This window comes from Pseudomonas sp. SIMBA_067 (assembly GCF_046534675.1).
In the GTDB taxonomy this organism is placed as follows: domain Bacteria; phylum Pseudomonadota; class Gammaproteobacteria; order Pseudomonadales; family Pseudomonadaceae; genus Aquipseudomonas; species Aquipseudomonas putida.
Genome location: NZ_JAWRYH010000005.1, coordinates 167,202 through 224,872 on the forward strand (window position 1 = coordinate 167,202; position 57,671 = coordinate 224,872).

The 57,671-nt window shown below is 63.3% G+C and carries 48 protein-coding genes (1 of these 48 only partly in view); 17 read left to right on the plus strand and 31 right to left on the minus strand.

Translation table 11 applies throughout. From position 1 onward, the window contains the following. Nucleotides 1-40: 40 nt before the first annotated feature. The 8 genes from SB765_RS13425 to SB765_RS13460 are packed head-to-tail and all read right to left on the minus strand — an operon-like array spanning nt 41 to nt 7,784. Nucleotides 41-409 carry a type II secretion system protein GspI gene (locus SB765_RS13425; protein WP_341797712.1) on the minus strand — a complete coding sequence of 123 codons (369 nt, stop codon included), beginning with the start codon at nt 407-409 and terminating at the stop codon, nt 41-43. Beyond that, nucleotides 406-843, minus strand: a complete 438-nt coding sequence (gspH, locus tag SB765_RS13430) for a type II secretion system minor pseudopilin GspH (RefSeq protein ID WP_016501248.1) — start codon at nt 841-843, stop codon at nt 406-408. The genes SB765_RS13425 and gspH overlap by 4 nt, the downstream gene beginning before the upstream one ends. Nucleotides 844-845: 2 nt before the next feature. Next, nucleotides 846-1,280, minus strand: coding sequence for a type II secretion system major pseudopilin GspG (gspG, locus tag SB765_RS13435; protein WP_341797710.1), 435 nt, complete (start codon nt 1,278-1,280; stop codon nt 846-848). 17 nt (nt 1,281-1,297) lie between these two features. Continuing rightward, nucleotides 1,298-2,500, minus strand: a complete 1,203-nt coding sequence (gene gspF / locus SB765_RS13440; protein ID WP_410931462.1) for a type II secretion system inner membrane protein GspF — start codon at nt 2,498-2,500, stop codon at nt 1,298-1,300. A 3-nt stretch (nt 2,501-2,503) separates the two neighbouring features. Next, a complete protein-coding gene (locus SB765_RS13445) occupies nt 2,504-3,952 on the minus strand; it encodes a GspE/PulE family protein (protein ID WP_410931463.1) in 1,449 nt (482 codons plus the stop codon). Then, nucleotides 3,952-5,718, minus strand: a complete 1,767-nt coding sequence (gene gspD, locus SB765_RS13450) for a type II secretion system secretin GspD (protein WP_410910830.1) — start codon at nt 5,716-5,718, stop codon at nt 3,952-3,954. The genes SB765_RS13445 and gspD overlap by 1 nt, the downstream gene beginning before the upstream one ends. A 3-nt stretch (nt 5,719-5,721) precedes the next feature. Beyond that, entirely contained in the window at nt 5,722-6,147 is a 426-nt protein-coding gene (locus SB765_RS13455; protein ID WP_341797706.1) for a pilus assembly protein PilZ, read from the minus strand. After that, nucleotides 6,144-7,784, minus strand: a complete 1,641-nt coding sequence (locus SB765_RS13460; protein ID WP_341797705.1) for a lipoprotein UxpA — start codon at nt 7,782-7,784, stop codon at nt 6,144-6,146. The genes SB765_RS13455 and SB765_RS13460 overlap by 4 nt, the downstream gene beginning before the upstream one ends. A gap of 224 nt (nt 7,785-8,008) precedes the next feature. Between SB765_RS13460 and SB765_RS13465 the strand changes: the two genes are divergently transcribed. Next, a complete protein-coding gene (locus SB765_RS13465; protein ID WP_410931464.1) occupies nt 8,009-10,084 on the plus strand; it encodes a PhoX family protein in 2,076 nt (691 codons plus the stop codon). 122 nt (nt 10,085-10,206) lie between these two features. On the opposite strand, the gene gspK is transcribed toward SB765_RS13465, so the two are convergent. Beyond that, entirely contained in the window at nt 10,207-11,172 is a 966-nt protein-coding gene (gene gspK, locus SB765_RS13470; protein ID WP_410931465.1) for a type II secretion system minor pseudopilin GspK, read from the minus strand. A gap of 145 nt (nt 11,173-11,317) precedes the next feature. Between gspK and tatA the strand changes: the two genes are divergently transcribed. Genes tatA through tatC form a run of 3 tightly spaced genes read left to right on the plus strand, consistent with a single transcriptional unit; the run spans nt 11,318 to nt 12,596 of the window. Then, nucleotides 11,318-11,551 (plus strand): twin-arginine translocase TatA/TatE family subunit, encoded by a 234-nt coding sequence (gene tatA / locus SB765_RS13475; RefSeq protein ID WP_016501257.1) that lies wholly within the window; start codon nt 11,318-11,320, stop codon nt 11,549-11,551. After that, nucleotides 11,551-11,841, plus strand: coding sequence for a Sec-independent protein translocase protein TatB (tatB, locus tag SB765_RS13480; RefSeq protein WP_410931466.1), 291 nt, complete (start codon nt 11,551-11,553; stop codon nt 11,839-11,841). Before tatA ends, tatB begins: the two co-directional genes overlap by 1 nt. Further along, nucleotides 11,838-12,596, plus strand: coding sequence for a twin-arginine translocase subunit TatC (tatC, locus tag SB765_RS13485; protein ID WP_410931467.1), 759 nt, complete (start codon nt 11,838-11,840; stop codon nt 12,594-12,596). The genes tatB and tatC overlap by 4 nt, the downstream gene beginning before the upstream one ends. A gap of 105 nt (nt 12,597-12,701) precedes the next feature. Here tatC and SB765_RS13490 read toward each other — a convergent pair whose 3' ends face one another. Together SB765_RS13490 and purL are read right to left on the minus strand one after the other, a co-directional pair. Further along, nucleotides 12,702-13,013: an NGG1p interacting factor NIF3 gene (locus SB765_RS13490; RefSeq protein WP_410910826.1), complete on the minus strand. Its 312-nt coding sequence runs from the start codon at nt 13,011-13,013 to the stop codon at nt 12,702-12,704. Between the two features lie 3 nt (nt 13,014-13,016). Beyond that, nucleotides 13,017-16,916, minus strand: a complete 3,900-nt coding sequence (gene purL, locus SB765_RS13495) for a phosphoribosylformylglycinamidine synthase (RefSeq protein WP_341797700.1) — start codon at nt 16,914-16,916, stop codon at nt 13,017-13,019. Between the two features lie 283 nt (nt 16,917-17,199). On the opposite strand from purL, the gene mltF reads away from it, so the two are divergent. After that, the gene (mltF, locus tag SB765_RS13500) at nt 17,200-18,657 is read left to right on the plus strand and encodes a membrane-bound lytic murein transglycosylase MltF (protein WP_341797699.1); all 1,458 of its coding nucleotides are present in this window, start codon (nt 17,200-17,202) and stop codon (nt 18,655-18,657) included. A gap of 145 nt (nt 18,658-18,802) precedes the next feature. Here mltF and tadA read toward each other — a convergent pair whose 3' ends face one another. Together tadA and SB765_RS13510 are read right to left on the minus strand one after the other, a co-directional pair. Then, entirely contained in the window at nt 18,803-19,282 is a 480-nt protein-coding gene (gene tadA, locus SB765_RS13505; RefSeq protein ID WP_341797698.1) for a tRNA adenosine(34) deaminase TadA, read from the minus strand. After that, nucleotides 19,282-20,664, minus strand: a complete 1,383-nt coding sequence (locus SB765_RS13510) for a multicopper oxidase family protein (RefSeq protein WP_410910824.1) — start codon at nt 20,662-20,664, stop codon at nt 19,282-19,284. Before SB765_RS13510 ends, tadA begins: the two co-directional genes overlap by 1 nt. Before the next feature lie 199 nt (nt 20,665-20,863). Here SB765_RS13510 and SB765_RS13515 point away from each other — a divergent pair, with 199 nt between their 5' ends. Beyond that, nucleotides 20,864-23,821, plus strand: coding sequence for a dermonecrotic toxin domain-containing protein (locus tag SB765_RS13515; RefSeq protein ID WP_410931468.1), 2,958 nt, complete (start codon nt 20,864-20,866; stop codon nt 23,819-23,821). A 55-nt stretch (nt 23,822-23,876) separates the two neighbouring features. Here SB765_RS13515 and guaA read toward each other — a convergent pair whose 3' ends face one another. The 4 genes from guaA to SB765_RS13535 all read right to left on the minus strand — a co-directional run bounded on the left by guaA (nt 23,877) and on the right by SB765_RS13535 (nt 28,449). After that, the gene (guaA, locus tag SB765_RS13520; RefSeq protein WP_341797695.1) at nt 23,877-25,454 is read right to left on the minus strand and encodes a glutamine-hydrolyzing GMP synthase; all 1,578 of its coding nucleotides are present in this window, start codon (nt 25,452-25,454) and stop codon (nt 23,877-23,879) included. A gap of 78 nt (nt 25,455-25,532) precedes the next feature. Then, nucleotides 25,533-27,002, minus strand: coding sequence for an IMP dehydrogenase (guaB, locus tag SB765_RS13525; protein ID WP_016501267.1), 1,470 nt, complete (start codon nt 27,000-27,002; stop codon nt 25,533-25,535). A gap of 86 nt (nt 27,003-27,088) precedes the next feature. Then, nucleotides 27,089-27,646, minus strand: a complete 558-nt coding sequence (locus SB765_RS13530; RefSeq protein WP_341797693.1) for a sugar ABC transporter ATPase — start codon at nt 27,644-27,646, stop codon at nt 27,089-27,091. Nucleotides 27,647-27,693: 47 nt separating this feature from the next. After that, on the minus strand, nt 27,694-28,449 hold the full coding sequence (locus SB765_RS13535) for a sulfite exporter TauE/SafE family protein (protein WP_019470318.1): 756 nt from the start codon (nt 28,447-28,449) through the stop codon (nt 27,694-27,696). Nucleotides 28,450-28,546: 97 nt separating this feature from the next. Here SB765_RS13535 and SB765_RS13540 point away from each other — a divergent pair, with 97 nt between their 5' ends. The 5 genes from SB765_RS13540 (at nt 28,547) to leuA (ending at nt 34,536) form a co-directional block, all read left to right on the plus strand. Further along, complete coding sequence (locus tag SB765_RS13540) at nt 28,547-29,425, plus strand: LysR family transcriptional regulator (RefSeq protein WP_410910820.1); 879 nt, start codon at nt 28,547-28,549, stop codon at nt 29,423-29,425. Between the two features lie 93 nt (nt 29,426-29,518). After that, nucleotides 29,519-30,214 (plus strand): RHS repeat-associated core domain-containing protein, encoded by a 696-nt coding sequence (locus SB765_RS13545; protein WP_410931469.1) that lies wholly within the window; start codon nt 29,519-29,521, stop codon nt 30,212-30,214. 104 nt (nt 30,215-30,318) lie between these two features. Next, nucleotides 30,319-31,698: an exodeoxyribonuclease VII large subunit gene (gene xseA / locus SB765_RS13550; RefSeq protein WP_063426450.1), complete on the plus strand. Its 1,380-nt coding sequence runs from the start codon at nt 30,319-30,321 to the stop codon at nt 31,696-31,698. Nucleotides 31,699-31,701: 3 nt separating this feature from the next. Continuing rightward, on the plus strand, nt 31,702-32,529 hold the full coding sequence (locus SB765_RS13555; RefSeq protein ID WP_410910818.1) for a peptidoglycan DD-metalloendopeptidase family protein: 828 nt from the start codon (nt 31,702-31,704) through the stop codon (nt 32,527-32,529). A 333-nt stretch (nt 32,530-32,862) separates the two neighbouring features. Continuing rightward, the gene (gene leuA, locus SB765_RS13560; protein WP_341797689.1) at nt 32,863-34,536 is read left to right on the plus strand and encodes a 2-isopropylmalate synthase; all 1,674 of its coding nucleotides are present in this window, start codon (nt 32,863-32,865) and stop codon (nt 34,534-34,536) included. Nucleotides 34,537-34,590: 54 nt separating this feature from the next. On the opposite strand, the gene SB765_RS13565 is transcribed toward leuA, so the two are convergent. From SB765_RS13565 to zwf, 4 genes are all read right to left on the minus strand, one after another. Then, the gene (locus tag SB765_RS13565) at nt 34,591-35,334 is read right to left on the minus strand and encodes a monalysin family beta-barrel pore-forming toxin (protein ID WP_410910817.1); all 744 of its coding nucleotides are present in this window, start codon (nt 35,332-35,334) and stop codon (nt 34,591-34,593) included. 168 nt (nt 35,335-35,502) lie between these two features. Continuing rightward, nucleotides 35,503-36,183, minus strand: a complete 681-nt coding sequence (locus tag SB765_RS13570; RefSeq protein WP_341797687.1) for a bifunctional 4-hydroxy-2-oxoglutarate aldolase/2-dehydro-3-deoxy-phosphogluconate aldolase — start codon at nt 36,181-36,183, stop codon at nt 35,503-35,505. A 17-nt stretch (nt 36,184-36,200) separates the two neighbouring features. Next, nucleotides 36,201-36,914, minus strand: a complete 714-nt coding sequence (gene pgl, locus SB765_RS13575; protein ID WP_341797686.1) for a 6-phosphogluconolactonase — start codon at nt 36,912-36,914, stop codon at nt 36,201-36,203. Further along, nucleotides 36,901-38,370, minus strand: coding sequence for a glucose-6-phosphate dehydrogenase (zwf, locus tag SB765_RS13580; RefSeq protein WP_016501277.1), 1,470 nt, complete (start codon nt 38,368-38,370; stop codon nt 36,901-36,903). Before zwf ends, pgl begins: the two co-directional genes overlap by 14 nt. A 211-nt stretch (nt 38,371-38,581) precedes the next feature. Here zwf and hexR point away from each other — a divergent pair, with 211 nt between their 5' ends. After that, nucleotides 38,582-39,445, plus strand: coding sequence for a DNA-binding transcriptional regulator HexR (hexR, locus tag SB765_RS13585; RefSeq protein ID WP_169725179.1), 864 nt, complete (start codon nt 38,582-38,584; stop codon nt 39,443-39,445). On the opposite strand, the gene SB765_RS13590 is transcribed toward hexR, so the two are convergent. The 10 genes from SB765_RS13590 to edd form a co-directional block, all read right to left on the minus strand. Continuing rightward, complete coding sequence (locus SB765_RS13590) at nt 39,438-40,292, minus strand: D-hexose-6-phosphate mutarotase (RefSeq protein WP_410910815.1); 855 nt, start codon at nt 40,290-40,292, stop codon at nt 39,438-39,440. The genes hexR and SB765_RS13590 overlap by 8 nt on opposite strands. A gap of 117 nt (nt 40,293-40,409) precedes the next feature. Next, complete coding sequence (locus SB765_RS13595; RefSeq protein WP_059394649.1) at nt 40,410-41,753, minus strand: carbohydrate porin; 1,344 nt, start codon at nt 41,751-41,753, stop codon at nt 40,410-40,412. Between the two features lie 41 nt (nt 41,754-41,794). Next, on the minus strand, nt 41,795-42,949 hold the full coding sequence (locus SB765_RS13600) for an ABC transporter ATP-binding protein (RefSeq protein ID WP_410931470.1): 1,155 nt from the start codon (nt 42,947-42,949) through the stop codon (nt 41,795-41,797). A 3-nt stretch (nt 42,950-42,952) separates the two neighbouring features. Continuing rightward, nucleotides 42,953-43,798, minus strand: coding sequence for a carbohydrate ABC transporter permease (locus SB765_RS13605; RefSeq protein WP_341797684.1), 846 nt, complete (start codon nt 43,796-43,798; stop codon nt 42,953-42,955). Beyond that, the gene (locus tag SB765_RS13610; protein WP_003255050.1) at nt 43,791-44,699 is read right to left on the minus strand and encodes a carbohydrate ABC transporter permease; all 909 of its coding nucleotides are present in this window, start codon (nt 44,697-44,699) and stop codon (nt 43,791-43,793) included. The genes SB765_RS13605 and SB765_RS13610 overlap by 8 nt, the downstream gene beginning before the upstream one ends. Before the next feature lie 145 nt (nt 44,700-44,844). Beyond that, entirely contained in the window at nt 44,845-46,131 is a 1,287-nt protein-coding gene (locus tag SB765_RS13615; protein ID WP_410931471.1) for an ABC transporter substrate-binding protein, read from the minus strand. A 145-nt stretch (nt 46,132-46,276) separates the two neighbouring features. After that, nucleotides 46,277-47,731 carry an ATP-binding protein gene (locus SB765_RS13620; protein WP_341797682.1) on the minus strand — a complete coding sequence of 485 codons (1,455 nt, stop codon included), beginning with the start codon at nt 47,729-47,731 and terminating at the stop codon, nt 46,277-46,279. After that, entirely contained in the window at nt 47,712-48,437 is a 726-nt protein-coding gene (gltR, locus tag SB765_RS13625; RefSeq protein WP_132843898.1) for a two-component system response regulator GltR, read from the minus strand. Before gltR ends, SB765_RS13620 begins: the two co-directional genes overlap by 20 nt. A 129-nt stretch (nt 48,438-48,566) precedes the next feature. Next, on the minus strand, nt 48,567-49,529 hold the full coding sequence (locus SB765_RS13630; protein WP_410910812.1) for a glucokinase: 963 nt from the start codon (nt 49,527-49,529) through the stop codon (nt 48,567-48,569). After that, nucleotides 49,526-51,352, minus strand: a complete 1,827-nt coding sequence (edd, locus tag SB765_RS13635) for a phosphogluconate dehydratase (protein WP_016501286.1) — start codon at nt 51,350-51,352, stop codon at nt 49,526-49,528. The genes SB765_RS13630 and edd overlap by 4 nt, the downstream gene beginning before the upstream one ends. A 264-nt stretch (nt 51,353-51,616) precedes the next feature. Between edd and gap the strand changes: the two genes are divergently transcribed. From gap to SB765_RS13660, 5 genes are all read left to right on the plus strand, one after another. Next, nucleotides 51,617-52,618: a type I glyceraldehyde-3-phosphate dehydrogenase gene (gap, locus tag SB765_RS13640; RefSeq protein ID WP_049277581.1), complete on the plus strand. Its 1,002-nt coding sequence runs from the start codon at nt 51,617-51,619 to the stop codon at nt 52,616-52,618. 230 nt (nt 52,619-52,848) lie between these two features. Further along, nucleotides 52,849-53,361 carry an RNA polymerase sigma factor gene (locus SB765_RS13645; RefSeq protein ID WP_003255059.1) on the plus strand — a complete coding sequence of 171 codons (513 nt, stop codon included), beginning with the start codon at nt 52,849-52,851 and terminating at the stop codon, nt 53,359-53,361. A gap of 88 nt (nt 53,362-53,449) precedes the next feature. Next, nucleotides 53,450-54,412: a FecR family protein gene (locus SB765_RS13650; RefSeq protein ID WP_341797679.1), complete on the plus strand. Its 963-nt coding sequence runs from the start codon at nt 53,450-53,452 to the stop codon at nt 54,410-54,412. 126 nt (nt 54,413-54,538) lie between these two features. Further along, on the plus strand, nt 54,539-57,127 hold the full coding sequence (locus SB765_RS13655) for a TonB-dependent receptor (RefSeq protein WP_410931472.1): 2,589 nt from the start codon (nt 54,539-54,541) through the stop codon (nt 57,125-57,127). A 160-nt stretch (nt 57,128-57,287) separates the two neighbouring features. Next, on the plus strand, nt 57,288-57,671 hold the 5' portion of the coding sequence (locus SB765_RS13660; protein WP_341797677.1) for a biliverdin-producing heme oxygenase. It continues 210 nt past the right edge of the window; the window shows 384 of its 594 coding nt (coding positions 1-384); it begins with the start codon at nt 57,288-57,290; its stop codon lies beyond the right edge, outside the window.

The window sequence follows — 57,671 nt, forward strand, 5'->3', positions numbered from 1 at the left end:
AGGCTGCTCCTACCGGGTCCGCGGAGTGGTGGGGAGCTTTTCATGGGCGTTCCAGAAACACGGTGTACTGGCCCAGCGGCAGGCGCTGGTCGCGGTCGGCGTACAGTTGCAGTTCGCCACGGCGCAGGTCACGCACGCCGGTGCGGCGCAGTTGCAGTTGCCAATGACACGGCAGGCCACCCTGGCTCAGTTCACCCTTCACTTGATTGGCAGAAGGCCAGAATTGCTCAACGGCGAAACGTGTTTGCAGTTCACGGGCACACAACAGGCCAAGGCGGTGTTGTTGCAGGTTATCTTGTACGGCCAGGCGCTGACGCAGGACCTGGCTGGTGATCACCGCCAGCACGGCGGCAATCGCCAAGGCCACAGTGACCTCCAGCAAGGTGAAGCCACGCTGACGTTGCTTCATGGCGCAACCGCCACCTGCAAGCGGCCATCGCGGCCCCACGCCCATTGCTGGCTGCCATCGGCCCAGCGCCAGCGCACGCTGCCCGGCTGTGCCCAGCCGTGCGGGGTGAACAGCAAGTGGGGCTGCGGGCTGGCGGGCCAGTCCGGGTGCAGGCCCTTGGGCCAGTCGCCAAGCCCGGCCGCCTCGACCACCCAGGCATTGCCCTCACGCCGCACGAACTCCGGGCGCTGCCCATTCCAGCGCAGCCCACGCAGTTGCCCCGCATGCCTTGCCAGCGCCGCCTGGGCCCGGGTTTCGCTGGCAAGGCGTTGCAGGGCCTGATCGACAGGCGCTTGACCGCTGCCGAGGCCGGCCACCGCCAGCCCCGTCATCAGGCCGGCGATGGCCAGCACCACCAGCAGCTCGATCAGGCTGAAGCCCCGCTGACGGCTCACCCTTACAGCGCCCAGTTACCCAGGTCGGCATCCTGGCCTTCACCGCCCGGCTGGCCATCGGCACCCAGCGAATACACATCCACCCGGCCATGCTCACCGGGCATGCGGTACTGGTACGGGGTGCCCCATGGGTCTTCCGGCAGGCGGCGCACATAGCCGTCACTGCGCCAGGCCCGCGGCTGCGGTTCCTGGCTCGGCTTTTTCACCAGCGCGGCCAGGCCCTGTTCAGTGCTGGGAAAGCGCAGGTTGTCCAGGCGGTACATGTCCAGCGCCTGCTCCAGGGTGGCCAGGTCGGCCATCACCTTCTGCTTCATGGCCTTGTCCTGGTTGCCCAGCACGCTGGGCGCGACCACGGCGATCAGCAGGCCGATGATGAAGATCACCACCATGATTTCCATGAGGGTGAAACCGCGCTGGCGGTTACGTCGATGCTGCATGGCAGTACTCCTTGTATTCACAGTTGCAGGCCCTGGTTGAGTTGCATGATCGGCAGCAGCACCGCCAGCACGATGAACAGCACCACGGCGCCCATCACCAGGATCATCAGGGGTTCGAACAGCGCCATGGCGGTATCCACCTGGCGGGCAAAGCCGCGCTCTTGGTCGTCGGCCACGCGCTCGAGCATGTCGGCCAGGGTGCCGCTGGCCTCGCCGCTGCCGACCATGTTCACCAGCAGCGGCGGGAATTGCTGGCTGGCATCCAGCGCACGGTGCAGGCTGGTGCCACCCTGCACTTGCTGGCGCACCTGCTCCATGGCCAGGCGGATGCGCCGGTTGCCGACCGTTTCGGTAGCTACTTGCAAAGCTTCGAGCAGGGCTACGCCACTGCCGCTGAGAATCGCCAGGCTGCGTGCCAGGCGTGCGCTTTCCAGCACCTGCAACAGGCTGCCGATACGAGGCAGGCGCAGCAGCATCTGGTCGCGGCGCAGGCACCAGTGCGGCTTGCGCAACAGCAAGGTGCCGAGCACGCCCATCAATAGCGCCAGGCCCAGCAACCAGGGCCCGGCCTGCACCAGCCCCTGGCTCAGGCCGATCAGCAACGCGGTGATCAGCGGCAGGCTTTGCCCGGCGTGGGCAAACTGTTCGGTGAGCTTGGGCACGACAAAGGTCATCAGGCCGATGACCACGGCAAGCGATACGCCCATCAACACGGTGGGGTAGATCAGCGCAGTACGCGCCTTGTGTTGTTGCCGTTGCACCTGCTCCAGGTGATCGGCCAGCCGGGTCAACACCTGTGCCAGGCGCCCGGAACGTTCGCCGGCCTCGACCAGCGCGCAGTACAAGCCAGTGAATGGCGCCCCCTGGCGCGCCAGGCTGCGGGCCAGGCCCAGGCCTTCGGCAAGGGAGCCGCGCAGGGCCACCAGCACACTGTGCAGGGCAGGTTGACGCAACTGACGCTCAAGGGTGCCCAAGGCATCGACCAAGGGGATGCCGGCACCGGTCAATGTGGCCAGCTGACGGGTCAGTTCACACAGCTGGGCACGGCTCAAACGCTGGCGTCGGGGTTGCCGATTACCGATGTCCTGGCGCTGCAACTGGCGGGCAAACAGCCCCTGATCGCGCAGCAACTGGCGCGCATGGCGTTCACTGTCAGCCTGCACGCTGGCCTTGCGGGTCTTGCCGGCGAGGTCGACGGCCACGTAGCGATAGGTCGGCATGGTTTAGCCCTGCACCACACGCAGTACTTCGGCCAGGCTGGTTTCGCCACGGGCGAGACAGTCGCTGGCCATCGCCACCAGGCTCTGCCGGCGTTCGGCCAGGTAGTCCTGCATGGCCAGTTCACTGGCGCCGTCATACAGCAAGCCGATCAGGCCGGCGTCCAGTTCGATGAATTCGTAAAGGCCCAGGCGCCCGACATAGCCGCTGCCCTGGCACTGCTCGCAGCCGACCGCGTGGTAAGTGCTGCCCAGCGCCGTCAATTCTGGCCAAAGGTCACGCTCGGCACTTTGCAGCGGCTGCGCCACGGCGCAACTGCACAAGCGTCGCACCAGGCGCTGGGCCAGCACACCGCGCAGGCACGAGGCGATCAGGAACGGCTCGATGCCCATGTCGCGCAGGCGGGTCACCGCACCCACGGCACTGTTGGTGTGCAGGGTGGACAGCACCAGGTGCCCGGTCAGGCTGGCCTGCACGGCGATCTGCGCGGTTTCCTGGTCACGGATTTCGCCGAGCATGATCACGTCCGGGTCCTGCCGCAGGATGGCGCGCAGGCCACTGGCGAAGGTCAGCCCTGCACGCGGGTTGATGGCGGTCTGGCCAATGCCGGCGATGGCGTACTCCACCGGGTCCTCGACGGTGAGGATGTTGCGGCTGCCATCGTTGAGGCTGTTGAGGCTGGCGTACAGGGTGGTGGTTTTGCCCGAACCGGTCGGGCCGGTGGACAGCACGATACCGTTGGGCCGCGCCAGGCAACTGCGCAGGCCCTGCAACACCGCGGGCGGCATGCCCAGGTTGCCCAGTGCGAGCAAGCTGGCCTGCTTGTCGAGCACACGCATGACCACGCGCTCGCCATGAATGCCGGGCAGGGTCGAAACCCGCACATCCACCTCGCGCCCTGCCGCGCGCAGGGTAATACGGCCGTCCTGGGGCTGGCGCTTCTCGGCAATATCCAGCCGTGCCATGACCTTGATCCGCGACACCAGCATGGCCGACAGCGCACGCGGCGGGCGCAGCACTTCGCGCAGGTGGCCATCGACGCGCAGGCGCACCACCAGGCTTTGCTCGAAGGTTTCGATATGGATGTCCGAGGCGCGCAGGCGCAGCGCCTGGCCGAACAGGCCGTTTATCAGGCGAATTACCGGGGCTTCGTCATCGCTTTCCAGCAGGTCTTCGACCTGCGGCATCTCGCTCATCAGGCTGTCCAGGTCGACCTGGTCGCCGATGCCTTCGATCAGCGCTTGATTGGCGCCATCGCCGGCCTGGTACAGCTGGCCGAGGCGCTCGTCGAACACGGCAGGCTCCAGGTATTCGAGCATGCAGGGCTGGCCATGTACCCGCAGCAGTTCCTGCAACTGGGCACTGTCGGCGTCGGGCCGCAGCCACAGCTGCCAGCCCTGTTCCGTCGTGGTCATGGCCACCCCGCTCTGGCGTGCCTGGCGATACGGCAACATCACCAGGCACCGCCTTCGAGGCGTGCGCGGCTGGAGGGGAACACCTGCAACAGCGGCGTGCCCTCTGCAAGGTCCGGCAATTGCAGCGGTGTGGTCTGCTGCAGGGTGCGGTATTTGTCTTCGCTGAGCCCGGCCAGGCTCGGCCCGTCCCGCAGGATGCGCGGGCGGATGAACACCATCAGGTTCTGCTTGGTGTTCCTGGTGGCATCGGAGCGGAACAGCCGGCCCAGGTAAGGGATATCACCGAGCAGCGGCACGCGCTGGTTGCTGGTGCTCAACTCGTCGCTGATCAGGCCGCCGAGAATGACCAAGCCATTGTCTTCGACCATGACCTTGGTCTTGATCTCGCGCTTGTTGGTGATCACGTCGCTGGCCGCGCTGGACTCGGCAATCGACGACACCTCCTGGACAATGTCCAGGCGCACGCTGTTGTCGATGTTGATCTGCGGCTTGATACGCAGCTTCACCCCGACCTCTTTGCGCTCGATGGTCTGGTACGGGTTGGCGTTGTTTTGCGTGACCGAGCCGGTAACGAAGGGCACTTCCTGGCCGACCAGGATCGACGCTTCGGCGTTGTCCAGGGTCAACAGGGTGGGCGTGGACAGCAGGTTGAAGCCGCTCTTGCCCTTCAGTGCATTGACCAGCATGGCAAAGTTGAACCCGCCGCCGAAATGGCCGATGCCCGCCGTGGCGCCGGTGGTCGCGGACAACAGGTCGCCAAGCGCCTCGTTGTCACCACTGGCAGCAGCCCCGGCGATATTGGCGATGTTCACCCCGTTGCTGCCGAAGTTGACGATGCCGGCGCCGAATTTTTCGTCGGCAAATAGCCATTGCACACCCAGCTCCTGGGCGCTGCTGTCGGACACCTCGGCGATGATGGCCTCCACCACCACCTGGGCACGACGGATATCCAGCTGTTCGACGATGGTGCGGTAGGCGGCCAGCTCGCTGTCGGGGCCGACCATGACCACAGCGTTGGTGCCTTCTTCGTACTCCAGGCGAATGCCCGGGCCACCGGCGGCGGCCATTACCGGCCTGTCCTTGCCCTCGCCTTCGCCCGTGCCTTCAGCCGGCGCCATGCCTTCCTGGCTCAGCCCGCGCAGCACCTTGACCACTTCACCTGCATTGGCGTGCCGCAGGTAGATGACCTGGGTACTGCCGTTGCCAGGTGCTTCCTGGGGGCGGTCGAGCTGGCGCAGCAGGCTGGCGATTCGGTCCAGGTTGCTGCGCCAGTCGGTCACCACCAACTGGTGCGCCGCCGGGTACGGTGTGATCACACCGACCCGTGGGTCGATCAGCGGTTTGAGGATGCCCAGCACCTGCTCGCTGGCGGCGTTGCGCACGTTGAATACCCGCGTCGCCACGCTGTCACTGCCTTCGCCCTGCTGCCCACCCGCCTCCACCGGCACCGGCTCCAGGCGCGCGGCCTGGTCGGGGACGATCTTCACGCTGCCGTTGGGCAGGTCGACAGTGGCGTAGCCCTGGGCGCGCAACTGCGCCAGGAAGATGTCGTAGATGGCATCGGCGTCGTGCAGGTCGACGGTGCGCACGGTGACCTTGCCCTTGACCCGGGGGTCGACGATGAAGGTGGTGCCGGTGATGCGCGACACGCTGTCGATGAACTCGCCCAGTTCGGTGTCGACGAAGTTCACCTCGTACATCGGCGTACCATTTTCATCGAACACCGGCTCTTCGGCGCGGGCCTCAGGCAGGCCTGTGGCCAGGGCCAGGCTCAGCACGGCGGCCACGCAGTATCTAACAGGCATCGTTCATCCTTGCCGCTTGAAGCCGGTCACGGCGGGGCGTGGCGGCCAGGGCAGGCGTTCACGCCGCCCCTGGTTGTTGAAAATCAGGCCATCGGTGTCGATGTCCTGCAGCACGATCCCCGGCGCCAGGCGCTGACCGCGGGCCAGGGTGCGCACCTGCTCGCCGTAGCGCAGCACCACCACACTGGAAGACAGCGGCTGCGCCCTGAGGCCGCCGAGGTAGTGCAATGGCAGGCGAGTGATGGCGATGGCGCCGTCGTCGATGGGCGCTTGCCAGTGACCGACCATCAGCCCTGGCAGCGGGCTTACGGCTGCCGTCGGCGCCATGGCCGGCTGCGGCTGGCGGCTCAGTTGCAGCACGCACTGGGCGGCCAGCCAGCCGGCCAGCGTCAGGCCAGCGCCGGTGAAAAAGCGCGAGGCGAGTGTCACGAGGCCAACTGCCGTGGGTGCCAGCCCGGGTGCCCCTGCACGTAACGCACTTCGGGCAGTTGCAGCGGCGCCAGTTGCCAGTCGCCAGGTTGGCGGGCGAGCCAGGCTTCGACCCGTTGCCACAGGGGTTCGCCAGCCTGGCTTTCAAACTGCAGGCCGAAGGTGCGGCACAGGCCCTGCACCGGCTCCAGCCCAGTGATGCGCTTGCCTTGCGGGCTGTAGCTGACACCCCAGGCCTGGCCCTGCCAGCGCGGCAGGTCCTGGCTGTTGTCGAGCAGCAGCGGGTCGCCGAACAGCTGCTCTGCAGCGTTCTCCAGCACTTGTTCCACCTGCCGGGCCGGCGCTTCGACCACCGGTGCCGGGTAGCCACCGGTGAGGCTGATCAGGTGTTCCCGTGTGATCGACGCACCTTTGGGCAGCGGGTAGTCGTAACGCAGGCCCGGCAACAGCACGGGCATGCCGCTGTCATCGGCCAAGGCCTGATGCAGCAGGCGGTCCCAGCTGCCGCCACGGGTATCACGGCGCCACAAGGCCTGTGGCGCGCGGGCCAGCGGTTGATCGAGCCACGCCGCATGGCCGGCACGTTGCTGGCGCAGTTCTGCCTGCAATGCCCCCACACGCAGCTGCGCGGCAGGCGCCAGTTGCTGTTCAAAGGCCGGGAAGAACCGCCCGTCGAACTGCCACAGCCCGGCCACGCGCTGGCAGCGCAGGCGGAAGGCACCGCTGCCCCGGCAACCGGCAAACAGCACCGGCACACGCCGACCACTGGCCTGGGTTACCTCGACGGGCGCCGGCCACAGGTCCTGGCCACGGGCGCACAACAGCACATCGATTTGCGGCACCCGCTCGGCCAGCCACAGGCCGGGGCCGGTGCCGACATCGGCCATGGCCACCACCAGGTCGGCCTCGCGCCGGGCCTGCTCGAACACCGGCTGCAGCGACTGGTACCACAGTTTGAGGGAGGCTTTCTGATCCTGGGCATAGGGGTCGGTCACGCCGACCACGGCAATCCGTGCACCGCCGCGCTCGAAGACGTGCAAGGCTTCAAGGCCCAGGGCTTTGCGTTGCGCGTCCGCCAGGCCTGCGCCGAGGGTAACGCCGCCAGCTTGGCGATACAGCCCGGTACTGCGTTGTGGCCACAGCACACGCTCGTCACTGCTGACCCGCGCTTCGGTGCCCAGCAGTTGACTGCCCTGCACCCCGCTTTCGCCTTGGGTCAGGTAGGCCAGGCCACTGCCGTTCCAGCCTTGGCCATTCTCCAGGGTCAGGCTGTTGCCTGCGCCGGCCTCGCCGCGCAGTTGCTCCAGCAGCGCCGCCAGCACCGCATAGCCGCCCAGCTGCGCGGCGGCTGCCTGGCTGGCATCGAGCAGAGGTGCCAGGTGCGGGTAGGCAAGGCGGGCGCTGCTGCCGGTCATCCAGGGCGCGCGGCCCAAGTGGCTGACCGGCCCCAGGCGGGTCGCTGGCACCACGGCCTGGCCGGGTTGGCGGGCATCGAGCGTATCGGCCACGTACAGCAGATCGAGCCCGGCGTTGCTGCCCTGCTGCCCAGGGAAGGCGGAACAAGCGCCGAGCAGCGGTGCCAATGCCCCGACACCCATCCAGCCGATCACTTCGCGCCTGTGCACACTGCTCGCCATCGCACCTGCCATCCTTTTCCACATTCATTCCGGGCCCCGGATGTTGCGGCGTTGGCATTACAGTTTGATGGCAGAAATCCGACAGACATTCCAAATTGATCTGTCAGAAGACCTTCTAAGAGCGAGCCGTTTTAAAAACCCCTTAACATTTCTGCCAATCAATCATCATATTTCCTCACTAAAGTCGCGGGTTCCTCTAACTCAGCCACTACAAGGACACCCTGATGAGTCGAGATACCGGCGACAACCTGGACCGGAACCACAGCGCCAACATGCCGATGGCCAACGTCATGGACGCCTACCTCAGCCGCCGCAGCGTGATGCGCGGCAGCCTGGGCGCCGCCATCGCCATGATTGCCGGTACCGGCCTGACAGGCTGCTTCGACGGTGGTGGTTCCGATCACGATGATCCGGTCACCGAGCCACCGGTGACCGAGCCGCCTGTCACCGAGCCGGAAGTACCGAAACTGGCACTGGGCTTCCAGTCTATCCCGGGCTCGCGCACCGACGCCTGTGTGGTTGCCGCCGGCTACAGCGCCTACGTGCTGGCGCCGTGGGGCACGCCGCTGAACAGCAACGCCAACCCATGGAAGTCCGACGGCAGCAACACCTCGACCGACCAAGCCAACGCCATGGGCATGCACCATGACGGCATGCACTTCTTCCCCATCAACGGCAGCTCGGAAGACGGCCTGCTGGCGATCAACTTCGAGTACATCGACGCCGCCGCCCTGCACCCGGCCGGCCCGACCACCGATGTCAACGGCAAGCGCCCGGTCGAGGAAGTGCGCAAGGAAATCAACGCCCATGGGGCTGGCGTGGTGCGCCTGAAGAAAGTCAGCGGCCGCTGGCAGGTGGTCGACAACGACCCGTTGAACCGCCGCTTCACCACAGCGTCGCGCATGGAAATCACCGGACCGCTGCGCGGCACCGACCACGTCAAGACCAAATACTCCACCGCCGGTACCCACTGCCGTGGCACCAACAACAACTGCGGCAACGGTTACACCCCGTGGGGCACCTACCTGACCTGTGAAGAGAACTGGCCGGGCATCTTCGTCAACAAGGGCACCCGCCCCGAAGACCAGCGCCGTATTGGCGTGGGCACCTCCAGAGGCCAGTACAAGTGGGAAAGCGCTGCCGGTGACAGCACCGAAGTGGCCGACGAGTTCGCCCGTTTCGACGTCACCGTCAAGGGCGCCAGCGCCACCGACGACTACCGCAACGAAGCCAGCACCTACGGTTACATCGTCGAGATCGACCCGTACAACAGCAGCACCCTGGCCACCAAACGCACCGCGCTGGGCCGCTTCCGCCACGAGGGCTGCGCCCCAGGCCTGCCAGTCGCCGGCAAGCCGCTGGTGTGGTACATGGGTGACGACTCGAACAACGAGTACCTGTACAAGTGGGTGTCCACCGCTGTGTGGGATGCCGCCGATGCCAACCCGGCCGACCGCCTCGCCACCGGCGCCAAGTACCTGGACCAGGGCAAGCTCTATGTGGCGCGCTTCAATGCCGATGGCACCGGCGTATGGCTGCTGCTGGACGTGGCCACCGCCACCACGGGTGGCAGCACCCTGGGTGCGCTGTATGGTGACCTGCCAGGCATCATCCTCAACACCCGTGGGGCTGGCGATGCCGTGGGCGCAACGCCGATGGACCGCCCGGAATGGACGACGGTCAACCCGCTGAACGGCGACGTGTACCTGACCCTGACCAACAACAGCGCGCGCACTCCGGAAAAGGTCGATGCGGCCAACCCGCGAGGCCCGAACCGCCACGGCCACATCATTCGCTGGCACGACAGCGACGACCAGTTGAGCTTCAACTGGGACATCTTCGTGTTCGGCGCAAACGCCGCCGGTACTGCCGACATCAACCGTTCCGGCCTGACCGAACTGAACCAGTTCGCCAGCCCTGACGGCATGAGCTTCGATAGCCGTGGCGTGCTGTGGTTCGAGACCGACAACGGCGAAAGTACCCTCACTGATTACACCAACGACCAGTTGCTGGCAGTGATCCCTACCGACCTTGTGGACGCTACCGGCAAGCAAGTGCCGGTGAACGCACAGAACCAGGTGGACCTGCGCCGCTTCTTTGTTGGGCCGAATGAGTGCGAAGTGACCGGGATTGCCTTTACCCCGGACAACAAGACGTTGTTCGTCAACATTCAGCACCCGGGGAACTGGCCGTATACCGACAAGGCTACCGATGCTACGCCGGCTGGTGCCACCGTTCGCCCGCGGGCTTCGACGGTAGTGATTCAGCGCAATGATGGCGGGGAGATCGGGACTGCCTGATCGTCCAGCGTACAGGGGCCGCTTTGCGGCCCATTCGCGGCACAAGGCCGCTCCTACAGGGGGTAAGCGATCCCTTGTAGGAGCGGCCTTGCGTCGCGATGGGCTGCAAAGCAGCCCCAGCCTTACCAGGCTATCGGCTCCCGGCTACGCACCCGCACTTGCTGCGCCGGCACCCGGGCATGCCATTGCACCACCCCCAGCGCTTCCACCTGGAATTCGCTGCGTATCGCCCGCCCCTCTTCCTCGAACGACAACTGCAACAGGAAATACCCGCTGTTCAGCAGCAACCCTTCGCTCAGCCGTTCGAACGTTTCGTCATCCACCACCCCCAGCGCCTGGCGCAACGCGGCTGCATCCACGTACCCCGACGCCGGCCGCCCACTGATGATGCGGCTGAGCAACGACCGCGAATAGCGCCCTTCGTACAGCGCCTCCAGTAACGGAAGGTGCTCCAGCCCAAGCGCATTGGCGTTCAGGCGCCAGCCGGTGACCTGGGGCAAGGCACACAGCATCGGGTAACGAGCCTGGCGAGCGGCGTCCGGCTCCAGCAGCAGGTTCAGCTCGCTGGTGTCGAGCATCGGCTGGTTGGCCGCCAGGCGCGGCGGTTGTTGGCGCAGGTACTGGGCGCTTTCGGCGCCCTGCAGGCGGGTGTCGCTGTCGGCGTCGAGCCAGTCGGCCAGCGCATCGACCAGGCGCTCGGCAGCCATGTCGTCGCCCAGCAGGTAGCGCAACTGGCGTTCGGCACGCTCGCCATCGGCGCCCAGCAGCGCATTGACGTTGAAGCAGGTGTGCTGGTCGCGCACCCGCAGTTGCGCCTGACCGGCGCCAAAATCGTAGTTCAGCGGCTGCCCACGCAAGGCCTGCCAAAACAGCGGGCTAAGCCGCCAGGCGGGGTCGCGCAGGGCCTGCCCGGCATAGGCCAGGCCAGCCTGCTCCATGGCCCGCGCCTGCACCCGCTGGTGCAGCAGGCGCACTTCATCCACCTGGCGCCGGCCATCTTCCACCAGCCAGGCCATGCCCGCCGCCAGCATTGCCAGCACCACCATCACCATCAGCAGGGCCGCACCCTGCTGTTGCCTGCCACCCATCCGTGCGTGCCTCGCTCGTGGAATAAAGACGCCAGTCAACACGCGGCGTGTTGCAGGTAGATGGCAATGCCCGTTCGTCATGTGCACGTCATCTACACGAGGCAGGATTGCCGTTCCTTTTCATGACCTTACAGGAGTGGTCGCAATGGGTGGCATTGGAATCTGGCAACTGGTGATCGTACTGCTGATCGTATTTCTGCTGTTTGGTACCAAGCGCCTCAAGGGCCTTGGTAGCGATGTGGGCGAGGCGATCCAGGGTTTTCGCAAGTCCATGGGCGGCGACGCTGACGCCAACGCACCTGGCCAGGCGCAGGTTCAGCAACAGGCCCCGCTGACCGGCCAGGCCACGCAGCAGCCTCAAGCGGACCGTCAGGCCTGATGTTCGAGGTAGGCTTCAGCGAGCTGCTGCTGGTTGGCGTCGTCGCGCTGCTGGTGTTGGGCCCGGAGCGCCTGCCGGTGGCAGCGCGCACCCTTGGCCGCGGCCTGGGCCAGGCGCGCCGGGCCCTGCATGCCTTGCGCACGCAGGTAGAGCGCGAGATCGAGTTGCCCGACCTCGACAGCGCCCCCTTGCAGCGCCTGGAACAGGAGATCCGCCAAGGCATCAGCCTGCACACGGAGCCGGCCAATGACGCGGCCACCGTCACGCTGCCCAAGGAAAACGCCTCATGAGTATTGCCATGGACCCGGCGGCCGGCATGCCGCTGACCGAACACCTGCGCGACCTGCGCAAACGCCTGGTGCGTTGCCTGGCGCTGGTAGCAGTGGTGTTCGCCGGCCTGTTCCCTTTCGCCCAGACGCTGTACACGCTCATATCCGAGCCGCTGCGGCGCTTTTTGCCGGAAGGCGCGAGCATGATCGCCACAAGCGTCACCTCGCCATTCTTGACACCCTTCAAGCTGACCGCAATGTGCGCGCTGTTCGTGGCCATGCCGCTGCTGCTGCACCAGGCCTGGGGTTTTCTGGCGCCGGGGCTGTACCGCCGAGAGCGGCGCATTGCCTTGCCGCTGCTGGTGTCGAGCATCGTGTTGTTCTATGCCGGCATGGCGTTCGCGTTCTTTCTGGTGTTCCCGATGATGTTCGGCTTTTTTGCCAGCGTAACGCCGGACGGCGTGGCGATGATGACCGATATCAGCCAGTACCTGGACTTCATCCTCGCGCTGTTCCTGGCGTTCGGGTTGGCGTTCGAGATCCCGGTGGCGACGTTCATCGTGGTCTGGGTGGGGTTGGCAGATGTAGCCACACTGAGGCGCAGCAGGCCCTACGTGATCGTCGGGTGCTTTGTGGTGGGGATGATCCTGACGCCGCCGGATGTGTTTTCGCAGACGATGTTGGCGGTGCCGATGTGGGTACTGTTCGAGGTGGGGTTGCTGGCTTGTGGAATGTTGAAGCAGCCTGGGCAAGGCAAGGAGATTGTGGCTGACTGACAGGGCCCTATCGCCGGCAAGCTAGCTCCCACAGGGATATCACAGGATCTGAAATGGGTGATATCCCTGTGGGAGCTGGCTTGCCGGCGATGGCCTTGATGCGGTCTAGAACTCGGCGAGCCGCCAGACCTCATAGGCTGGCGTCTCGTACGGGTGGCTTTGCCTGAGCGCTGCGACGACCTGGGCAATCAGGTCGTCAGCCACCACCAGCTCCACCTTCCACTCTTCTACCACCTCGACCTGGCCGGTTTGCCCGAGGTACGGCTGGCTGCCGTCCAACGGGCGGAACTGGCCTTGGCCCAGGGTTTGCCAGGCACAGTGGTCATAGTCACCGATGCGCCCGCCACCCGCAGCGAACACAGCGGCCTTGACCACTTCGACGTGGCTGGCGGGGACGAAGAAGGCGAGCTTGTACACGCCTTAGTTCACCCACACCCGCGCGTTGCGGAACATACGCATCAGCGCGGCATCTTCCTGCCACTCATCCGGGCGCCAGGAGTTCTGCACGGCGCGGAACACACGCTCCGGGTGCGGCATCATGATGGTCACGCGGCCGTCCCGGCTGGTCAGGCCGGTGATACCACGCGGCGAGCCGTTCGGGTTGGCCGGGTAGGCTTCGGTGACCTTGCCGTGGTTGTCGACGTAGCGCAGGGCCACGCAACCGGACAGGTCGGCTTCCAGCAGTGCCGCTTCGTTGGCGAACTCGGCATGGCCTTCACCGTGGGCGATGGCGATTGGCATGCGCGAACCGGCCATGCCCTGCAGGAAGATCGAGTTCGACTTCTGCACCTCGACCATGGCCACGCGTGCCTCGAACTGCTCCGAGCGGTTACGCACGAAGTGCGGCCAGTACTCGGTGCCCGGGATCAGCTCGTGCAGGTTGGACATCATCTGGCAACCGTTGCACACACCCAGGGCGAAGCTGTCGGTACGCTCGAAGAAGGCCTGGAAGGCGTCACGGGCACGGGCGTTGAACAGCGCCGACTTGGCCCAGCCTTCACCGGCACCCAGCACGTCACCGTAGGAGAAGCCACCGCAGGCGACCAGGCCCTTGAAGGCCTCGAAGTCGACACGGCCCGCGAGGATGTCGCTCATGTGCACGTCGATGGCGGCGAAACCGGCGCGGTCGAAGGCGGCTGCCATCTCGACCTGGCCGTTGACGCCCTGCTCACGCAGGATGGCCACTTGCGGGCGCACGCCCTTCTTGATGTACGGTGCGGCGATGTCGTCGTTGACGTCGAAGCCCAGCTTGACCGACAGGCCCGGGTTGTCTTCCTCGAGCAGCAGGTCGAATTCCTGGTCGGCACAGTCAGCGTTGTCGCGCAGGCGCTGGATCTGGTAGCTGGTCTCGGCCCACTGGCGCTGCAGCATGCGACGGTCGTCGTCGAACAGCACTTCGCCGTTCAGGCTGATGGACACTTCGGCGTTGTTGACCGGCTTGCCGATCACCGCGACGCACTCTTCACCCAGGCCAGCGGCGCTGAACTGTGCCAGTACGTCCGGGGTGGCATCCTGGCGAACCTGGATGACCGCACCCAGCTCTTCGTTGAAGAGGATGGCCGGGACGTCCTTGCGGTTGTCGGTCAGCGGGTCGAGTTGCAGGTCGAGGCCGCAGTGGCCGGCGAAGGCCATTTCCAGCACGGTGGTGACCAGGCCGCCGTCGGAGCGGTCGTGGTAGGCCAGCAGGTGGCCGTCGGCGTTCAGGCCCTGGATTACGGCGAAGAAGGCCTTGAGGTCTTCGGCGTCGTCGACGTCCGGTGCCTGGGCAGCGATCTTGCCGTAGGTCTGGGCCAGGATCGAGGCGCCCATGCGGTTTTTGCCACGGCCCAGGTCGATCAGGATCAGGTCGGTTTCGCCCTTGTCCATGCGCAGCTCAGGAGTCAGGGTCTTGCGGATGTCGGTGACCGGGGCAAAGCCGGTGATGATCAGCGACATTGGCGAGGTGACGCTCTTCTCGCCGCCCTCATCGCTCCACTTGGTCTTCATCGACATCGAGTCTTTGCCGACCGGAATGGTGATGCCCAGCTCCGGGCACAGTTCCATGCCGACAGCCTTGACGGTGTCGTACAGGCGGGCGTCTTCACCCGGGTGGCCGGCAGCGGACATCCAGTTGGCCGACAGTTTGATGTCGGACAGCTTATCGATGCGCGAGGCCGCCAGGTTAGTCAGGGTTTCGCCGATGGCCATGCGGCCGGACGCCGGGGCATCCAGCAGCGCCAGCGGGGTGCGCTCGCCCATGGCCATGGCTTCACCGGTGTAGACGTCGAAGCTGGTGGCGGTGACGGCGCAGTCGGCGACCGGTACCTGCCAAGGGCCGACCATCTGGTCGCGGGCAACCAGGCCGGTGATGGTGCGGTCGCCGATGGTGATCAGGAAGCTCTTGCTGGCCACGGCCGGGTGGTTCAACACGCGCTGGACGGCGTTGTCCAGGTCCAGCTCGCTCGGGTCGAAGTCATCGCCCAGCTCGGCTTCGCGGGTAACCGAACGGTGCATGCGCGGCGGTTTGCCCAGCAGCACGTCCAGCGGCATGTCCACAGGCGTGTTGCCGAAGTGGCTGTCGCTTACGGTCAGGTGTGGCTCTTCGGTTGCTTCCCCGACCACGGCAAACGGGCAACGCTCACGCTCGCAGATGGCCTGGAAGCGCTCGAAGTCGACGGCGCTGACGGCCAGCACGTAACGCTCTTGCGATTCGTTGCTCCAGATTTCGTGCGGGGCCATGCCCGGCTCGTCATTGGGCACGTTACGCAGCTCGAAGCGGCCACCACGGCCACCGTCGTTGACCAGCTCGGGGAAGGCGTTGGAGATACCGCCGGCGCCCACGTCGTGGATGAAGGCGATCGGGTTGTTGTCGCCCAGCTGCCAGCAGCGGTCGATGACCTCCTGGCAACGGCGCTCCATTTCCGGGTTTTCGCGCTGTACCGAAGCAAAGTCCAGGTCAGCCGAACTGGCACCGGTCGCCACCGACGAAGCGGCGCCGCCGCCCAGGCCGATCAGCATGGCCGGGCCACCGAGCACGATCAGCTTGGCGCCGACGGTGATCTCGCCCTTTTGCACGTGGTCTTCACGGATGTTGCCCATACCACCGGCCAGCATGATCGGCTTGTGGTAGCCGCGCACTTCTTCGCCGTGCGGAGTGTTGATCGACTGCTCGAAGGTACGGAAGTAACCGGTCAGGGCGGGGCGACCGAATTCGTTGTTGAACGCTGCGCCACCCAGAGGGCCTTCGATCATGATGTCGAGGGCGTCGACGATACGCTCAGGCTTGCCGTAGGCCTGCTCCCAAGGCTGTTCGAAGCCCGGAATGCGCAGGTTGGACACGGTGAAGCCGGTCAGGCCCGCCTTGGGCTTGGCGCCACGGCCAGTAGCACCTTCGTCGCGAATTTCGCCACCAGAGCCGGTGGAGGCGCCGGAGAACGGGGCGATGGCGGTCGGGTGGTTGTGGGTTTCCACCTTCATCAGGATGTGCACCGGCTCCTGCACCGCGCCGTACTGGCGGGTCTCAGGGTTCGGGAAGAAGCGGCCGGCCACGTTACCGACGATGACCGAGGCGTTGTCCTTGTACGCAGACAGCACGCCTTCGCTGTGCATCTGGTAGGTGTTCTTGATCATGCCGAACAGGCTTTTTTCCTGAGCCTGGCCGTCGATGTCCCAACTGGCGTTGAAGATCTTGTGGCGGCAGTGCTCGGAGTTGGCCTGGGCGAACATCATCAGTTCGATGTCGTTCGGGTTGCGCTTGAGCCCCTGGAAGGCGGCGACCAGGTAGTCGATCTCGTCTTCGGCCAAGGCCAGGCCCAGGTCGATGTTGGCCTGGGCCAGGGCCTCACGGCCACCGCCCAGGATATCCACCGAGGTCATCGGCTTGGGCTGGGCGTGGCTGAACAGGTCGGATGCCTGCTCCAGCTGGGCCAGCACGCGCTGGGTCATGCGGTCGTGCAATTCGGCGGCAATCAGTGCGGCATCAGCGTCGCTCAGGGTGCCGGCAACGTAGTAGGCGATACCGCGCTCCAGGCGCTGAATCGACTGCAGGCCGCAGTTGTGGGCGATGTCGCTGGCCTTGCTGGCCCACGGCGAAATGGTGCCCAACCGCGGCACGACCAGGAACAGGCGGCCGGTCGGCTCCTGTACCGGCACGCTCGGGCCGTACTTGAGCAGACGGCCCAGCACCTGCTGCTGGTCGGCGGTCAGCTCGCCATCGACATCGGCGAAGTGGGCGAATTCGGCATACAAACCAGTAACAGCGGGGACTTTCTGGCTCAGTTGCTCGAGTAATTTACCGTGGCGAAAGGCAGAAAGGGCAGGAGCGCCGCGCAGGATCAACATCGTCGGGACAGCCTCAGGAAGGGGTGTGCTTAGAGGCCGTGCATTCTAGCCTAATTCGATGGCTTTCGGCACCCGCTCTACGCCACGGCTGCCGGGCGGCGTAACCGGACTTTCGGGTCAGATTTCCGAGGGGTTCGCCTTGGGTTCTTCAGCGCTTGGGGAATCGAGCGCCGCCCGCGCGGCGCATCGCCAGGCAAGCCCCTCAAACCACAAAACCCGCTACCAGACAAGCTAACCGTTGTCGAGATATGGTTGAACCGGTCCTTTGCGTATACTGCAACCTATGTTCGCCCACACTGCTTTGCGCCAGCGTTGCGCCAAATGGCTTCTCGCAACCGGACTCTTTCTGCTGCTCGGTGCCTGCGTTGAAAAACCCAGCACCCTCGAGCGCGTGAAGGAGGATGGCGTGCTGCGCGTGATCACCCGCAACAGCCCGGCCACCTACTTTCAGGATCGCAACGGCGAAACCGGTTTCGAGTACGAGCTGGTCAAGCATTTCGCCGACGATCTCGGGGTGAAGCTGGAGATCGAGACTGCCGACAACCTCGATGAGCTGTTCGACGACCTCGGCAAACCCTCCGGCCCGGTGCTGGCAGCCGCCGGCCTGGTCAGCAGCGAGCGGCGCACGGCCCAGGCGAAATTCTCGCACCCGTACCTGGAAGTGACCCCGCAGGTCATCTACCGCAACGGCCGCCCGCGCCCGACCAATGCCAAGGGCCTGGTCGGCAAGAAAATCATGGTGCTCAAAGGCAGCAGCCATGCCGACCTGCTGGCCGAGCTGAAAAAACAGAACCCCGGCCTGGAATATGAAGAGTCGGATGCCGTGGAGGTGGTCGACCTGCTGCGCATGGTCGACGAAGGGCAGATCGAGCTGACCCTGGTCGACTCCAACGAGCTGGCGATGAACCAGGTGTACTTCCCCAACGTGCGCGTGGCCTTCGACGTGGGCGACACCCGCGACCAACGCTGGGCAGTGGCAGCCGGCGAAGACAACAGCCTGCTTAACGAAATCAACGAATTTCTCGACAAGGCGCAGAAGAACGGCACCCTGCAACGCCTGAAAGACCGTTATTACGGCCATGTCGACGTATTGGGTTATGTGGGTGCCTACACCTTCGCCCAGCATCTGCAACAGCGCCTGCCCAAGTACGAAAAGCACTTCAAGAGCTACGCCAAGGTCGAGCAGGTGGACTGGCGTCTGCTGGCCGCCATCGGCTATCAGGAATCGATGTGGCAGCCGGAGGTCACCTCCAAGACCGGTGTTCGCGGCCTGATGATGCTGACCCAGCGCACCGCCCAGGCCATGGGTGTGTCCAACCGGCTGGACCCGAAACAGAGCATCCAGGGTGGTGCCAAGTATTTCATGAAGATCAAGGCCGAGCTGGACGACAGTATCCAGGAGCCGGACCGCACCTGGTTCGCCCTGGCTGCCTATAACGTCGGCAGTGGCCACCTGGAAGACGCCCGTACCCTGGCCAAGCGCGAGAAGCTCAACCCGAACAAGTGGCTGGACGTGAAGAAGATGCTGCCGCGCCTGTCGCAGAAGCAGTGGTATCGCCAGACCAAATACGGTTATGCCCGTGGCGGCGAGCCGGTGCACTTCGTGGCCAACATTCGCCGCTACTACGACATCCTTACCTGGGTGACCCAGCCGCAGCTCGAAGGCCAGGTGGCCGAAGGCAACCTGCATGTGCCCGGGGTCAACAAGACCAAGCCGGCGGACCAGTCGCCGCCGATGTAGGCACCATTGCCCTCAGGCCAATAGATTTCCTGTAGGAGCAGCCTTGCGCTGCGAAGAGGCCGGTATAGCCACAAAGAATCTAATGCCATGCGGGCCTCTTCGCAGCACAAGGCTGCTCCTACAGGAACCGCGCCTCTCTGGAGCGCTAGGTCTTGGCCCGGCGGGCCTTGAAGAAGTCGCTGAGGATCTGGCCGCACTCCTGCGCCAACACCCCGCCCTCCACCATCACCCTGTGGTTGAGGAACCCCTGGCCGAAGAACTGCCCCTGGCTCTGCACAATACCTGCCTTGGGCTCCAGCGCGCCAAATACCACGCGCATCACCCGCGAATGCACGATCAGCCCCGCGCACATGCTGCACGGTTCCAGGGTCACGTACAGGGTGCTGCCGGGCAGGCGGTAATTGCTGGCCGATTTCGCCGCTGCACGGATGGCCACCATCTCGGCATGCGCACTGGGGTCGCTGTCGATGATCGGCCGGTTGAAGCCCTGGCCGATCACCTGCCCATGCTGCACCAGCACCGCCCCCACGGGCACCTCGCCCAGCGCCGCACCTTCGGCGGCCAGGGCCAGGGCCAGGCGCATGAATTCCTGATCGCGGCTGCGATCGACGATTTGCGGGCGCATCAGACCACCGCAATCGCGGCCATCAGGCCGGTTTCCATATGGTCGATGACGTGGCAATGGAACATCCAGGTGCCCGGGTTATCCGCCACCAGTGCCACCTGTGCGCGCTCGTTCTTGCCCAGCAGGTAGGTGTCGGTGAACCACGGCTCCTTGATGTCGTGACGGTTGGAGCCGATCACCTTGAAGCTCATGCCATGCAGGTGGATCGGGTGCTGGTACTGGGTCATGTTCTTCAGCTCGAAGATGTAGCTCTTGCCCTTTTTCAACGTGGCGATGGGGCGGTCGGCGCAGGTCTTGTCGGTGATATCCCAGGCCTGTCCGTTGATCTGCCACATGCTCGACGGCTTGCCCGGGTCTGGGGTGACCGAGACGCCGGCCGCCCACTCGAAATTGAAGTTGAGCTTTTCGGCATTCTCCAGGTCCGGCTCGGCGATCGGGTTGGCCGGCAGCGCTGGCGGCCAGTCACTCGGCGCGTCATTGCTGGCCACCGAACGCAGGGTACCCAGGCGCACGAAACCATCGCGCAGGGAGATCTCCTCGCCGGCCTGGGGAATACGGATGGCGAGGCAGATGCGCATGCCGGGGCCGAGCCAGTACTCGTCCTCCAGTAGTCGCGGGGTCACCGGATTGCCGTCGAGGGCATAGATTTTCGCCTCGCAGTTGCCCTTGAGGTTCAGGCGGTACGTCCAGGTGTTGTCGAGGTTCAGCAGGCGCACCCGCACCACTTGGCCAGCCGGCAGCTCGGTGACCGAGCCGGCCTGACCATTGATGGTGATCAAGCGCCCTGCGGTGCCATTGCGCGCCGCCTCGCGAGGGATGCTGAAAGGCAGCCAGGCGCCCTGCTCGTCCACATGCCAGTTTTTCAGGCTCAACGTGCGCTCATGCTGGAACCCGGTGGGCTCACGCTCCTCGACGATCAGCGGGCCGACCAGGCCGCGGCCGAGCTCTTCGGAGCTACTGACATGCGGGTGATACCAGTAGCTGCCAGCATCCGGCACGCGGAACTTGTAGTCGAAGTACTCGCCCGGCTTGACCGGCAATTGCGACACATAAGGCACGCCGTCCATTTCCAGCGGCAGCCGAATGCCGTGCCAGTGAATAGTGGTCTCCACCGGAAGGTGGTTGATGAAGCGCACCCGCAACCAGGTGCCTTGGCGCACGCGCAGCTCGGTGCCCGGTGCCGACGGCCCGAACGCCCAGGCCTCGGTCTTGAAGCCTGGCACCAGCTCGACATCCAGCGGCGCGGCGATCAGCTCGTAATCATGCCCGGCATTGTCATCTTCGACTTTGCCGAGCCAGTAACGCGCCGCGCCACCGGCGCCCAGGCCAACCACAACCAGGCCGGTCAGGCCCTTGAGCATTTGTCGACGGGTGAAGGACATCGGTGCGGGTACCTCGTGTTCTGCGCAATCAAGCTGCCAGCCGTGGCTGGCGATAAAGGGCGAATACGATACACCTGCAAATGGGAAATATTAAGTGAAAACCCGGCATCCCGAAGCGACCTGACAAGCAATAAGCACCACCGCCCTGGCTCACGGCCGTTCGAAGCTGGCACCCTTTCACTTCAACTGGACCACCGTGATGCTTACCGACACCCTCCCTGGCGACCAGCAAATGCTGATGACCCTCGCCGCACACCTCACTGAGGACTGCCCTGACATACGCGAGCTGGCGCGTGAAGTCGCGCAACAACTCCTCGCGCGCCATGATCTGAAAGCGCTGGAGCCCGACAATGTCTACCTGCACCGTTTTCACACCGCCGTCAGCAGCCCTCGAACCTTCAACGGTTGGCAACACCTGGATCAGCCGTATGAATCCCTGACCCTGCCACAACTGGTGATGCACCGCTTCGATGCCCAGGCCCAGGACAACGCAGACGTGCTCAGTTATCTCGCTGGCTTCTACAGCGATGGGCCAGGCAAAGACGCGTATGACGAGCGCAATGAAGTTCGACTCCAAGCCAAGGATGTTCTGGATTATTTCTGGAGCATTGATTTTGCCACGGCATTCAAAACGCGGATGACGTCTTTCTGGGCCGAGCATTCAGAGAACTTCCGCACGTTGGCCAAAGCCAACTTCATGAGCAAATTACTGGAGGCATGCGCGGAAGATCCCTCATCCGAGCTAGCCCGCCACGGCCAGGATATCGCTCATGCCCTGGTGGGCGAGACGACCTGGCCGCCGTCGCTGGAAGCACTGCAACAAAGGGTCTTGCCGGGTGGAGCAACGCGCGTATGCGCGCTGGACATTGGCGGGTATGTGGCGACGGACATCCTTCGCCTGCAGTTGGCCAATGGCAGCCAGCTGATTTACATGCCGGGCGATGTCGACGGTCTACATTACTTTCCAAATGACCTGGCACTGTTCTGTTGGGTGCTCACGAACTGCACTTATGTCGAAAACCGAACCCGTTTTCTGGCACATTTCTCCCTCGACGATCGCGAAGAGGCTGACGGTAAAGTCGGGCTGAATCACCTGATTGATCTGCTCTTTCATGGTTTGAGCAAACAGGATTACACCGGTCTCAACACCCTCGACCTGGCAATTGAAGAGGATGCCTTCGACTGGCTGCGCAACAAAGCTCGCCAGCGGATGATCGATGATGCGCATTTCTCTTTGCGCTCCAACGCCGACCTGCGCAGACAATTGTGGATCGGTTATCTGAAAGCGGGCGTGCAGGTGTTCGGCCCCATGGCGGCAGTGAGTTGGCCGGTAGCTTTGGCGCTGGTGGGGGCTGGCATTGCTGAAATGGGTTTGAACATCTACCAGGCGATTCACGGGCACACCACGCGTGAACGCAAGGCGGGTATTACCGGCGCGATTTTCGCCGCCATCGAGACACTGTTCAACGCGACCTTTCTGCTCAGCGCACCCGGCAAACCCCTTGACGAGGTCGCAGAGGTGGCTGAAGCAGGCACTGCGACTGAGGAAGGGGAAGCCCCGATACCGGCGGAAGAATCAGCGCATGAACACAGCGGGGAACCCACTGATGAAAGTGCTTCAGAGGTGGCGGACGCGATTGAAACCTGGGTACCTCAGCCCTTCCAGCCAAGCGAAAGGTGGGCTGCACTACGCCCTTTCGAGACGAATGTAGTACTTGGCGGCAAACCTGGTACAGGATTTCTTGAAGGTATCCATCTGCAAGATGGGCAGTTTTACGCACTGATCGATGAGATGCCTTACCAAGTGCGTTTTGTACCCGAACTGAGATCCTGGACCATCGTCGATCCTGAAAACCCTTTCTCATTTTACAAAAGCTTACCCATCCGCCTGGATGGCGCAGGCCAGTGGCAGCCAGTGGAACGCCTCGGCCTCAACGGGGGTATGCTTTCGAGCCTGAAAATCTGGGGCCGACCGTCGGCAAGCGCAAGCGTGCCGCCCTTGCCCGGCACCCCTTACGAAATACCAGCTGACTTGCGCGCCTCACTGAAGGATGTTTCCGATGATGAGATTACAGGTGCGCGAGCGTTCCTCGACGCCCCGGATCGACAGGCCGCCATAGCCCGCTTCCGCCAGGTACGTGATCAACTGGCGGCCGATGCCGATGCGTTCATGGCCACAGTGCAAACACCGCCACGTCCACAGATACCCGAAATCCCCGCCAACGCTTCATCCAAAACCGTTTTCAAAACCCTGTACCAGAACACTAACGGCTTGGTGATTGGCGAAGCGCACAGTGGCCTTGGCAGCAAGCGATTGCTGATCGACAACATGCGCCTGCTACGCAAGCTGAAGGTAAACACACTGTACATGGAGCACTTCACCACCGACTTTCAGCAAGCAGACATCGATACCTTCAACCGCACAGGCGTGATGCCGCAGGAGCTGGATCGCTATGTAGAAGGCCAGGATGTCGGCCACCGCACCGACGCCGAAGGCCGCTACACCTTTCGGCAGGTACTGGTCAGCGCACAGAAAAACGGCGTACGCATACAGTCCATCGACTGCATGGCCAGTTACCGCCAGGCGTGGGCGACACCCGTTTCCGATGTGGCACGCCAGCGCATGATGAACTTCCATGCACACTTGATTATCGAGGCAGACCAGGCAGCGCGCGGCTCGGGAAAATGGATTGCGCTGGTCGGCAGTACCCACGCCAACACCTTCCATGGCGTCACCGGCCTGGCTGAAACAGAAGGCGCGCTAGGCCTTCGTGTCGAAGACCGCCCGATCGGCGAACCTGACGCTTACAGCACAGACCCTGGTGTGGATGCCCTGGACGACGATGGCGCGTTAAGGCATGTGCAAAGCGACCTGCGGCTACGCGCCGGAGTGTTGACCACCCGCCCGCCATCACCGGATTTTGAAAGCCTGCTGGTAAGGCCTGGCGATTACGCGATCGAACGTACCAATGGCCAGGAATACCTGATCAACCGCAGCCGGGATTCGACCTTGCGACGCACACTGATCAAGCGCGATGGGCGATTTTACTACGTGGAGCGCCCCGACTGGCCGGCCATTCATGAACGTCGCTTTCAAAACCTTGCCGAGCTTCATGCCCGGCTGAGATTACGCGGCATGCAACACATTGCTCCTTGAGCCAGGCAAGGCGCAGATACGACAAGGGCGCCTTGCGGCGCCCTTGTGGCTCAACTTATTCCCACTCGATGGTGGCCGGCGGCTTGCTCGACACGTCGTAGGTAACGCGCGAGATACCGTCGATTTCGTTGATGATACGGCCGCTGACGGTTTCCAGCAGCTCGTATGGCAGGTGTGCCCAACGCGCAGTCATGAAGTCCACGGTTTCGACGGCACGCAGGGCCACGACCCAGGCGTAGCGACGACCGTCGCCAACAACACCCACCGACTTGACCGGCTGGAACACCACGAATGCCTGGCTGGTCTTGTGGTACCAGTCGGCCTTGCGCAGTTCTTCGATGAAGATGTGGTCGGCGCGACGCAGGATGTCGGCGTATTCCTTCTTCACTTCACCCAGGATACGCACGCCCAGGCCCGGGCCCGGGAACGGGTGGCGGTAGACCATGTCGTACGGCAGGCCCAGTTCCAGGCCGATCTTGCGCACTTCGTCCTTGAACAGTTCACGCAGCGGCTCAACCAGCTTGAGGTTCATTTCCTCCGGCAGGCCACCCACGTTGTGGTGCGACTTGATCACGTGGGCCTTGCCGCTCTTGGCGCCAGCCGACTCGATCACGTCCGGGTAGATGGTGCCCTGGGCGAGGAACTGGATGTTATCCAGCTTGCTGGCTTCGGCATCGAAGATGTCGATGAAGGTGCGGCCGATGATCTTGCGCTTCTTCTCCGGGTCGGCTTCGCCTTCCAGGTTGTCGAGGAACTGCTTTTCAGCGTCGGCGCGGATCACCTTGACGCCCATGTTCTCTTTGAACATGGCCATCACCTGGTCGCCTTCATGCAGGCGCAGCAGGCCGTTGTCGACGAAGACGCAGGTCAGCTGGTCGCCGATGGCGCGGTGCAGCAGTGCGGCAACCACCGAGCTGTCTACGCCGCCAGACAGGCCCAGCAGGACGTTGGCCGAACCGACTTGCGCACGCACCTGGGCGATGGCGTCTTCAACGATGTTGGAGGCGGTCCACAGGGCCTCACAGCCGCAGATGTCCTGCACGAAGCGGGACAGGATGCGACCGCCCTGCTTGGTGTGGGTCACTTCAGGGTGGAACTGCACGCCATAGTAGCCGCGAGTATCGTCGAACATGCCGGCGATCGGGCAGCTCGGGGTGCTGGCCAGTACATGGAAGTTGCCCGGCATCTGGGTGACCTTGTCACCGTGGCTCATCCACACATCCAGGCCCAGCACGCCGTCGGCGTCAACGTGGTCTTCGATGCCGTCGAGCAGGCGGCTCTTGCCGACCACGTCTACGCGGGCATAACCGAACTCACGCAGCTCGGAACCTTCGACCTTGCCGCCCATCTGTTCGGCCATGGTCTGCATGCCGTAGCAGATGCCCAGCACCGGTACGTTCAGGTCGAACACAGCCTGCGGGGCACGCGGGCTGTTGGCTTCGTGGACCGACTCGGGGCCGCCAGCGAGGATGATGCCGCGCGGGTTGAATTCGCGGATCGCTTCATCGTCCATGTCGAACGGGTGCAGTTCGCAGTACACGCCGATTTCGCGCACGCGGCGGGCAATCAGCTGGGTGTACTGGGAACCGAAATCGAGGATCAGGATGCGGTGAGCGTGAATGTCGAGGGCCATGACTCAATCTCGTCAGTGGAAATCGGAAACGACGCGGGGCTGTCGTGACAGCCCCGCATCCTTATATTGCTGGAAGCCTCAGCCTACGCGGTAGTTAGGGGCTTCTTTGGTGATTTGCACATCATGCACGTGGGACTCGGCCATGCCGGCACCCGTGATGCGTACAAATTCCGGCTTGGTGCGCATCTCTTCGATGGTTGCGCTGCCGGTGTAGCCCATGGACGAACGCAGGCCGCCCATCAGCTGGTGGATGATCGCGGCCAGGGCGCCCTTGTAAGGCACGCGGCCTTCGATCCCCTCAGGAACAAGCTTCTCGGCGCCGGCCGAGGAGTCCTGGAAGTAACGGTCGGACGAGCCTTGCGCCTGTGCCATGGCACCCAGCGAGCCCATGCCGCGGTAGGCCTTGTAGGAACGGCCCTGGAACAGTTCGACTTCACCCGGGGCCTCTTCGGTACCGGCGAACATCGAACCCATCATCACGCAGGACGCACCGGCAACGATGGCCTTGGACAGGTCACCGGAGAAGCGGATACCGCCGTCGGCGATCAGTGGCACGCCAGTGCCTTCCAGTGCAGCAGCGACGTTGGCGATGGCGCTGATTTGCGGCACGCCGACACCGGCAACGATACGGGTGGTGCAGATCGAGCCTGGGCCGATACCGACCTTGACGGCGTCAGCGCCAGCTTCGGCCAAAGCCTTGGCTGCGGCGCCGGTGGCGATGTTGCCGCCGATCACCTGCACTTGCGGGTAGGTTTCTTTAACCCAGCGAACGCGGTCGATCACGCCTTTGGAGTGACCGTGGGCAGTGTCGACAACCACCACGTCAACGCCAGCGGCAACCAGGGCGGCAACGCGCTCGCCGGTGTCCTTGCCGGTGCCGACCGCAGCGCCGACGCGCAGACGCCCCTGGTCGTCCTTGCTGGCCAGTGGGTAGGCCTTGGCTTTTTCGATGTCCTTGACGGTCATCATGCCCTTGAGGCTGAACTTGTCGTCGACGATCAGGACTTTTTCCAGACGGTGCTTGTGCAGCAGCTCGCGGACTTCGTTCTTGTCGGCGCCTTCGCGGACGGTGACCAGACGCTCTTTGGGGGTCATCACGTCGCGGACCTTGGCGTCCAGGCGGGTTTCAAAGCGCACGTCACGGGAGGTGACGATACCGACCAGGTCGCCGTTCGCCAGCACCGGAACACCGGAGATGTTGTTCAGGCGGGTCAGGTCGAACAGGTCACGCACGGTGGCGTCGGCTTCGATGGTGATCGGGTCCTTGACCACGCCAGCCTCGAACTTCTTGACCTTGCGTACTTCGCCGGCCTGCTGTTCGATGGTCATGTTCTTGTGGATGATGCCGATGCCGCCTTCCTGGGCCATGGCAATGGCCAGACGCGCTTCGGTCACGGTATCCATGGCGGCGGAAACCAGCGGAATGTTCAGCTCGATGCCACGGGTCAAACGGGTCTTGAGACTGACTTCATTAGGCAGTACCTCAGAGTAGCCAGGTACAAGGAGGATATCGTCGAAGGTCAGGGCTTCTTGGCTGATACGCAGCATCGCGGGGGCTCCCGGGCGGGAAAAATGGAAGCGCGCCATTATACTCATGCAGGGCGCGCCGCTCAATGCAAAATAAGGGCCTTCGGTCAGCCTTGTGGCACTTTTACCTGCACCACGGCCACCGGCTGGTCGAGCCAGTCGGCAAAGCTGTCGAGAAAGGCCTGGGTAAACCCGGCCTCGCCCCAGTTGTTGAAGATGAACCCCAGGTTGGAAAAGGCACATGGCTGCAGGTAAATGAAGCCATTGATGTCATCTTCAAAGCCGCACAGCGGGCAGGTGAAGTTGTCGGTTACCGCCGGCGACCACTCTTCCAGGCTTTCGAACAGCGGCTCGCCCACCTCGCGCCGGCACTCCGGGCAACCGGCTTCTTCGAGAAAGCCTTCGGTGGGGGTGTAGATGCAGCGCTTGAGCACCACCTCCATGCCGTTGACCTGCTGGTCGAAGGGCAGCTTTTCCGGGTGGAGGGCCACCTTGCGCGCCCCTGCGGCCAGGGCATGGCCCATACGGTTGCCGGTGCGGCCACAGGTAGTCAGCTGTTCTTCGACGACCTTCTCGCGCACCAGCCAGCGCAGGATGGCGCGGGCGCGGGCTTCATGCACCGGGACGGTGGACAGCTTGGGAACGATGATGCTCTGGGTGTTCATGTACGGGACAAGCCTGAAAAACGCCGGTAATGACGCAATTCTACCGCTCAGGCGCTCAGGTAGCGACCAATCAACGCCAGCCCACTGGCCAGCACCAGCCAGGTGACCAGCCGAACAAAGGCTTCACGGGACAGCCGGTTGGTCAGCCGGCGCCCCACCCAGAGGCCGACGAACATGACTGGCAGCAAGCAGGCGGCGAGCAGCAACAGGCTTTGGTCGGCATACACACCGGCGATCAGGAACAGCGTCAGGCGTACGACCGTGCTGCAACTGATCAGCGCGCTCTGGGTGGCGCGTACCTGTTCCTTCACTTCCAGCCGTGCGCTCAGGTAAAGGGCATAAAGAAACCCGCCGCTGCCGAACAGCGCCCCGAACAACCCGCCTGCCGTACCCATCGGCACCGCCCACAACCCCGACAGGCTGGCCGGCCGCACTTTCACTGCCAGCCCGTACAACGCATAGGCGGTCACGAACACCCCCATCAACAGCAGCAAAAGGTCGGACTTCAGTTGCAGCAGGAACACCACGCCCAACGTGCAGCCCAGGGCCATGAACGGCAACAGCCGTAACAACTCGCTGCGCACCACATCCCGGCGCGACGGCAGCAGGTTGCCGAACGCGGCAACAAAGTCCAGCAGCACCAGCAGCGGGATGATGCGTGACAACGGCATGAAATGGATCAGTACCGGCCCGGCCACCAGCGCGGTACCGAAACCGGCAATACCAAAGACGATGTAGGCAACACCAACACCCAGCAGGATGGGTAACCAGTCAAGGCCGGAAAAAGACAGTTGGGCTAGCATGGCAGCAATTCCTGGGAAGACAGGCCAAGGTTAGCCAGCGATGAGCCATGCCGACTAATATGCCTTTATCGCCAAAGCCATCTCGAAAAGGCATGACATGACGTCGATCCGCCAGTTGCGTTACTTCGTGGAAATTGCCGAGTGTGGCAGCTTCAGCGGCGCCGCCGAACGGCTGTACATCGCCCAGTCGGCGCTGAGCCGGCAGATCAAGGAGCTGGAGCAGCAATTGGGCACGCCCCTGTTCGAACGCACGGCACGCCTGCCGCGCCTGACGCTGGCCGGCCAGGCCTTTCTGGAACGGGCACGCCGCTTGCTGGCCGACCTGGCGCAAGCTGAGCGCGTAACGCGCGACATTGGGGAGGGGTTGCAGGGCAGCCTGCGCCTGAATCATTCCAGTACTGTGCCGCTGATCGGCCCGTTGCTGGCTCGCCTGGGGGACTATTTGCGGGAAAACCCGGGAGTTTCGCTGGAGATCGCGCAGCAGTCGTCGGAGGCCCAACTGGAAGATATTGCGGCCGGCCGGCTGGACATTGGCCTGCTGCGCTTGCCAGTGCTGCGCCAGCACGAAGGCGTGATGCTGCATGAACTGTTCAGCGAACCGCTGTTGCTGGCGGTCGCCGCTGGGCACCCGTTGGCCAACGCGCAGCACGTTCAACTGGAGCAATTGAGGGAAGAACGCTTTATTTCCATCCCGCACCGGGACCGTGGCGGGCTGAGTTACCTGTCGGCTTCGTTGTGCATGGAGGCCGGCTTCTTTCCGCGCGCGGCGCAGGTGCTGTCGCGCAAAACTACACAATTGCAGCTGATTCAGGCGGGGTTCGGGGTGGCGTTACTGCCAGCGTGCATGCGTGAAATTGCATCGGCTTCGGTCAGTTTCGTGGCGCTGGAAGGGGGCTGCGAGAGCACCGTAGCGCTGGCTTGCCGACGTGATGCGGGGCAGATGGTGCGGCAGTTCGTGGCAGCGATGCAGCGTTGACCCAAGCCACCACCCTACCAGTCAAATCTGCCAGTTGAGTTTGCCCCGCTAGAGGGTTTGAATAACATCTGGAAACGAAGCAGGGCTCACGCCATGGAAGCGTTCAAACCACTGCAAAGCATCAAGTGCTGCGCACTTCAACGCGCAACGCCGTACTGCCCTTACGGGCACCGCAAATCGGAAGGCCACCCTACAACTTGGCTGGGATTCAACGGAGAACCCCAAGACCAACAATCTGAGTACTACATGCTGGGCAGAGGATATCGCGCCTACAACCCACGCCTATTGCGTTTCCTTTCGCCAGATAGCCTGAGCCCCTTCGGCAAAGGGGGAATCAATAGCTATGCCTACTGTGCGGGTGACCCGGTGAACTTTGCTGACCCATCTGGGCATTTAGCGCCTCCGAAACGTATTGCCCAAACACGCCGGGCAACCTCTTCCAGGCGACCCAGCCTGACTTCGGCATTCGAGAGGCTTGCGCAGCAGCAAGAAACGACTGAAGCCGCAGATCTAATTGCACAAACTGAGCGAGCTCTCACCCTGCAACGGGAACTGACGCAGCGTGCACAACCCCGCCCGCAGGAGGTTATCGGTAGCGCTGAAGCGACCCCTTACGCGTCAATGGAGAGCCTGCAAAGCAGTGAAAACTCTTCGCTCACCGACCTCCCGTCGGCGATACAACAATCGGTGCAAACTACAACTCCGAACACAACGGAGGTAACAGATATCAGAATGCAGGCACATGAGTTACGAGCCAATTCACCCAGTCGTCGCCGTGCCTCAATTTGAGCCTATGTACAATATGTCAGGTCTGAGTTGAGGTGGCGCCAATCTGGCAAATGGAGGTTCATATTGCTTGAAGCTCTCTGCCTGCAACTGCGATGATGCCCGCCATGATCAAAGACCCCTTCGAACGACTCGGCCTGGACCGTGAGGTCCTTACCGTCAGCCAACTCAACGGCCGCGCCCGCGTGCTGCTGGAAGACGTGTTCCGCAGCGTCTGGGTGGAAGGCGAAATCTCCAATCTTGCCCGCCCGGCATCCGGCCACATGTACTTCACCCTCAAGGACAGCGGCGCCCAGGTGCGTTGCGCGCTGTTCCGGCAAAACGCCACGCGGGTGCGCCAGGCCCTGCGCGACGGCCTGGCGGTGCGGGTACGCGGCAAGGTTTCGCTGTTCGAAGGGCGTGGCGACTACCAGCTGATTCTCGACACCGTCGAGCCAGCCGGTGACGGCGCATTGCGCCTTGCCTTCGAGGCGCTGAAGGAAAAGCTCAGTGCCGAGGGGCTGTTCAGCACCGAACGCAAAAAACCGCTACCGGCCCATCCTCAACGGATCGGCATCATCAGCTCGCCTACCGGCGCTGTGATCCGCGACATCATCAGCGTGTTTGGCCGCCGAGCCCCACAGGTGGAACTGAACCTGATCCCTACGGCGGTTCAGGGGCGCGAAGCCATCGCGCAGATCGTGCGCGCCATTCGCCTGGCCGACAGCCTTGGTTTCGATGCGCTGATCCTGGCCCGGGGTGGTGGTTCGCTGGAAGACCTGTGGTGCTTCAACGAAGAAGCCGTGGCGCGTGCCGTGGCCGCATGCGTCACCCCTATTGTCAGCGCCGTGGGCCATGAAACCGACGTGTCGATCAGCGACTTCGTCGCCGACGTACGCGCTCCCACGCCGTCTGCCGCGGCCGAGTTGCTGGCCCCCGACAACAGTGGCTTGCAGCAACGGCTGGACGGCCTGCAACGGCGCCTGTTGCTGCGCATGCAGAACCGTCTGACCCATGACCGCCTGCGCCTGGAGTCACTGACCCGGCGCCTGCGTCACCCGGGCGAGCGCCTGCGTCAGCAAGCCCAGCGCCTGGACGACCTGGACATGCGCCTGCGCCGCGCCTTCATGCTCAGCCTCAACCAGCGCCGCGAGCGCCTGGCACGCATGGACACCCGCCTGGCCGCGCAGCACCCGGGGCGCAATCTGAAACTGCTGAGCCAGCGCCTCGACAGCCTGGCCGAGCGCCTGCCCCGGGCCATGCGCGATGTGTTGAAAGACCGTCGCCAACGCTTCCAGGCCCAGCTGCAAACCCTGCAAGTGGTCAGCCCGCTGGCCACCCTCGCCCGCGGCTACAGCATCCTGCTGGACGACCAGGGCCAGGCCATTCGCAGTGCCGAACAGACCCGCAACGGCCAGCGCCTCACCGCCCGCCTGAACGAAGGCGAACTGCAGGTGCGGGTCGAAGACAACCACCTGACCCCGGTCACTCTTTCACTACTGGACTGACACATGCCCCGCCTGCTCGCGCCCCTACTCGCCCTCTCCCTCCTGCTGCTGGCTAGCGGCGCCCAGGCCAGCTATATCACCCGCACACTGAACAAGCCGGTGCCGGGTGGCGTGGCGGTGGTTGACCTGGGCCCCGCCACCAGCGCGCCCAGCGCCCGTTTCGACGGCAAGCCGGTGCTGGTGGTGAAGGAGCAGGACAACTGGCTGGCCATCGTCGGCATCCCGCTGACCCAGAAGCCCGGTACAGCCGTGCTGAGCCAGGACGGCCGCACCCTGCCCTTCAGCGTCGGGAGCAAGAAGTACCCTGAACAGCGCATCACCCTGAAGAACACTCGCCAGGTGAACCCGAACCCGGCCGACCTCAAGCGCATCGACCGCGAACTGGCCGAGCAGATCAAGGCCTACCGTAGCTTCAGCCCTACCCTGCCGAGCAACCTGATCCTCGACAAGCCGGTCAACGGCCCGCTGTCGAGCAAATTCGGCGTGCGCCGCTTCTTCAACGGTGAGGAGCGCAACCCCCATGCCGGGCTGGACTTCGCGGTGCCGGCGGGCACACCCATCAAGACCCCGGCCAATGGCAAGGTGATCCTGGTGGGGGATTACTTCTTCAATGGCCGCACGGTGTTCGTCGACCATGGGCAGGGCTTTATCAGCATGTTCTGCCATATGTCGAAGATCGATGTGCAGGTGGGGCAGCAACTGCGCCGTGGCGAGGTGGTCGGGCGCGTGGGCTCGACCGGGCGGGCAACCGGGCCGCACATGCACTGGAACGTCAGCCTGAATGATGCGCGGGTGGACCCGGCGATTTTCATTGGCGCATTCCAACCCTGAGGCCAGCACTGTCATCACCCATACCACTGGGTTGCGCCATCGAAATATACCGCGCAAAAATAAAGAAACACTCAGCTAATTACAGCCATAAAATCTCGCTCAATGGCTTTTTTTAAGCATTTCTCTCAATTTTTCCCGAGCACTTGCCATCCCTGACCTCTCTGGTTAGGGTTGAAGGCATGAAAACCTTCAGCACCCTCATCCTGCTCCGACAACATCGCAGCCTCTGCCTGGTCAGCGCCCGACTACCAGGCTGAATCGCGTCGCCTCGCCTCTTCATCTCGTTATCGCTCGGCAGGCCCGATCTCGGCCGCACACAAAAGGATTGCTTCCATGTCCATGCTTAAAGACCCTTCGAAGAAGTACCGCGCCTTCCCGACCATCGACCTGCCCGACCGTACCTGGCCGTCGAAGACCATCACCGCCGCGCCGATCTGGTGCAGCTCCGACCTGCGTGATGGCAACCAGTCGCTGATCGAGCCGATGGATTCGGAGAAGAAACTGCGCTTCTGGAAGACCCTGGTGCAGGTGGGCGTGAAGGAAATCGAAGCGTCGTTCCCGTCTGCCTCGCAGACCGATTTCGACTTCGTGCGCACCCTGATCGAGGACGGCCACATCCCGGACGACACCACCATCCAGGTGTTGACCCAGGCCCGTGAAGACCTGATCGCACGCACCTTCGAATCGCTGCGCGGCGCAAAGAAGGCCATCGTCCACCTGTACAACGCCACCAGCCCGTCGTTCCGCCGCATTGTCTTCAACCAGGACAAGCAAGGCGTGAAGGACATCGCGGTGAACGCGGCCAAGCTGTTCGTCAAGTACGCTGCCCAGCAGCCGGAAACCCAGTGGACCTTCCAGTACTCGCCCGAAACCTTCAGTGCCACCGAGATGGACTTCGCCAAGGAAGTCTGCGACGCGGTCATCGAGGTATGGAACCCGACGCCCGAGCACAAGATCATCCTCAACCTGCCGGCCACCGTGGAAGTGTCCACGCCGAACATCTACGCCGACCAGATCGAATGGTTCTGCCGCAATGTCAGCCGCCGCGACAGCGTGATCATCAGCCTGCACTGCCACAACGACCGTGGCACCGGCATCGCCGCCACCGAGCTGGGCCTGATGGCCGGCGCCGACCGTGCCGAAGGTTGCCTGTTCGGCAACGGCGAGCGTACCGGTAACGTCGACCTGGTGACCCTGGCACTGAACCTCTACACCCAAGGCATCGACCCGTTGCTGGACTTCTCCGACATCGACGGCGTGCGCAAAGTGGTCGAAGAGTGCAACCAGCTGCCGGTGCACCCACGTCACCCGTACGTGGGCGACCTGGTCCACACCGCTTTCTCCGGCTCGCACCAGGACGCCATCCGCAAGGGCTTCGCCAAGCAGCAGGATGGCGAACTGTGGGAAGTGCCATACCTGCCGATCGACCCGGCCGACATCGGCCGCAGCTACGAAGCGGTAATCCGCGTCAACAGCCAGTCGGGCAAAGGCGGTATCACCTACCTGCTCGAGCAGGAATATGGCATCAGCCTGCCGCGTCGCATGCAGATCGAATTCAGCCAGGTGGTACAGGGTGAAACCGACCGCCTGGGCCTGGAAATGACCGCCCAGCAGATCTACAGCCTGCTGCACAAGGAATACCTCCAGGCCAACGCGCCCTACGCGCTGGTCAGCCACCGCCTGCAGGAAGAAAACGGCCACAGCGCCGTGGAAGTGGAAGTTGCTGGCGAAGGCGAAACCACACTGCACTGGCGCGGCAAGGGCAACGGCGCCCTGGAAGCACTGGTGGCCGGCCTGCCGATTGCCGTGGAGATCATGGACTACAACGAGCATGCGATTGGCGCTGGCACCAACGCCAAGGCAGCTGCCTACATCGAACTGCGCGTGGCCGGTGGCCGCCCGGTACATGGCGTGGGTATCGATGAGAACATCACCACGGCCAGCTTCAAGGCCCTGTTCAGCGCGCTGAACCGCTCGCTGAGTCAGCAGGAAGCCAAAGCAGCCTGATGGTTCCAGCTACAAAAAAACCGCATCCATGATGCGGTTTTTTTCTGTCAGAATTTAATAGCGATTACCGGGTGTGAAGTAAGCACCATAATTGAATACCCATCGGCCACTATTTTCCGGGAACTGATGGCCCTTCACCAACGCTGCCTCTTGAATTTCATCCCACCCTAGCGGCTTGACCGAATTTTCAGCAGCTACCGTGATGATTGAACTGGTTGCAATAGACGTAAGTATGCACAGATCCTCCCTGTCCTTCCTACCCGCTTTGGCGTAGGTTTTAGCCTTTGCGTATTTAAAGAAATCCGCGAAATTTCCGGCACCTGTAACACAATGCGCATAGACCATGTGCATCTGATAAAAGTTGAAAATACCCGGCCCTTCCAATTCAATTTTCCGGGACCGCGTAGTCGAGTGGCTAATACCCTGAGTGGTCGTGGATGTCAGCTTCCCACCCACAACGCTCCCCAGAAATCCCGTCCCGAGGTTGACCTCTGTTTCTACAGAGGAAGAGAACGAGCGGCTATACCCCTCCACCGTAGACACTTCTTCAGTATGCGTTACGCTACTGGGGACCCGTGCCATTCCCGCATACTCCAGATACGCCATTATCGGGGTAGAGTAGGTACCCCAGTTCTGATTGACGACATACATGTCACCGTAAACGGTGTCGCCAAGTATCCAGCAGCCAGGATTGACCTTACCGTCTACGCCATACAAATAAGTTTCTATTTCATAAGCTCCCCGCTTATGGGGAAAGTTGCCAATCGTTCTAATCATTTCTTTATCGATGAAGCTCATACAAACTCTCCGCTTTGCATTCAGGATTGCAGCGCCATCGTAATCGTCGTATTCGGTATCGATAATCGGGAAAGGCTTCTTGCACCGGCGACCCGGTCACACAAAAAACGCCCATAAAAAAAGGGGCGCTGACCAAGCGCCCCTCAAGCTGTAAAGCACACAACAAATTCAGCTGGCGTCCAACAGTGCCATCGCCTCCGCGCTGCACGCTTCGATCCGCGCCCAGTCGCCGTTCTTGATCCAGCTGCTGTCGAGCATCCAGGTCCCGCCCACGCACATCACGTTGGGCAAGGCCATGTAGTTACGTACATTGGCCGGGTTAACGCCGCCGGTTGGGCAAAAGCGAATATCGCCGAACGGGCCGCCAAAGGCCTTGATCGCCGCAACGCCGCCGCTGATTTCCGCCGGGAACAACTTGAACCGGCGGTAGCCCAGGGCATAGCCCATCATGATTTCGGAGGGCGTACTGATGCCTGGCAGCAGCGGGATTTCGCTGTCCACGCCCGCTTCGAGAATGTCCTGGGTAATGCCTGGGGTGACGACGAACTGTGCACCGGCTGCTTCGACAGCGGCGAACATGCTGCGATCAAGCACGGTACCGGCCCCTACACACAACTCTGGGCGCTGCTCACGCAGCACCTGGATGGCCTTGAGCCCATGCTGGGAACGCAGGGTCACTTCCAGGGTACGGATACCGCCGGCGGCCAGGGCATCGGCCAGCGGCAGGATGTCTTCCTCACGGGCGATGGTGATCACCGGCAGGATGCGCGCCTTTTCGCAGATGGCATCGATCCGGGCGGCCTTGTCGGCCATGGAGAGCTTTGGCTGTGGGCGTTCGAGGGTGGTCATGACAGTGGATCCTTGGCTCATGGGCACCAGTAGATGTCCAGGGGGTCGTGAAGAAAAGCGCGAATCGGCATTTCAGTAAGGTCGTTGCCAGCCAGCGCGGCGCGCAGGGTAGCGAGTTTGCCCGGCCCTTGCACGGACAGCGCGATGAAGGCGGCACTGGCCAGCAGCGAGCGGGTCATCGACAGGCGCTGGTGCGGCACGCTCGGCGCCAGCAACGGCAGGCAGCGACGCGGGCTGGCCAGGTCCAGGCCTGCTTCCAGGTTGGGGCTGGCGGGGAACAGCGAGGCGGTATGGCCATCGTCACCCATGCCCAGCACCAGCACGTCGATCGGCGGCAGCCCGGTCAAGGCCTGGTCGGCCTTGAGCGCAGCGGCATCAAGGTTTTCCGCCTGCTGGTACAGGCTAACAAAGCGGGCCTTGGCCGCCGCCCCCGTGAGCAGGTGGCGGGCCAACAGGCCAGCGTTGCTATCAGCATGCTCCACCGGCACCCAGCGCTCATCGGCCAGGCTGACGGTAACCTTGGCCCAGTCCAGGTGTTCACTGGCCAGCTTCTCAAGGAATGGCACCGGGCTGCGGCCACCAGACAGCACCACGCAGGCCTGGCCCTTGGCGGCAATGGCTGCACGAAGGCGCTCGGCCACATCATGGGCCAGGGTTGCAGCCAGCGTCTTGGCGTCGGCCAGCTCGTGAACCTTCACGGCTGCCGGCAATTTCAGTTCAGATATCCCCATACCACGCCCTCCCATCGCGTGTGATCAATGCAATCGAGCTCATCGGCCCCCAGGAGCCCGCCGCGTATGGCTTGGGCGCATCGCCCGCATTACGCCAGCCAGCGATCAACTGGTCGCACCACTTCCAGGCATATTCGATTTCGTCCTTGCGCACGAACAGGTTCTGGTTGCCACGCATCACTTCGAGCAACAGGCGCTCGTAGGCATCCGGAATCCGCGTACTGCGCCAGGTGTCAGAAAAATTGAGCTGCAACGGGCCGCTGCGCAGTTGCATGCCTTTGTCCAGGCCCTGCTCCTTGGTCATCACCCGTAAAGAAATGCCTTCGTCCGGTTGCAGGCGAATGATCAGCTTGTTACCGATTTGCAAACGCTGTTCCGGGGCGAAGATGTAGTGCGGCGTTTCCTTGAAGTGGATGACGATCTGCGACAGCTTCTGCGGCATGCGCTTGCCGGTGCGCAGATAGAACGGCACGCCCGACCAGCGCCAGTTGCGGATATCGGCACGCAGGGCGACGAAGGTTTCGGTGTCGCTGCGGGCGTTGGCGTTGTCCTCTTCCAGGTAGCCAGGTACCGGCTTGCCCTCGCTGTAGCCGGCAATGTACTGACCACGCACCACTTGGGTGCTCAAACCCTCGCCCGTGATCGGTGCGAGGGCCTTTAGCACCTTCACCTTCTCATCACGAATGGCATCGGCGGACAGCTCGCTGGGCGGGTCCATGGCGATCAGGCACAGCAACTGCAGCAGATGGTTCTGGATCATGTCGCGTAGCTGGCCGGCCTTGTCGAAGTAGCCCCAGCGGCCTTCGATACCGACCTTTTCGGCAACGGTGATCTCCACGTGGGAGATGGAATTCTGGTTCCACTGGGTTTCGAACAGGCTATTGGCGAAACGCAGGGCAATCAGGTTCTGCACCGTCTCCTTGCCCAGATAGTGGTCGATACGGTACACCCGGTTTTCGGGGAAGAACCGCGCCACGGCATCGTTGACCCGTCGCGACGACTCCAGGTCGTGACCGATGGGCTTTTCCAGCACCACCCGGGTACGCGGGGCCAGCCCGGCGTTGTCGAGGTTTTCGCAGATGGCCCCGTACACCGCTGCCGCCGTGGCGAAGTAGGCGATCAGCGGCAGGTCGCCCGGCAACTGCTCGGCCAGGGCCTGGTAACCCTCAGGTTGCAGGAAGTCCAGGTGCTGGTAGCTCAACCGGGCCAGGAAGCGGCCCAATGCAGCAGGCTCGATATCGGCCTCGGGCACATGCCGGCGCAGGTGGGCTTCGATGCTGTTCAGGTGCTCCTGCGCGCTGCCTGCCTCGCGGGCCAGCGCCAGCAGGCGGGTGTCCGGGTGCAGCAGGTTGGCACGGTCGAGCTGGTAGAGCGCAGGAAACAGCTTGCGCAACGCCAGGTCGCCAAGGGCGCCAAACAGGGCAAATGTGCAAGGATCGACACTGATCGCAGCCATGATGTAGGTTCTTTCCTAAAGTTGGTCTAGGAATACCGCTTTCGAATACGGTTTTCAAGGGATAATGTAGTAAAAACCACAACATTAAACACAAGTATTACAGACAAGTGGTGCGCCACCCGCACCGACAGTACGATAGACGACCGTGCAAAAAGCCTGCTGCTTCGTCAGCCGGCTGTCTTCCCGACCCAAGGACACACCCATGGACCGCGTGCGAAACCTCCTGGAGCAGATCCAGGGACGCCTCGACGAGCTGAACAAGGCCGAACGCAAAGTCGCCGAAGTCATCCTGCTCAACCCGCAACAAGCCACCCGCTTCAGCATTGCTGCGCTGGCCCAGGCGGCCAAGGTCAGCGAACCGACCGTCAACCGCTTCTGCCGCTCGTTTGGCGTCAGCGGCTACCCCGAGCTCAAGCTGCAACTGGCACAGAGCCTGGCCAGCGGCGCCGCCTACGTCAGCCGCGCGGTAGAGGCCGATGATGACCCGGCAGCCTACACCCAGAAGATCTTCGCCAGTGCCATCGCCTCGCTCGACGGCGCCTGCCAGCAACTGGACCCGCAGCAGGTCAGCCGCGCCGTGGACATGATGATCCAGGCCCGGCAGATCCACTTCTTCGGCCTGGGCGCCTCGGCCCCGGTGGCCCTGGACGCCCAGCACAAGTTCTTCCGCTTCAACCTGGCGGTGTCGGCCCACGCCGATGTACTGATGCAGCGCATGCTGGCCTCGGTGGCCCACACTGGCGACCTGTTCGTGATCATTTCCTACACCGGGCGCACCCGCGAACTGGTCGAAGTGGCCCGCCTGGCCCGTGAAAACGGCGCCTCGGTGCTGGGCCTGACCGCCGCAGGCTCGCCGCTGGCCAACGCCTGCAGCCTGAGCCTGCACATCCCGTTGCCGGAAGACACCGACATCTACATGCCGATGACCTCGCGGATCATCCAGCTGACCGTGCTCGATGTGCTGGCCACTGGCATGACCCTGCGCCGCGGCGTCGACTTCCAGCCGCACCTGCGCAAGATCAAGGAAAGCCTGAACGCCAGCCGCTACCCGATCGAGGACGACGAACTCAACTGAGCCGGTGCGCCTGCAGCCGCAGGTGGGCACGCTGCCCCGGCGCCAGGCTCAGGCCCTCGCCACTGCCGCTGGCGGCCTCGACACAGACAAAGCGCTGGCTTTCACGGCCGGTCACGCCCATCAGCGGTCGGTTACCCGGGTGCCAGACCACGGTGTCGTCGCTGTCGCCGGTATCGATGCACAGCTCGCGCTGCCAGGCCGGGTCCTGCAGCTGCACCCTCGGCGTGCCGGGGTAAACCTTCTGACAGCCGCCCTTGAGCTTCAGCGCGCCCTCTTCACGGCAGGCCTGGCGGTTGAGGCGGTCGTAACCTTCGATATCCTCCAACCCGGACAGCGCTATCTCGGACACGTCGCTGATACGCCAGTACGCCAGCAGCGCATGGCTCAGCTGGCAGGGTTCGCTGTCCTGGTGCTCGGTGCTCAGGCTCAGCTCCATACGGCTGCCCAGCCTTGCGTGCAGGTCGACCTGCCAGTCGCACAGGTCCAGGCGCCACTTCAAGGTCACGCCCTCATCGTCTTCGCGGCTGTCCACCAGCTTCCAGTCCAGCAGGCGCGCCCAGCCATGGGCCGGCCACAGGTCCTCACTGGGGTGACGGCCATACCACGGCCAGCACACCGGCACGCCGCCACGGATCGCCCCCACCTGCGGCCACTGCTCGGCGCACCACAACCAAGGCCGTTCACCTGCCGGCTGAAAGTGCAGCAGCTGCGCGCCCTGGCGGCTGAAGACCGCCTGGCAACGGGGGTGATCGATGATCAGCACATCGCGCTGCTGGTAACGCTCCCACTCGAATGTCGGCCTTGGCCGCTGCGAGGAAAAGAAGCGATGGAGCGGATGTTCGGGCATGGTTCAGAGCTCTTGTTGTTTGAGATAGCGCTGTCTCGGCCTATCCCCGACAACCACTGCAGGCCAGTGGGTGCCGGGAACCGAAAAGGGATTGGCGTAAATTTACAACAAATGCCCTCAGAATGACGACTGAATCTTCAAGCCTGCGACCAGCGCGTTGTCCACTTCGTCCACCCCGCCCGGGCTCTTGATGTACTGCAGGTTGGGCCGTACGGTCAGCCAATTGGTGACGTGGAAGCCGTAGTAGAGCTCGGCGTTGTACTCGGTGCGTTGCAGCGGCACGAAGCCTGGGTTGTCGTAATCGTTGATACCACTCTGGGCGTTGAGCAGTTCGGCGCGCTTCTTCACGTCGTCATTCACATGAATACGCGCCACACCGAAGCCGATGTCATCCTTGGGCCGGGCGTCGAAGGCGCCTTTGTAGACCAACCCCACCTGCTGGTAGTTGTCGACCACGTTGGTGGCCTTGTCGTGCACGGTAAAGTTGGCGAACAGGCTGAGGCCGCGGTTGACGTCGCCACCTTGGGCGGTGACCTGCTGCTGCGCCACTACCCACCAACCGTGCTTGCTGGAATGCGACTTGAATGCCCCACCAGTCAGCGCCTGCGGGTTGCCGTTGACGTCGTCGAACACATCGTCGGCCTTGGCCGTGCTGTAGTAGTAACCCAGACGGTACTCCCCCGGCAGGCCGTTGACCTTGGGCGACCACACCGCTTCCACCGGAAGGATTGCCCCCTTGGTACCGCTGCCGCTGAGCTTGAAGCCGTTACCGGTTTCCAGGTTGGAGGGGTTCTGCTCGAAGGCGCCGACCTGCACGAAGAATTCCGGGGTGATGTTGTACTTCACCCGCAGCGCCCACTGGCTGACCGGCCAGTTGTACCAGATGCCGCCCACCCAGTTGCCCACTTGCGAGCCACAGAAGGCCAGGTTCTGGAAGTCGCACGGGAAGCTGTTGAAGTCCTCGCCCTCGCCAAAGCGGCCGAATTTCACGTCCAGCGCGCCGTCGAAGTACTTTTGCTTGATCCACATCTGGGTCAGGCGCCAGGTCTGGCCGCGGCCCCACACCTCCTGCACCGAGCTGAACTGCCCGGCGCGCGGGTCGCTGATGCGGTCGTTGGACAGGTTGCGGCCGCTGCGCTCGGTGATCGCCAGCTTGAACTCGGCATCGTGCCAACCGAAGATCTTCTGCAGGTCCAGGTGTGCGCCAAGGGCAAACTGGTCGCTGTAGCGTGCAGTCTTGTCGTCGTTGTAGCCACCATGCAGGTTGCCGGCCACCTCCCCGACGTAGTCGAGGGTGAAGTCGTAGCCCTTCTCCAGCAACTCGGTACGAGTGCCGCCCCAATCCCCGGTCATCCATTTCGATTCGCTGGAAAAAGCCTCGGCAGCCTGCGCGCCGCTGCTGCCGACAACGGCGAGCAAAGCCAGCGAGCCCAATGTCCTGATACGTTTGCGCTGTTCCATCCCTTTGCGTCCTCTTTTTTCTTATTGATGGTGTAGACGAGTCAACGGCCTTTCAAGTGAGCCACGTTGTCCTTTGCGGTTGCGACAGTGCTGGCCAGGCGTATGCGCTCGCCACTGTCGGCGTCGAACAGCAGCACCCGGGCCGGGTCGAATTGCAGGTTGAGGGTGTCACCCACGCTGCACGCCACATCCGGCGCAAGGCGGCAGCACACCTTGGTCTGGTTGAGGGTGACAAACACCAGCAAGTCGGGCCCGGTAGGTTCGGTAACCTGCACCTCGGCGCGAATACCCGGCAAGCCATTGCCCTGCACAGCGCCCAGGGCGATCTGCTCAGGGCGGATGCCCAGGATGATCTCGCGGCCATCCAGTTCGTCAGCTGCCAGCCCCAGGGGCAACTCGCAGCGCGCCTGGCCGCTGTCGAGCAGCGCCAGCAAGCGGCCGTCCTGCCTGGCCAGGCGCACCGGAATGAAGTTCATCGGCGGCGAACCGATGAAGCTGGCAACAAACTGGTTGGCCGGGTCGTTGTAGATCTGCTGCGGGGTGCCGAACTGCTGGATGATGCCGTCCTTCATCACCGCCACCTTGTCACCCAGGGTCATGGCCTCGATCTGGTCATGGGTGACGTAAACGGTGGTGGTCTTCAGGCGCTGATGCATCAGTTTCATTTCGGTGCGCATCTCGACCCGCAGCTTGGCATCGAGGTTGGACAGCGGCTCATCGAACAGGTAGATCTTCGGCCGCCGCGCCAGCGCGCGGCCCATGGCTACCCGTTGTTGCTGGCCACCGGACAGTTGTGCCGGCTTGCGCGCCAGCAGGTGCTCGATCTGCAGCAGCTTGGCGACCCGCGTCACTTCTTCATCGATGGCCGCCTGCGGCATCTTGCGGATCTTCAGGCCGAATTCGATGTTCTCGCGCACGCTCATGGTCGGGTACAGCGCGTAGGACTGGAACACCATGGCGATGTCACGGTCCTTGGGGCTCATGCCGCTGACGTCCTGCTCGTCGATGAGGATCGCACCGCCGGTGATCTGCTCCAGGCCGGCGATGCAGTTCATCAAGGTGGATTTGCCACAGCCAGAGGGGCCGACCAGGATCAGGAACTCGCCATCTTTGATCGACAGCTGAATGTCCTTGAGGGTGTCCGGCAGGCCGCTGCCGTAGGACTTGTTCACATTGCGAAGTTCGAGCGTTGCCATGACTTACCCCTTTACCGCGCCGGCCGTCAGCCCGCGCACGAAATATTTGCCTGCAACCACATAGACCAGCAGGGTTGGCAGGCCGGCGATCATCGCTGCCGCCATGTCGACGTTGTATTCCTTGGCTCCGGTGCTGGTGTTGACCAGGTTGTTCAAGGCCACGGTGATCGGTTGCGAATCACCGCTGGAAAACACCACGCCGAACAGGAAGTCGTTCCAGATCTGAGTGAACTGCCAGATCAGGCAGACCATGATGATCGGCGTGGACATCGGCAGGATGATGCGCCGGAAGATGGTGAAGAACCCGGCCCCGTCCAGGCGCGCGGCCTTGACCAGCGCATCAGGGATGCTCACGTAGAAGTTGCGGAAAAACAGCGTGGTGAAGGCCAGGCCGTAGACCACGTGCACCAGCACCAGGCCGCCGGTGGTGCTGGCCAGGCCCAGCTTGCCGAGGGTGAACGAGGCCGGCAGCAACACGGTCTGGAATGGCAGGAAGCAGCCGAACAGCAGCAGGCCGAAGAACAGCTGCGAACCACGGAAGCGCCACATCGACAGCACATAGCCGTTCAGTGCGCCGATGGTGGTGGAGATCAGCACCGCTGGCACGGTGATCATGATCGAGTTCCAGAAGTAACCGCTGACCGTGCTCCAGGCCTTGACCCAGCCAATGCCGGTAATCACCGCCGGCCAGCTCAGCAGGTTGCCGGTGCTGATGTCTTCAGGGGTCTTGAAGCTGGTCAGCAGCATCACCACCAGCGGCACCAGGTACAGCAGCACGGCGCTCAGCAACACCGCGTGGATGGCGATGCGGCTGAGGCTGAGCGTGGGTTTGTCGACAGGGCTATGCATGACGTTTGCTCCGCAGCTCCGAGTACAGGTACGGCACGAGGATCGCCAGGATCGCCCCGAGCATGAGGATGGCGCTGGCCGAGCCCATACCCATCTGGCCGCGGCTGAAGGTGAACGAGTACATGAACATTGCCGGCAGGTCGGACGAGTAGCCCGGGCCGCCAGCGGTCATCGCCGCCACTAGGTCGAAGCTCTTGATGGCAATGTGCGAAAGGATCATCAGTGCACTGAAAAACACCGGGCGCAGGCTGGGCAGCACCACGGTCCAGTAGATGCGCGGCAGGCTGGCGCCATCCATCTGCGCCGCACGGATGATCGACGGGTCGACCCCGCGCAGGCCGGCCAGAAACATCGCCATGATGAAGCCCGACGCCTGCCACACAGCAGCGATCACCAGGCAATACACCACCCGGTCGGGGTCGATCAGCCAGTCCAGGCGAAAGCCCTCCCAGCCCCAGTCGCGCAACAACTTGTCCAGGCCCATGCCGGGGTTGAGCAGCCACTTCCAGGCGGTGCCGGTAACGATCATCGACAACGCCATGGGGTACAGGTAAATGGTGCGGATGAAGCCCTCACGGCGGATGCGCTGGTCCAGCAGCACCGCCAGCAACACGCCGATGGCCAGGCTGATGGCGATGAACAGGCCACCGAACAGCAGCAGGTTCTTGCTGGCGACCCACCAACGGTCGTTGTCGAATAGCCGCGCGTATTGCGCAAGGCCGGCCCATTTGTAGGTGGGCAGGAAGGTCGAGGTGGTGAAGGACAGCACGAACGTCCAGAGGATGTAGCCGTAGAAGCCCACCAGGACGATGAACATGCTGGGGGCCAGCACCAGCTTGGGCAGCCAGCGCTGAAGCGCGTCCAGGGGTGAGGCCCGCAGTTGGGCGGTAGTCGTGGTCATGGTTCAGATCCCCGTTTCAGAAACGGCACGCACTGCTGTAGGAGCAGCCTTGTGCTGCGAAGAGGCCATTGCAGGCACAGCAATGCCTCAAGCCATCCCGGCCCTTTCGCAGCACAAGGCTGCTCCTACAGGATGATTGTCAGCTTTACTGGGCAGCCTTGATCGCCGCCGCCAGCTTCTTCGCCGCATCGGCCGGGTCGGCCTTGGGGTCGTTGATGTAGTTGGTCACCACATCGAAGAACGCGCCCTGCACGGCCAGCGTGGTGGCCATGTTGTGCGCCATGCTCGGCTGCAAGCCGCCATTCTTGGCGTCGGCCAGGAAGTCCCTGGCCGACGCCTGCGCGCAGGCATCGAAGCCATGCTTGCCCATGTCGGCAAGCATGTCGTTACGCACCGGGATCGACCCCTTGTTGCCGCTGAAGACCTTCTGGAAGTCCTGGCCCAGCACTTTGCGGGCAATGTCCTGCTGGCCGGCAGACGTGCCGGCGTTGTTCTGCTTGAACACCACCAGCGAGTCGATGTTGTAGAGGAAGGCGTTTTCGGTACCGGGGAACGGCACGCACTGGTAATCCTTGCCGGCGGTTTTCTTGGCCAAGGTCCATTCGCTCTTGGCCCAGTCGCCCATGATCTGCATGCCGGCCTTGCCGTTGATGACCTTGGCCGCTTCCAGGTTCCAGTCCTGGCCTTTGCCGTCCGGGTCCATGTAGGTGGCAACCTTCTTCAGTTCGGTCAGCGCCTTGACCATGTCCGGACCGGTCAGGGCGGCGTTGTCGAGATCGACCATGGCCTTCTTGTAGCCCTCGGCGCCCATTACCGACAGCACCACACTTTCGAATACCGTGCTGTCCTGCCACGGCTGGCCGCCATGGGCAAGCGGGATGAAGCCGGCGGCCTTGAGCTTGTCGGCAGCAGCGTAGAATTCGTCGAGGGTGGCGGGCGCCTTGTCGATGCCCGCTTTCTTGAAGACGTCGGGGTTGATCCACAGCCAGTTGATGCGGTGGATGTTCACCGGCACGGCGACATAATCACCTTCGTACTTCACGGTGTCGGCGACCTTCTTGTCGAGCAATGTGTCCCACTTTTCTTCCTTGGCCACATCCTTGAGCACATCGCGATCGAGCAGGCCGGTGGCCGCCCAATCCTGAATGTCTGGCCCTTTGATCTGTGCGACACCCGGCGGGTTGCCGGCTACGGCGCGGCTCTTGAGCACCGTCATGGCCGTGGCACCGCCACCGCCAGCGACGGCGCCATCCTTCCAGGTAAAGCCGTCTTTCTCGACCTGGGCCTTGAGCACATCGACGGCTGCTTTTTCACCACCGGAGGTCCACCAGTGCACCACCTCGACACTGCCTTTGGCTTCGGCAGCCTGGGCACTGAGCGGGAGTAAGGAAGCCAGGGAAATTGCGGCAGCGAGACGGAGCGTGGGATTCATCGAAGCACCTTTCTTGTTGTTATGCCGTGCAAGTCGGTCGCTTGCGTTGCATGGAGTCTAAACAGCGTGCCCACCCCGCCAGGTAACGAAGCGATGCGTGAATGTCATCGTTTGGTTACATTGCCCGCGCAGGCAACACAACGCTTCACTCCATGCCCCGCGGCAGGTGCAAAGTCACCCGCAAGCCACCCTGCCTGAGGTTCAGCAAGCTCACCTCGCCACCATGGCTATGGGCAATGTTGCGCGCAATCCCTAACCCCAGCCCATAGCCCTGCTGCTGTCCAGCCAGGCGGAAATGCGGCTCGAACACTTGCTCCAGCTGCTGCTGCGGTACGCCCGGCCCCTGGTCGTCCACCTGCAGCACAAAGCCCTCGGCACTGTCGATGATGCGCAGCCGCGCCTGCGCGCCGTACTTGATGGCGTTGTCGATCAGGTTGCCGATGCAGCGCCGCAGCGCCAGCGGCTTGCCTGGGTAAGGCGCCAGCGCCCGACCTTCGACGGTGATACGGCCATCACGCAAATAAGGCTCGGCCAGAATCTCCAGCACCTGGTTGAGGTCGACCGGCTCTATGTTCTCGTGGATATCGGTGTCCTTCACGCACTGCAAGGCACCTTTGACCAGCAGCTCCAGCTCGTCCAGGTCCTGGCTGAACTTGGCCTGCAGGCGCTCGTCCTCCAACAGTTCGACACGCAGCCGCAGGCGGGTGATCGGCGTGCGCAGGTCGTGGGAGATGGCGCTGAACAGCTGGCTGCGTTCGGTAAGGTAGCGGCTGATGCGCTCACGCATGCTGTTGAACGCCCGGCTTACTTCGACCACCTCGCTACCACCCCCTTCCGCCACCGGCGCCACATCGGCGCCCAGCGACATCTCCCGCGCAGCGCGCGCCAGGCGCTTGAGCGGCCAGCTCTGCCAGTGCACCAGCAAACCGATGAACAACAGCAGCAAGGCGGTGGTGAGCACGATGAAACCGATCTGCTGGCGTGGCAGGCGTTCGGCCTCAAGGCTGGTATAGGGCTCGGGCAGCAACGAGGCGATGTACAGCCACTCGCCCTCGCCCAGGCGGATCTGCGTCACCAGCACCGGCGGGTTGAGCGGCTCCAGGGTCAGTGAGTAATGCGCCCAGGAGCGTGGCAGCTCGTCGAGTTTCAGGCCGCTGTTGAAAATGCGCAGATCGTCGGGCGCGACGAACTCAACGGAAATATCCATCTGCGAGCCCAGTCGCTCATGCAGTACCTGCTGGAACACATCGATCACCGCCTGCTTGCGCGGGGTGATGGGCAGCACCGGCATGTCGAGCGGCTTGGCGTTGAGCGAGACGAAAAACCGCGTGCCGCCCATGCTGCGCAACTGGTCGAGCACCATCGGCCGATAGGCCACCGGCAGCGAGCGGAAGTAACTGACGCTGGCGCTCATGGAATGGGCCAGGCTGCTGGCGCTGGCGCGCAGGCCCTGCAGCTGGCTGGCACGCAACTGCGCCACCCAGATGATGCTCGACAAGCCTTGGGCCAGCAGCACCACCAGCAGGGTCAGTAGCAGCATGCGCCCCAGCAGCGAGCGCGGCAGCAGGCGCCAGCGCCGCTCAGGGCGCACTGCAGACATGCGCCGCCAACAGGTAGCCGCTGCCACGCACCGTACGGATCAGCCGCGGGGGCTTGTCGGTATCGCGCAGGCGCTGGCGCAGGCGGCTGACCGCCATATCGACGATGCGGTCCAGCGGCATCGGCTCGCGACCACGGGTGGCGTTGCCTATGGTGTCGCGGTCGAGAATCTGCTGCGGATGGTCGAGGAACAGTTTGAGCAGGGCGAAGTCGGCGCCGGACAGAATCACCTCTTCGCCGTCGTGGTGGAACAGACGGTGGCTGACCGTGTCCAGGCGCCAGTCGTCGAAAGCCAGCACCGCACTGCCCGGTGCCGACTGACCGAATTCGGCGCGGCGCAGCAGGGCCTTGATCCTTGCTTGCAGTTCGCGAGGGCTGAAGGGTTTGCCCAGGTAGTCGTCGGCGCCCAGCTCCAGGCCAATGACTCGGTCGGCTTCGTCGGAGCTGGCGGTGAGCATGATGATCGGCACGCGTGCCTGGCGCGGGTGCTGGCGCACCCAGCGGCACAGGCTGAAGCCATCTTCGTCGGGCAGCATGACGTCGAGGATGACCAGGTCGCAGGGGGTGGTTTCCAGGGCGCGACGAAAGCCTTTTCCATCGGCTTCGGCATGCACCTGGAAGCCTGAGCGGCTCAGGTAGGTTTGCAGCAGTTCGCGGATTTCCTGGTCGTCGTCGACCATCAGGATCGATTTGCCGGCAGTGCTCAAGGTGGTCCTTCCTCTTGTTAGTTACAGGTCTTGGTTGCCTGTTATTGGGGCCGCTTCGCGCCCCATCGCGGCACAAGGTCGCTCCTACCGGGACCGTGCTGTGCCGGAACTATCAGCGGCCCCTTACATTTATCTGTGGTCCAAGGCCTGCTGCAGGGCCACACCGGCCCCCAGCAAGCCGGAAAACTCCGCCGTTACCAGCCACACCGGCACACCGGCGAAGTAACCACTCATGCAGCCCTTGTCGGCAAAACTCGCGGCAAAACCGCTACGCAGGAACAGTTCGGCAAAACGCGGAATCACACCGCCGACAATATAGACCCCACCCCGCGCGCCCAGGGTCAGCACATTGTTACCCGCCACGCGCCCAAGAAACCGACAGAACTGCTCGACCACCGCCAGCGCCCGTGGCTCGCCGCCCAGCGCTGCGTCGGTAATCTGCGCCGGGGTCTTGTGCCGGGCTGTATCGCCATCCAGCGCACAGATTGCCTGGTACAGCCGCACCAGGCCACCGCCACTGAGCACGGTCTCGGCACTGACATGGCCGATCTGGCCGTGGATCTGCTGATGGATCGCCGCTTCGCGCGCATTGCCCACTGGCAGGTCGACATGGCCGCCCTCCCCCGGCAAGGCATGCCAGTGCTGTTCGCCCAGGCGCAGCAGCGAACCCACGCCCAGGCCTGTGCCTGGCCCGATCACCAGCGCAGGTCGCAACGGGTCAGCCTGCCCAGCGCACACCTCGCGAAACTCCCCTTCGCGCAGGCGGGTCATGCCCAGCGCCATGGCGGTGAAATCGTTGATCAGCAACAGCCGTTCAACCTGCAAAGTCTTGCAGAAAGCCGTACGGCTCAGGCGCCAATGGTTGTTGGTAAAGCGAAATTCATCGCCATCGACCGGCCCGGCTACCGCCAGGCATACAGCCGCCAACCCGCCACGGGCGATACCTTGGTCTTCGAGATAAGCCTCGATAGCCTGCTCCGGGCTGGTGTAGTCCGCAGTGGCGAAGACTTTTACCTCATGCAGCTGGTTGTCACGCCACAACGCAAAACGGGCATTGGTGCCACCAATGTCGCCAACCAGCAGGTCCTTCATTTGAGGTTCTCCAGGGCCGAGGTGAAGGCACTCGCGCCCTGTTCTGCCGGGCTGAACGCCATGCGCATGAAGCCGAACAGCTCGCGCCCGCAGCCCAGGTCATTGCCCTGGGGGGCCGGCGGCAGGTCGCGGCTGGCCAGTTCTTCGGCCGACACCATGACCCGCAATGTGCCTTCGACACCGTCGACCCGCACGATATCACCATCGCGCACCCGCGCCAGCGGGCCGCCGTCATACGCCTCGGGGCAAACGTGGATGGCCGCCGGGATCTTGCCCGAGGCACCGGACATGCGCCCGTCGGTGACCAGCGCCACCTTGTAGCCACGGTCCTGCAGCACACCGAGGAAGGGTGTGAGCTTGTGTAATTCGGGCATGCCGTTGCAACGCGGGCCCTGGAAGCGCACCACGGCGACAAAGTCACGTTCCAGCTCGCCGGCCTTGAACGCATCGGCCAGCGACTGCTGGTCCTGGAACACGCGCGCCGGGGCTTCGACCACCTGGTGCTCGGGGGCGACAGCAGACACCTTCATCACGCCACGGCCCAGGTTGCCTTCCATCACCCGCAGGCCGCCTTCGGCCGAGAACGGCCGCGCCACCGGGCGCAGGATGCTTTCGTCCAGGCTCTGTTGCGGACCTTCACGCCACACCAGCTTGCCATTGTCGAGGAACGGCTCCTGGGTATAGCGGCGCAGGCCGTGGCCAGCCACGGTGTTGACATCTTCGTGCAGCAGCCCGGCATCCAGCAGCTCGCGAATCAGGAAGGCCATGCCACCGGCGGCCTGGAAGTGGTTGATGTCGGCCTTGCCGTTGGGGTAGACGTGGGACAGGGTTGGCACCACCTCGGAGAGGTCGGCCATGTCCTGCCAGGTCAGCTGGATACCTGCCGCCTGGGCGATCGCCGGGATATGCAGGGTGTGGTTGGTCGAGCCGCCCGTGGCGTGCAGGGCGACAATCGAATTGACCAGTGCCTTCTCGTCGACGATTTCGCCCAACGGCATGAAACTGCCGCTGGCCTTGGTCATGCGCGTGACCTGCTGCGCGGCTTCGGCGGTGAGGGCGTCGCGCAGCGGCGTGTACGGGTTGACGAACGAGGCGCCCGGCAGGTGCAGGCCCATCACTTCCATCACCAGCTGGTTGGTATTGGCGGTGCCGTAGAAGGTGCAGGTACCCGGGCTGTGATAGGAGTTCATCTCCGACTCCAGCAGCTCTTCACGGCTGGCCTTGCCTTCCGCATAACGCTGGCGCACATCGGCCTTCTGCTTGTTGGAAATGCCGGACACCATCGGCCCGCCCGGGACAAAGATGGTCGGCAGGTGGCCGAAGCGCAGCGCGCCCATCATCAGGCCTGGGACTATCTTGTCGCAGATGCCCAGCATCAGCGCGGCATCGAACATGTTATGCGACAGCGCTACCGCCGTGGACATGGCGATGACTTCGCGGCTGGCGATGGCCAGCTCCATGCCAGGCTCACCCTGGGTCACGCCGTCGCACATGGCCGGCACGCCCCCCGCGAACTGCCCGACCGAACCGACCTCGCGCAGGGCCTGCTTGATCTGCTCGGGGAAGTGCAGATACGGCTGGTGGGCAGACAACATGTCGTTGTAGGCCGAGACGATAGCCACATTGGCCGCGTTCATCAGGCGCAGAGTCTGCTTGTCCTCGCTGCCACAGCCGGCCACGCCATGGGCGAAGTTGGCGCATTGCAGGCTGGCACGCATGGGGCCTTCACTGGCCGCGCCGCGAATCAGCTGCAGATAGCGTTCGCGGGTGGCTCGGCTGCGTTCGATCAGCCGCTGGGTGACCTCAAGGATGCGCGGATGCATGTACTGGACTCCAGGCTAATTGTAAGGGCGGTTTACCGGGCATTTCCCCTCCAAACGATTGCGGCCTAGGCTCAAGCAAAGGAGCCTGCTGCATCGGTGGAGGCGCATCGCCCAACCACTCGTTGTATGTTTAAACAAAATACTGCCACTAAAAAGGCTTGTTTTCTATCGGCTAGTGAATAATCTTGTAATTCCAACAACAAAACCGTTTCAGTGAAGCTCCTTTTTGCCACAGGTTTCACTCGGACTGCCAGAGGTACTGTCATGACCCTACGCATCGCCATCAATGGATTCGGCCGCATCGGTCGCAACGTCCTGCGCGCACTGTATACCCAAGGCTACCGCCAGGACCTGCAGGTCGTCGCCATCAACGACCTGGGCGACAGCGCCATGAATGCTCACCTGCTCAAGTTCGACAGCGTGCACGGCACGTTCGACGCCACGGTCGAGGCCGACCACGAAAGCCTGACGGTCAATGGTGACCGTATCGCGGTCAGTGCCATCCGCAACCCGGCCGAACTGCCCTGGAAAGCCGAGGCGATCGACGTGGTGTTCGAGTGCACAGGGCTGTTCACCGACCGCGCCAAGGCCGCTGCACACCTTGCGGCAGGGGCGGGCAAGGTCATTGTCTCGGCGCCGGCCAAAGGTGCCGATGCCACCGTGGTGTACGGGGTCAACCATGACATCCTGCGGGCCTCGCACCAGGTCATTTCCAACGCCTCCTGCACCACCAACTGCCTGGCACCGATCGCCCAGGTGCTGCACCGCGAGTTCGGCATCGAGCAAGGCCTGATGACCACCATTCACGCCTACACCAATGACCAGGTGCTGACCGACATGTACCACAGCGACCCGTACCGGGCGCGCTCGGCCACCCAGTCGATGATCCCCAGCAAGACCGGCGCCGCCGAGGCCGTGGGCCTGGTGCTGCCGGAGCTGGCCGGCAAGCTCACTGGCATGGCAGTGCGGGTGCCGGTGATCAACGTGTCGCTGGTGGACCTCACCGTCAACCTCAAGCGCGAGGCCACGGCCGAGCAGGTCAACCAACTGTTCCTCGAAGCCAGCCAGCATTCCAAGGTATTGGGCTACAACGCGTTGCCATTGGTTTCCTGCGATTTCAACCACAACCCGCTGTCGTCGATTTTCGATGCCAACCATACCCGGGCCAACGGGCGCATGCTCAAGGTGCTGGCGTGGTATGACAACGAGTGGGCGTTCAGCAACCGCATGCTGGATAACTGCCTGGCGTTGTGCCAGGCCCGGTAATCCATAGGGCATACGCTCCCCTGTAGGAGCAGCCTTGTGCTGCGAAGAGGCCGGTAAAGCCCATCATTTTCTGTGCGGCTACCGTCCTCTTCGCAGCACAAGGCTGCTCCTACAAGGAATGCGCAGCGACTGGGAGCTCACAATCTTTACCATTTCCTAACACATCCACACTTGACCAACGCTACAGATGATAAGCATTATCATTAACTTTTCGTCGGCCAGGTCCCCCCGTGAGTCAGTCCCGGTTCAACTCCGTCTTCCTCGTCCAGCGCCTCACCCTGTTGCGTACCTTGCAGCGCATGGTTGGCAACCCCAGCACGGCCGAAGACCTGCTGCAGGAAACCTACCTGCGGGTTTCGCGCGCCCTGGGCGAGCGGCCCATCGAGCACATCGAGCCGTTCGTGTTCCAGACCGCGCGCAACCTGGCACTGGACCACCTGCGCGCACGCCGGGTGCAGGCACGCATGCTGGTCGACGACGTGCCCGACGAAGTGCTGCACAGCGTGGCCGCACCCGCCACCAGCAGCGAGGATGCCGCCCACGCCGAGCAGCTGCTCAAGCACCTGAGCGTCAGCCTCAACCAGCTGAGTGAACGCCAGCAGCGCATTTTCATCCTCAGCCGCCTGCACGGCGCCACCTACCTGGAAATCGCCGAACAACTCAGTGTTTCGCCCAGTACGGTGCAAAAGGAACTGAAACTGATCATGGCGATCTGCATGGGTGTTGCCGAACGCCTCAAGTAAGCTGACCGCAGGCGAACGGCGACGCAAAGCCCTTGCCACACCCCGTCTTAGCCTTGATCATTCGCAAAAAACCATTCAAGGATTCACCGTGACCGACAGCCCTGCCCCTCGCCCGTCACCTGCCGGGCCTAGTGCCCGTGCTCGTGCCATGGACGAGGCGCTGGACTGGCTGGTGCGCCTGCAATGCGCCGATGCCGCAGACACCCAGGCCTTTGAAGCCTGGCTGAGCGCCGCACCGGAAAACGCCGAGGCCTATGTCGAGGCAGAAGCACTGTGGAACGGTATGCCGTTGCACCAGGCTGCCACGCAGATGCACCAGCAGCAGCGCCGCTCATGGCGCGGGCGCTTGCGCAGCCACTGGAAACCCTTGGCCACCGCTGCGGTGCTGCTGGTCGGCCTGTTCACCGTTGGCGACCTGCCCACCCGCCTGCAGGCCGACCACCTGACGGTGGTGGGCGAGCGCCAGCGCCTGCAACTGGAAGACGGCGCGAAAGTGCTGCTTAACACCAACTCGGCATTTGCCAGCGACCGCCGGGACGGCCGCCCGGTCGCCCGCCTGCTGCAGGGTGAGGCCTACTTCCAGATACCGGAGGGCGCACTGCTGCCGCTTGAAGTAGAGGCCGGGCCGTTGCGCGCACAGGTGCGCGATACCGACTTTGCCGTGCGCTACCTCGATGGCGAGGCCCAGCTGCGGGTGCAACGCGGTGATGTCGACCTGCAAGGCGCACGCGACCAGCGCATCCGCCTGAGTGCCGGCGACAGCATCAGCGTGGGCCCGCAGGGCTTCGGCCAGCGCCAACGCGCCGACATGCAAAAGGACCTGGCCTGGGTCGACGGCCGTCTGGTGTTCGAGAATTGCCCACTGAGCCAGGTGCTGGCTGAAGTGCGGCGCTACTATCCCGGCTGGATCATCAACCGCAATGCCCAGCTCGAAGACGTTTCAGTCACCGGCAATTACCGCCTCGACCAGCCGTTGGAAACCCTGCGCGCACTGGCCCATATCACCTCGGCACAGCTGCATGAGTATCCTGCGCTGGTGATTCTGAACTGACCCCGAAAATATTTTTACGCGATCGCCCTGCCCCGCCCGTCTCGTTATAGCCAATGCAACTGATTCTTGTTTGAAAGCGAGAACAGCAATCATCTATAACAGCCCGCGCATCAGGGAGCGCTTTCGATGTCCACTGGTCCTACCCGCACGTCCACCCTTCCCCGCCGAACCGGGCAACTGTCCCTGTTGACCCTGGCCCTGCTCGCCAGCGGCGCTTGCAGCCTGCCAGCGCTGGCCGCCGAACCGGCCCGGGCCAGCAGCCCGCGCATGGGTGACTACCGCTTCAGCATCGGCCAGCAGCCGCTGGTGTCGGCGATCAACGCCTTCAGCCAGGTCACCGGCTGGCAAGTCGGCTTCAGCGCCGAGCTGGCCGACGGCGTGGCTTCGCCGGGTGTACAAGGCTCGCTGCCGCCAGATGCCGCCCTCAAGCGCCTGCTGCACGGTACCGGGCTGAGTTTTCGCAAGATCAGCAACGGCAACGTGGTGCTTGAGCGCCAGGCTGGCGGCAACGTAATCGCCCTGCAGCAGGTGACCGTCAGCGCAACCCGGAGTGCTCAGGACGTCAGCCTGGTGCCAAGCACCGTCAGTGTGCAGACCCGAGAGCAGCTGGACCGGCAGAACGTCAACAACATCCAGGACCTGGTGCGCTACGAGCCGGGCGTATCGGTGGCCGGCACCGGCCAGCGCAGCGGCCTGAACGGCTACAACATCCGTGGTATCGACGGCGAGCGGATCCTCACCCAGGTCGACGGTGTATCGATCCCGGACAGTTTCTTCTACGGCCCCTACGCCCAGACCCAACGCAACTACGTCGACCCGGAAACCGTCAAGCGCGTGGAAATCCTCCGCGGCCCGGCCTCGGTGCTGTACGGCAGCAATGCCATCGGCGGCGCTGTGAGCTACTTCACCCTCGACCCCGACGACATCATCAAGCCCGGCAAAGACGTGGGTGCGCGGCTGAAGACCGGCTACAGCTCGGCCGACGAAAGCTGGCTGACCTCCGCCACCGTTGCCGGCCGGGAGGGTGATTTCGATGGCCTGCTGCACCTGAGCCAGCGTAACGGCCACGAGACCGAAACCCACGGCAGCCACAGCGGTGCCGGCCTGTCGCGCACCGAAGCCAACCCGATGGACGTGCGCACCACCAACGTGCTGGCCAAGCTGGGCTGGAACTACGACGACGACGCGCGCCTGGGCTTCACCTACGAGCGCTACAAGGATGACCGCGACCAGAACATCCTCAGCGCGGTGGGCGGGCCGTTCATTCCGGGCTTTGGCGGCATGGGTTACTACAAGGCGCGCAGTGGCAACGACACCATCACCCGCGAGCGCTTTGGCATCAACCATGAGTTCGGCCTGGATTCGCTGGTCGCTGACCACGTCAAGTGGAGCCTCAACTACCAGATCGCCAAGACCGACCAGCACACCGAAGAAGTCTACGCACCGCCTGGCCGCCAGGTACTGCGCACGCGTGACACGACCTACAAGGACCGCCAGTGGGTCTTCGATGCCCAGCTGGACAAGGCATTCAGCATCGGCGCCACCGACCACCTGCTGACCTATGGCACCACGATCAAGCACGAGAAAATCACCGGTACGCGCAGCGGCACGGGCACCTGCCTGGCCGTGGGCTCCGGTTGCTCCGCCGCAGGCGCCGAACGCCCGGCAGACGGCCAGGTTCTGGTCAGCGACTTCCCGGACCCGACCGTGAACACCTACAGCCTGTTCGTGCAGGATGAAATCCGCTGGAACAACTGGACCTTCATGCCCGGTGCGCGCTACGACTACACGCGCATGGAACCCAAGTTCACCGACGAATTCCTGCGTGGCCTGGAGTCCACCGGCACGGCACCCACCTCCCAGGACGACTCGGACAAGAAGTGGCACCGCGTCTCGCCCAAGTTCGGCCTGACCTACGCCTTCAACGACAACTACACCTGGTATGGTCAGTATGCCGAAGGCTTCCGTACTCCGACCGCCAAGGCCATGTACGGAAAGTTCGTGAACCTTGAGGAAGGTTACCGCGTAGAAGGCAACCCAGGCCTGGAACCGGAAAAGAGCAAGAGCTACGAAACGGGCCTGCGTGGCAACTTCGACGCAGGTAACTTCGATGTGGCGGTGTTCTACAACAAGTACCGCGACTTCATCGACGAAGATGCGGTGCAAAGCGCCAATCTGGAACAGACCTTCCAGGCCAACAACATCAAGCACGCCACCATCAAGGGTGCCGAGGTCAAGGGCCGCCTGAACCTCGACCACTTCGGCGCGCCGCAAGGCCTGTATACCCAGGGTTCGATTGCCTACACCTATGGTCGTAACGACGACACTGGTGAGCCACTGAACAGCGTCAACCCGCTGAAGGGCGTGTTCGGCCTTGGTTACGAGCAGCAGAACTACGGCGGCCTGCTGAGCTGGACGCTGGTCAAGCGCAAGACCCGTGTCGACGACTCCAGCTTCTACTCGCCAGACGGTTCGAGCTCGAAGTTCCGCACCCCGGGCTACGGCGTGCTGGACCTGACCGGCTACTACAAGGTCACCGACGACGTGACCATCAACGCCGGCCTGTACAACCTCACCGACAAGAAGTACTGGCAGTGGGATTCGGTACGCAGCTACGACGGCCAAGGTGAAGCGGCTGTGACCCAGCCAGCCAACATCGACCGCCTGACCATGCCGGGGCGCAACTTCGGTATCAATGTGGTTTGGGATATCTGAGGGCTTTAACTTTGAATCGCCTGTGAGATCGAGCGCCGCGCGGGCGGCGCTCGATTCCACAGACGCTGCCGCTCTCAAGCCAAAAACGCAGTTTTTTTACTGTCCCGCCGCCGCTGTTTCGTCTTGTATCTAGATGCCCCTCTTTCCAAGGACTGCCCCCATGACCGAACGCCCAGCCCTGCGCTCCCAGCGCCTGAACCAGATCACCCACGCCCCGCACGCCGAGCTGGATGGCCTGGTCAAATCCCACGCGCCCTTCGACAGCCGCGAAAGCTTCGCCCGCTTCGTCGTTGCCCAGTACCTGTTCCAGTCCGAGCTGCAAGCCCTGTACAACGATCCGCAGCTGAACGCCATAGTCCCCGACCTGGCCGAGCGCTGCCGTGCCGACCAGGCCCGCCTGGACCTCGCCGACCTCGACACCGAAGTGCCAGCCGCCGTGCCAGGCGCCGTGGGCAAGCCGAGCCTGGGCGAGGCAATGGGCTGGATCTTCGTCTCTGAAGGCTCCAAACTGGGCGCTGCGTTTCTGATCAAGCGTGCCGTGGCC

What these genes read in the sequence shown, in the direction of transcription:
- SB765_RS13425 (WP_341797712.1), bottom strand. Translation starts at nt 409, where the DNA reads ATGAAGCAACGTCAGCGTGGCTTCACCTTGCTGGAGGTCACTGTGGCC.
- gspG (WP_341797710.1), bottom strand. Translation starts at nt 1,280, where the DNA reads ATGCAGCATCGACGTAACCGCCAGCGCGGTTTCACCCTCATGGAAATC.
- gspF (WP_410931462.1), bottom strand. Translation starts at nt 2,500, where the DNA reads ATGCCGACCTATCGCTACGTGGCCGTCGACCTCGCCGGCAAGACCCGC.
- SB765_RS13445 (WP_410931463.1), bottom strand. Translation starts at nt 3,952, where the DNA reads ATGTTGCCGTATCGCCAGGCACGCCAGAGCGGGGTGGCCATGACCACG.
- gspD (WP_410910830.1), bottom strand. Translation starts at nt 5,718, where the DNA reads ATGCCTGTTAGATACTGCGTGGCCGCCGTGCTGAGCCTGGCCCTGGCC.
- SB765_RS13460 (WP_341797705.1), bottom strand. Translation starts at nt 7,784, where the DNA reads ATGGCGAGCAGTGTGCACAGGCGCGAAGTGATCGGCTGGATGGGTGTC.
- SB765_RS13465 (WP_410931464.1), top strand. Translation starts at nt 8,009, where the DNA reads ATGAGTCGAGATACCGGCGACAACCTGGACCGGAACCACAGCGCCAAC.
- gspK (WP_410931465.1), bottom strand. Translation starts at nt 11,172, where the DNA reads ATGGGTGGCAGGCAACAGCAGGGTGCGGCCCTGCTGATGGTGATGGTG.
- tatA (WP_016501257.1), top strand. Translation starts at nt 11,318, where the DNA reads ATGGGTGGCATTGGAATCTGGCAACTGGTGATCGTACTGCTGATCGTA.
- tatB (WP_410931466.1), top strand. Translation starts at nt 11,551, where the DNA reads ATGTTCGAGGTAGGCTTCAGCGAGCTGCTGCTGGTTGGCGTCGTCGCG.
- tatC (WP_410931467.1), top strand. Translation starts at nt 11,838, where the DNA reads ATGAGTATTGCCATGGACCCGGCGGCCGGCATGCCGCTGACCGAACAC.
- purL (WP_341797700.1), bottom strand. Translation starts at nt 16,916, where the DNA reads ATGTTGATCCTGCGCGGCGCTCCTGCCCTTTCTGCCTTTCGCCACGGT.
- mltF (WP_341797699.1), top strand. Translation starts at nt 17,200, where the DNA reads ATGTTCGCCCACACTGCTTTGCGCCAGCGTTGCGCCAAATGGCTTCTC.
- tadA (WP_341797698.1), bottom strand. Translation starts at nt 19,282, where the DNA reads ATGCGCCCGCAAATCGTCGATCGCAGCCGCGATCAGGAATTCATGCGC.
- SB765_RS13510 (WP_410910824.1), bottom strand. Translation starts at nt 20,664, where the DNA reads ATGTCCTTCACCCGTCGACAAATGCTCAAGGGCCTGACCGGCCTGGTT.
- SB765_RS13515 (WP_410931468.1), top strand. Translation starts at nt 20,864, where the DNA reads ATGCTTACCGACACCCTCCCTGGCGACCAGCAAATGCTGATGACCCTC.
- guaA (WP_341797695.1), bottom strand. Translation starts at nt 25,454, where the DNA reads ATGGCCCTCGACATTCACGCTCACCGCATCCTGATCCTCGATTTCGGT.
- guaB (WP_016501267.1), bottom strand. Translation starts at nt 27,002, where the DNA reads ATGCTGCGTATCAGCCAAGAAGCCCTGACCTTCGACGATATCCTCCTT.
- SB765_RS13530 (WP_341797693.1), bottom strand. Translation starts at nt 27,646, where the DNA reads ATGAACACCCAGAGCATCATCGTTCCCAAGCTGTCCACCGTCCCGGTG.
- SB765_RS13535 (WP_019470318.1), bottom strand. Translation starts at nt 28,449, where the DNA reads ATGCTAGCCCAACTGTCTTTTTCCGGCCTTGACTGGTTACCCATCCTG.
- SB765_RS13540 (WP_410910820.1), top strand. Translation starts at nt 28,547, where the DNA reads ATGACGTCGATCCGCCAGTTGCGTTACTTCGTGGAAATTGCCGAGTGT.
- SB765_RS13545 (WP_410931469.1), top strand. Translation starts at nt 29,519, where the DNA reads ATGGAAGCGTTCAAACCACTGCAAAGCATCAAGTGCTGCGCACTTCAA.
- xseA (WP_063426450.1), top strand. Translation starts at nt 30,319, where the DNA reads ATGATCAAAGACCCCTTCGAACGACTCGGCCTGGACCGTGAGGTCCTT.
- SB765_RS13555 (WP_410910818.1), top strand. Translation starts at nt 31,702, where the DNA reads ATGCCCCGCCTGCTCGCGCCCCTACTCGCCCTCTCCCTCCTGCTGCTG.
- leuA (WP_341797689.1), top strand. Translation starts at nt 32,863, where the DNA reads ATGTCCATGCTTAAAGACCCTTCGAAGAAGTACCGCGCCTTCCCGACC.
- SB765_RS13565 (WP_410910817.1), bottom strand. Translation starts at nt 35,334, where the DNA reads ATGAGCTTCATCGATAAAGAAATGATTAGAACGATTGGCAACTTTCCC.
- SB765_RS13570 (WP_341797687.1), bottom strand. Translation starts at nt 36,183, where the DNA reads ATGACCACCCTCGAACGCCCACAGCCAAAGCTCTCCATGGCCGACAAG.
- pgl (WP_341797686.1), bottom strand. Translation starts at nt 36,914, where the DNA reads ATGGGGATATCTGAACTGAAATTGCCGGCAGCCGTGAAGGTTCACGAG.
- zwf (WP_016501277.1), bottom strand. Translation starts at nt 38,370, where the DNA reads ATGGCTGCGATCAGTGTCGATCCTTGCACATTTGCCCTGTTTGGCGCC.
- SB765_RS13590 (WP_410910815.1), bottom strand. Translation starts at nt 40,292, where the DNA reads ATGCCCGAACATCCGCTCCATCGCTTCTTTTCCTCGCAGCGGCCAAGG.
- SB765_RS13595 (WP_059394649.1), bottom strand. Translation starts at nt 41,753, where the DNA reads ATGGAACAGCGCAAACGTATCAGGACATTGGGCTCGCTGGCTTTGCTC.
- SB765_RS13600 (WP_410931470.1), bottom strand. Translation starts at nt 42,949, where the DNA reads ATGGCAACGCTCGAACTTCGCAATGTGAACAAGTCCTACGGCAGCGGC.
- SB765_RS13605 (WP_341797684.1), bottom strand. Translation starts at nt 43,798, where the DNA reads ATGCATAGCCCTGTCGACAAACCCACGCTCAGCCTCAGCCGCATCGCC.
- SB765_RS13610 (WP_003255050.1), bottom strand. Translation starts at nt 44,699, where the DNA reads ATGACCACGACTACCGCCCAACTGCGGGCCTCACCCCTGGACGCGCTT.
- SB765_RS13615 (WP_410931471.1), bottom strand. Translation starts at nt 46,131, where the DNA reads ATGAATCCCACGCTCCGTCTCGCTGCCGCAATTTCCCTGGCTTCCTTA.
- SB765_RS13620 (WP_341797682.1), bottom strand. Translation starts at nt 47,731, where the DNA reads ATGTCTGCAGTGCGCCCTGAGCGGCGCTGGCGCCTGCTGCCGCGCTCG.
- SB765_RS13630 (WP_410910812.1), bottom strand. Translation starts at nt 49,529, where the DNA reads ATGAAGGACCTGCTGGTTGGCGACATTGGTGGCACCAATGCCCGTTTT.
- edd (WP_016501286.1), bottom strand. Translation starts at nt 51,352, where the DNA reads ATGCATCCGCGCATCCTTGAGGTCACCCAGCGGCTGATCGAACGCAGC.
- gap (WP_049277581.1), top strand. Translation starts at nt 51,617, where the DNA reads ATGACCCTACGCATCGCCATCAATGGATTCGGCCGCATCGGTCGCAAC.
- SB765_RS13655 (WP_410931472.1), top strand. Translation starts at nt 54,539, where the DNA reads ATGTCCACTGGTCCTACCCGCACGTCCACCCTTCCCCGCCGAACCGGG.